The 55,968-nt window shown below is 71.6% G+C and carries 52 protein-coding genes and 5 tRNA genes (1 of these 57 only partly in view); 19 read left to right on the top strand and 38 right to left on the bottom strand.

The features are described 5' to 3' along the window. The 3 genes from smc to ACGF3I_RS20395 form a co-directional block, all read right to left on the bottom strand. Positions 1-3,519, bottom strand: the 5' portion of a protein-coding gene (gene smc / locus ACGF3I_RS20405; RefSeq protein ID WP_393133936.1) for a chromosome segregation protein SMC. 39 nt of this gene lie to the left of the window's left edge; 3,519 of the gene's 3,558 nt are visible here — the first part of the coding sequence; it begins with the start codon at positions 3,517-3,519; the stop codon falls past the left edge of the window. 261 nt (positions 3,520-3,780) lie between these two features. After that, positions 3,781-3,999 carry a hypothetical protein gene (locus ACGF3I_RS20400; RefSeq protein ID WP_393133934.1) on the bottom strand — a complete coding sequence of 73 codons (219 nt, stop codon included), beginning with the start codon at positions 3,997-3,999 and terminating at the stop codon, positions 3,781-3,783. Between the two features lie 377 nt (positions 4,000-4,376). Next, a complete protein-coding gene (locus ACGF3I_RS20395; RefSeq protein WP_393133932.1) occupies positions 4,377-4,670 on the bottom strand; it encodes an acylphosphatase in 294 nt (97 codons plus the stop codon). Between the two features lie 180 nt (positions 4,671-4,850). On the opposite strand from ACGF3I_RS20395, the gene ACGF3I_RS20390 reads away from it, so the two are divergent. Continuing rightward, the gene (locus ACGF3I_RS20390; protein ID WP_393133930.1) at positions 4,851-5,765 is read left to right on the top strand and encodes a CAP domain-containing protein; all 915 of its coding nucleotides are present in this window, start codon (positions 4,851-4,853) and stop codon (positions 5,763-5,765) included. Positions 5,766-5,961: 196 nt separating this feature from the next. Here the strand turns inward: ACGF3I_RS20390 and ACGF3I_RS20385 are convergent, their stop codons facing one another. Further along, a complete protein-coding gene (locus tag ACGF3I_RS20385; RefSeq protein WP_393133928.1) occupies positions 5,962-6,552 on the bottom strand; it encodes a flavodoxin family protein in 591 nt (196 codons plus the stop codon). A gap of 153 nt (positions 6,553-6,705) precedes the next feature. Between ACGF3I_RS20385 and ACGF3I_RS20380 the strand changes: the two genes are divergently transcribed. Then, positions 6,706-7,173, top strand: coding sequence for a winged helix-turn-helix transcriptional regulator (locus ACGF3I_RS20380; protein WP_393133926.1), 468 nt, complete (start codon positions 6,706-6,708; stop codon positions 7,171-7,173). On the opposite strand, the gene mutM is transcribed toward ACGF3I_RS20380, so the two are convergent. The 9 genes from mutM to ACGF3I_RS20335 form a co-directional block, all read right to left on the bottom strand. Further along, positions 7,146-8,015, bottom strand: coding sequence for a bifunctional DNA-formamidopyrimidine glycosylase/DNA-(apurinic or apyrimidinic site) lyase (mutM, locus tag ACGF3I_RS20375; RefSeq protein WP_393133924.1), 870 nt, complete (start codon positions 8,013-8,015; stop codon positions 7,146-7,148). The two genes, ACGF3I_RS20380 and mutM, sit on opposite strands and share 28 nt — an antisense overlap. 112 nt (positions 8,016-8,127) lie before the next feature. Then, on the bottom strand, positions 8,128-8,937 hold the full coding sequence (rnc, locus tag ACGF3I_RS20370; protein ID WP_393133923.1) for a ribonuclease III: 810 nt from the start codon (positions 8,935-8,937) through the stop codon (positions 8,128-8,130). Between the two features lie 19 nt (positions 8,938-8,956). Further along, a complete protein-coding gene (gene rpmF, locus ACGF3I_RS20365; RefSeq protein WP_007493396.1) occupies positions 8,957-9,130 on the bottom strand; it encodes a 50S ribosomal protein L32 in 174 nt (57 codons plus the stop codon). 2 nt (positions 9,131-9,132) lie between these two features. Continuing rightward, positions 9,133-9,780, bottom strand: a complete 648-nt coding sequence (locus ACGF3I_RS20360) for a YceD family protein (RefSeq protein ID WP_393134128.1) — start codon at positions 9,778-9,780, stop codon at positions 9,133-9,135. A 170-nt stretch (positions 9,781-9,950) separates the two neighbouring features. Then, entirely contained in the window at positions 9,951-11,036 is a 1,086-nt protein-coding gene (locus ACGF3I_RS20355) for an ATP synthase F0 subunit B (protein ID WP_393133921.1), read from the bottom strand. Between the two features lie 119 nt (positions 11,037-11,155). Next, positions 11,156-11,635, bottom strand: a complete 480-nt coding sequence (gene coaD / locus ACGF3I_RS20350; RefSeq protein ID WP_393134126.1) for a pantetheine-phosphate adenylyltransferase — start codon at positions 11,633-11,635, stop codon at positions 11,156-11,158. A 26-nt stretch (positions 11,636-11,661) separates the two neighbouring features. Further along, positions 11,662-12,258 carry a 16S rRNA (guanine(966)-N(2))-methyltransferase RsmD gene (rsmD, locus tag ACGF3I_RS20345; protein WP_393133919.1) on the bottom strand — a complete coding sequence of 199 codons (597 nt, stop codon included), beginning with the start codon at positions 12,256-12,258 and terminating at the stop codon, positions 11,662-11,664. 83 nt (positions 12,259-12,341) lie between these two features. Beyond that, entirely contained in the window at positions 12,342-14,561 is a 2,220-nt protein-coding gene (recG, locus tag ACGF3I_RS20340) for an ATP-dependent DNA helicase RecG (protein ID WP_393133917.1), read from the bottom strand. A 104-nt stretch (positions 14,562-14,665) separates the two neighbouring features. Continuing rightward, positions 14,666-16,273, bottom strand: coding sequence for a DAK2 domain-containing protein (locus tag ACGF3I_RS20335; RefSeq protein WP_393133915.1), 1,608 nt, complete (start codon positions 16,271-16,273; stop codon positions 14,666-14,668). 249 nt (positions 16,274-16,522) lie between these two features. Between ACGF3I_RS20335 and rpmB the strand changes: the two genes are divergently transcribed. Then, on the top strand, positions 16,523-16,708 hold the full coding sequence (gene rpmB / locus ACGF3I_RS20330; RefSeq protein ID WP_003957616.1) for a 50S ribosomal protein L28: 186 nt from the start codon (positions 16,523-16,525) through the stop codon (positions 16,706-16,708). A 112-nt stretch (positions 16,709-16,820) separates the two neighbouring features. Here rpmB and thiD read toward each other — a convergent pair whose 3' ends face one another. Together thiD and ACGF3I_RS20320 are read right to left on the bottom strand one after the other, a co-directional pair. Beyond that, positions 16,821-17,603: a bifunctional hydroxymethylpyrimidine kinase/phosphomethylpyrimidine kinase gene (gene thiD, locus ACGF3I_RS20325; RefSeq protein WP_393133913.1), complete on the bottom strand. Its 783-nt coding sequence runs from the start codon at positions 17,601-17,603 to the stop codon at positions 16,821-16,823. Beyond that, on the bottom strand, positions 17,600-18,565 hold the full coding sequence (locus tag ACGF3I_RS20320) for a thiamine-phosphate kinase (protein ID WP_393133911.1): 966 nt from the start codon (positions 18,563-18,565) through the stop codon (positions 17,600-17,602). The genes thiD and ACGF3I_RS20320 overlap by 4 nt, the downstream gene beginning before the upstream one ends. A gap of 224 nt (positions 18,566-18,789) precedes the next feature. Here ACGF3I_RS20320 and ACGF3I_RS20315 point away from each other — a divergent pair, with 224 nt between their 5' ends. Then, positions 18,790-19,023: an Lrp/AsnC family transcriptional regulator gene (locus ACGF3I_RS20315; RefSeq protein WP_100577926.1), complete on the top strand. Its 234-nt coding sequence runs from the start codon at positions 18,790-18,792 to the stop codon at positions 19,021-19,023. Positions 19,024-19,043: 20 nt separating this feature from the next. After that, on the top strand, positions 19,044-19,526 hold the full coding sequence (locus ACGF3I_RS20310) for a DUF3515 domain-containing protein (RefSeq protein WP_393133910.1): 483 nt from the start codon (positions 19,044-19,046) through the stop codon (positions 19,524-19,526). A 16-nt stretch (positions 19,527-19,542) separates the two neighbouring features. On the opposite strand, the gene ACGF3I_RS20305 is transcribed toward ACGF3I_RS20310, so the two are convergent. Genes ACGF3I_RS20305 through ACGF3I_RS20295 form a run of 3 tightly spaced genes read right to left on the bottom strand, consistent with a single transcriptional unit; the run spans position 19,543 to position 22,522 of the window. Further along, positions 19,543-20,700, bottom strand: a complete 1,158-nt coding sequence (locus ACGF3I_RS20305) for a D-alanine--D-alanine ligase family protein (RefSeq protein ID WP_393133909.1) — start codon at positions 20,698-20,700, stop codon at positions 19,543-19,545. 59 nt (positions 20,701-20,759) lie between these two features. Further along, a complete protein-coding gene (locus tag ACGF3I_RS20300; protein WP_393133907.1) occupies positions 20,760-21,773 on the bottom strand; it encodes an NAD(P)H-dependent glycerol-3-phosphate dehydrogenase in 1,014 nt (337 codons plus the stop codon). Then, complete coding sequence (locus tag ACGF3I_RS20295) at positions 21,770-22,522, bottom strand: lysophospholipid acyltransferase family protein (protein WP_393133905.1); 753 nt, start codon at positions 22,520-22,522, stop codon at positions 21,770-21,772. Before ACGF3I_RS20295 ends, ACGF3I_RS20300 begins: the two co-directional genes overlap by 4 nt. 247 nt (positions 22,523-22,769) lie before the next feature. Here ACGF3I_RS20295 and cofC point away from each other — a divergent pair, with 247 nt between their 5' ends. Both cofC and ACGF3I_RS20285 read left to right on the top strand, forming a co-directional pair. Continuing rightward, complete coding sequence (gene cofC, locus ACGF3I_RS20290; protein WP_393134124.1) at positions 22,770-23,393, top strand: 2-phospho-L-lactate guanylyltransferase; 624 nt, start codon at positions 22,770-22,772, stop codon at positions 23,391-23,393. A gap of 9 nt (positions 23,394-23,402) precedes the next feature. Next, positions 23,403-23,606: a hypothetical protein gene (locus ACGF3I_RS20285; protein WP_393133903.1), complete on the top strand. Its 204-nt coding sequence runs from the start codon at positions 23,403-23,405 to the stop codon at positions 23,604-23,606. A 115-nt stretch (positions 23,607-23,721) separates the two neighbouring features. Here the strand turns inward: ACGF3I_RS20285 and ACGF3I_RS20280 are convergent, their stop codons facing one another. From ACGF3I_RS20280 to leuC, 4 genes are all read right to left on the bottom strand, one after another. After that, positions 23,722-24,384 (bottom strand): HU family DNA-binding protein, encoded by a 663-nt coding sequence (locus ACGF3I_RS20280; protein WP_393133901.1) that lies wholly within the window; start codon positions 24,382-24,384, stop codon positions 23,722-23,724. Between the two features lie 144 nt (positions 24,385-24,528). Continuing rightward, positions 24,529-24,756, bottom strand: coding sequence for a hypothetical protein (locus tag ACGF3I_RS20275; RefSeq protein ID WP_267056617.1), 228 nt, complete (start codon positions 24,754-24,756; stop codon positions 24,529-24,531). 239 nt (positions 24,757-24,995) lie between these two features. Next, positions 24,996-25,589: a 3-isopropylmalate dehydratase small subunit gene (leuD, locus tag ACGF3I_RS20270; protein WP_393133898.1), complete on the bottom strand. Its 594-nt coding sequence runs from the start codon at positions 25,587-25,589 to the stop codon at positions 24,996-24,998. Between the two features lie 3 nt (positions 25,590-25,592). Further along, positions 25,593-27,017: a 3-isopropylmalate dehydratase large subunit gene (leuC, locus tag ACGF3I_RS20265; protein WP_393133896.1), complete on the bottom strand. Its 1,425-nt coding sequence runs from the start codon at positions 27,015-27,017 to the stop codon at positions 25,593-25,595. A gap of 172 nt (positions 27,018-27,189) precedes the next feature. Between leuC and ndgR the strand changes: the two genes are divergently transcribed. Next, complete coding sequence (ndgR, locus tag ACGF3I_RS20260; protein ID WP_146482504.1) at positions 27,190-27,906, top strand: IclR family transcriptional regulator NdgR; 717 nt, start codon at positions 27,190-27,192, stop codon at positions 27,904-27,906. 184 nt (positions 27,907-28,090) lie between these two features. Here ndgR and ACGF3I_RS20255 read toward each other — a convergent pair. The 10 genes from ACGF3I_RS20255 to ACGF3I_RS20210 all read right to left on the bottom strand — a co-directional run bounded on the left by ACGF3I_RS20255 (position 28,091) and on the right by ACGF3I_RS20210 (position 32,966). Further along, positions 28,091-28,163: transfer RNA gene (locus tag ACGF3I_RS20255), tRNA-Glu, on the bottom strand. Positions 28,164-28,215: 52 nt separating this feature from the next. Then, a tRNA-Gln gene (locus ACGF3I_RS20250) sits at positions 28,216-28,287 on the bottom strand. Positions 28,288-28,303: 16 nt separating this feature from the next. After that, a tRNA-Glu gene (locus ACGF3I_RS20245) sits at positions 28,304-28,376 on the bottom strand. 61 nt (positions 28,377-28,437) lie between these two features. Then, positions 28,438-28,510: transfer RNA gene (locus tag ACGF3I_RS20240), tRNA-Glu, on the bottom strand. Between the two features lie 23 nt (positions 28,511-28,533). Next, positions 28,534-28,605, bottom strand: a tRNA-Gln gene (locus tag ACGF3I_RS20235). 89 nt (positions 28,606-28,694) lie between these two features. Then, positions 28,695-29,414, bottom strand: coding sequence for an HAD family hydrolase (locus ACGF3I_RS20230; RefSeq protein WP_393133894.1), 720 nt, complete (start codon positions 29,412-29,414; stop codon positions 28,695-28,697). Between the two features lie 71 nt (positions 29,415-29,485). Continuing rightward, complete coding sequence (locus ACGF3I_RS20225; RefSeq protein ID WP_393133892.1) at positions 29,486-30,157, bottom strand: DUF4241 domain-containing protein; 672 nt, start codon at positions 30,155-30,157, stop codon at positions 29,486-29,488. Between the two features lie 209 nt (positions 30,158-30,366). Then, positions 30,367-31,851 carry a glutamate--tRNA ligase gene (gltX, locus tag ACGF3I_RS20220; protein WP_393133890.1) on the bottom strand — a complete coding sequence of 495 codons (1,485 nt, stop codon included), beginning with the start codon at positions 31,849-31,851 and terminating at the stop codon, positions 30,367-30,369. Beyond that, positions 31,844-32,638, bottom strand: a complete 795-nt coding sequence (locus tag ACGF3I_RS20215; protein ID WP_393133888.1) for a fumarylacetoacetate hydrolase family protein — start codon at positions 32,636-32,638, stop codon at positions 31,844-31,846. Before ACGF3I_RS20215 ends, gltX begins: the two co-directional genes overlap by 8 nt. A 124-nt stretch (positions 32,639-32,762) precedes the next feature. Further along, positions 32,763-32,966 (bottom strand): hypothetical protein, encoded by a 204-nt coding sequence (locus ACGF3I_RS20210; RefSeq protein WP_393133886.1) that lies wholly within the window; start codon positions 32,964-32,966, stop codon positions 32,763-32,765. 583 nt (positions 32,967-33,549) lie between these two features. On the opposite strand from ACGF3I_RS20210, the gene ACGF3I_RS20205 reads away from it, so the two are divergent. The 8 genes from ACGF3I_RS20205 (at position 33,550) to ACGF3I_RS20170 (ending at position 44,103) form a co-directional block, all read left to right on the top strand. Then, positions 33,550-37,293, top strand: a complete 3,744-nt coding sequence (locus ACGF3I_RS20205; protein WP_393133884.1) for a nitrate- and nitrite sensing domain-containing protein — start codon at positions 33,550-33,552, stop codon at positions 37,291-37,293. 9 nt (positions 37,294-37,302) lie between these two features. Further along, a complete protein-coding gene (locus ACGF3I_RS20200) occupies positions 37,303-37,716 on the top strand; it encodes a roadblock/LC7 domain-containing protein (RefSeq protein WP_100577622.1) in 414 nt (137 codons plus the stop codon). A 178-nt stretch (positions 37,717-37,894) separates the two neighbouring features. Beyond that, positions 37,895-38,302: a DUF742 domain-containing protein gene (locus tag ACGF3I_RS20195; protein ID WP_053727885.1), complete on the top strand. Its 408-nt coding sequence runs from the start codon at positions 37,895-37,897 to the stop codon at positions 38,300-38,302. After that, a complete protein-coding gene (locus ACGF3I_RS20190; RefSeq protein ID WP_100577621.1) occupies positions 38,283-38,864 on the top strand; it encodes an ATP/GTP-binding protein in 582 nt (193 codons plus the stop codon). Before ACGF3I_RS20195 ends, ACGF3I_RS20190 begins: the two co-directional genes overlap by 20 nt. Positions 38,865-39,220: 356 nt before the next feature. Next, positions 39,221-42,427 carry a nitrate- and nitrite sensing domain-containing protein gene (locus tag ACGF3I_RS20185; protein WP_393133881.1) on the top strand — a complete coding sequence of 1,069 codons (3,207 nt, stop codon included), beginning with the start codon at positions 39,221-39,223 and terminating at the stop codon, positions 42,425-42,427. 10 nt (positions 42,428-42,437) lie between these two features. After that, positions 42,438-42,851, top strand: coding sequence for a roadblock/LC7 domain-containing protein (locus tag ACGF3I_RS20180; protein ID WP_053725133.1), 414 nt, complete (start codon positions 42,438-42,440; stop codon positions 42,849-42,851). A 111-nt stretch (positions 42,852-42,962) separates the two neighbouring features. Beyond that, entirely contained in the window at positions 42,963-43,541 is a 579-nt protein-coding gene (locus tag ACGF3I_RS20175; protein WP_393133878.1) for a DUF742 domain-containing protein, read from the top strand. After that, the gene (locus ACGF3I_RS20170; RefSeq protein ID WP_100577617.1) at positions 43,522-44,103 is read left to right on the top strand and encodes an ATP/GTP-binding protein; all 582 of its coding nucleotides are present in this window, start codon (positions 43,522-43,524) and stop codon (positions 44,101-44,103) included. The genes ACGF3I_RS20175 and ACGF3I_RS20170 overlap by 20 nt, the downstream gene beginning before the upstream one ends. A gap of 81 nt (positions 44,104-44,184) precedes the next feature. On the opposite strand, the gene ACGF3I_RS20165 is transcribed toward ACGF3I_RS20170, so the two are convergent. The 5 genes from ACGF3I_RS20165 to ACGF3I_RS20145 all read right to left on the bottom strand — a co-directional run bounded on the left by ACGF3I_RS20165 (position 44,185) and on the right by ACGF3I_RS20145 (position 50,164). Further along, entirely contained in the window at positions 44,185-45,015 is an 831-nt protein-coding gene (locus ACGF3I_RS20165; protein ID WP_393133876.1) for an alpha/beta fold hydrolase, read from the bottom strand. Continuing rightward, a complete protein-coding gene (locus tag ACGF3I_RS20160) occupies positions 45,008-45,601 on the bottom strand; it encodes a TetR/AcrR family transcriptional regulator (protein ID WP_393133874.1) in 594 nt (197 codons plus the stop codon). The genes ACGF3I_RS20165 and ACGF3I_RS20160 overlap by 8 nt, the downstream gene beginning before the upstream one ends. A 135-nt stretch (positions 45,602-45,736) precedes the next feature. Continuing rightward, on the bottom strand, positions 45,737-45,952 hold the full coding sequence (locus ACGF3I_RS20155) for an acyl-CoA carboxylase subunit epsilon (RefSeq protein WP_393133872.1): 216 nt from the start codon (positions 45,950-45,952) through the stop codon (positions 45,737-45,739). A 12-nt stretch (positions 45,953-45,964) separates the two neighbouring features. Further along, positions 45,965-47,548, bottom strand: coding sequence for an acyl-CoA carboxylase subunit beta (locus tag ACGF3I_RS20150; RefSeq protein WP_393133870.1), 1,584 nt, complete (start codon positions 47,546-47,548; stop codon positions 45,965-45,967). Positions 47,549-47,758: 210 nt separating this feature from the next. After that, entirely contained in the window at positions 47,759-50,164 is a 2,406-nt protein-coding gene (locus ACGF3I_RS20145) for a polysaccharide lyase 8 family protein (protein WP_393133868.1), read from the bottom strand. 338 nt (positions 50,165-50,502) lie between these two features. On the opposite strand from ACGF3I_RS20145, the gene ACGF3I_RS20140 reads away from it, so the two are divergent. Next, positions 50,503-51,558, top strand: coding sequence for a substrate-binding domain-containing protein (locus ACGF3I_RS20140; RefSeq protein ID WP_393133866.1), 1,056 nt, complete (start codon positions 50,503-50,505; stop codon positions 51,556-51,558). A 465-nt stretch (positions 51,559-52,023) separates the two neighbouring features. Here the strand turns inward: ACGF3I_RS20140 and ACGF3I_RS20135 are convergent, their stop codons facing one another. Continuing rightward, positions 52,024-53,376: a M64 family metallopeptidase gene (locus ACGF3I_RS20135; RefSeq protein WP_393133864.1), complete on the bottom strand. Its 1,353-nt coding sequence runs from the start codon at positions 53,374-53,376 to the stop codon at positions 52,024-52,026. 112 nt (positions 53,377-53,488) lie between these two features. Here ACGF3I_RS20135 and ACGF3I_RS20130 point away from each other — a divergent pair, with 112 nt between their 5' ends. Together ACGF3I_RS20130 and ACGF3I_RS20125 are read left to right on the top strand one after the other, a co-directional pair. Further along, entirely contained in the window at positions 53,489-54,820 is a 1,332-nt protein-coding gene (locus ACGF3I_RS20130; RefSeq protein WP_393133862.1) for a helix-turn-helix domain-containing protein, read from the top strand. 178 nt (positions 54,821-54,998) lie between these two features. After that, positions 54,999-55,628 carry a YceI family protein gene (locus ACGF3I_RS20125; protein WP_393133860.1) on the top strand — a complete coding sequence of 210 codons (630 nt, stop codon included), beginning with the start codon at positions 54,999-55,001 and terminating at the stop codon, positions 55,626-55,628. Positions 55,629-55,968: the final 340 nt, after the last annotated feature.

Here is a 55,968-nt window from a genome sequence, read left to right as displayed (position 1 = left end):
GCCCTGCATCGAGACGCCGTACAGCGCGTCGGCGACCTCCATGGTCCGCTTCTGGTGCGTGATCACGATCAGCTGTGAGGACTCCTGGAGCTCCTGCATGATCCGGATCAGCCGCTGGAGGTTGGTGTCGTCCAGGGCCGCCTCGACCTCGTCCATCACGTAGAACGGACTGGGCCTGGCCTTGAAGATGGAGACGAGCAGGGCCACCGCGGTCAGCGAGCGCTCGCCGCCCGAGAGCAGCGACAGACGCTTGACCTTCTTGCCCGGCGGGCGCGCCTCCACATCGATCCCGGTGGTGAGCATGTTGCCCGGATCGGTGAGGACCAGACGGCCCTCGCCGCCCGGGAAGAGCCGCGAGAAGACGCCTTCGAACTGCCTCGCCGTGTCGTGGTAGGCCTCGGTGAAGACCTGCTCCACCCGCTCGTCGACCTCCTTCACGACTTGAAGGAGGTCGGCCCTCGTCTTCTTGAGGTCCTCCAGCTGCTCCGAAAGGAACTGGTGGCGCTCCTCCAGGGCCGCGAACTCCTCGAGGGCCAGCGGATTGACCTTTCCGAGCTGGTGGTACGCCCGTTCGGCTGCCTTGAGCCGCTTCTCCTGCTCGGCCCGCACGTACGGGACCGGCTGGTTGCGCGGGTGCGCCGGGTCATCGGGCAGCTCCTCTCCCTCGGCGGGCGGAGAGGGGGGCACCGGCTGGTCGGGCCCGTACTCGGCCACGAGCCCCGCCGGCTCGACCCCCAGCTCCTCCAGCGCCCTGGTCTCCAGCTGCTCGATCCGCAGCCGCTTCTCCGCTCCTAGTACCTCGCCGCGGTGAACTGAATCCGTCAGCCGGTCGAGTTCTGCTTTGAGATCGCGCCCGGCGCCGCGGGCCGCCGTCAGCTCTTGCTCCCGTTCGGCCTTGGCGGCCTCGGCCGCCGTCCGCTCCCGGGCGGCCCGCTCCAGCGACACCTCGACATGGGCGAGCAGGGTGCGGGCCCCCGCCGCCACGGCCGCCGCGACCGTCGCCTCGTGGCGCAGCCGGGCCCGGCGCTGCTCGGCCCTGGCGCGCGCCTCGCGCTCCGCCCGCGCCCCCCGGTCGAGCGCCTCGGCCCGCCCGGCGAGCGCCTTGACGCGCTCCTCATGGGTACGGGCCTGGAGGCGGGCCTCCATCTCGGTCTGGCGGGCGTTGGCGCCGTCGGCCGCCAGCCGGTCGCGCACCGAGGTGTCGGGCTCCTCCTCGACCGGCATCTCCTCGGCGACCAGGAGCCGCTCGGCGAGTTCCTCGGCCTCCTCGGTCGCGCGCTCCAGGGCGTCCTGGGCGCGGGTGGCCGCCGCCGTGGCGCGTTCGGCCTCGCCCTCCGCCGCGCGGGCCTGTCCCGCGAGCCGCCCGAGCTGCTGCGCGACCGAGGACCGCGCCTTCTCGGCGGCCCGCCCCCGCTCCCGCAACTCCTCGACGCCCGCGGCCAGTTGACGGCGCCGCTCGTCCGCCGCGTGCTGGGCCCCGGTCAGCTCCTCGCACCGTACGCCCAGGTCGGCGAGCTCGGCCGCGGCCTCGTCGACGGCGGCCTGCACCTCCAGGAGGCTGGGCGCCCCGGCGGAGCCGCCGTGCGCGAAGTGGGCGCCCAGCACATCGCCCTCGGCGGTGACGGCGGTCAGCGCGGGCCTGGCGTAGACGAGGTCCTCGGCGTCCTCCAGGGTGGCGACCACGACGACATCGCGCAGCAGGCGCCGCACCGCGGGCAGGAGCTCGGCCGGTCCTCGCACCAGGTCGGCGGCGCGCGGCGGGCCGTCGCCGCGCGGCGGGCGCTCGTCGTCGTCCTCGGGGGCCCCGCCGAGGATCAGGGCGGCGCGGCCGGCGTCCTGCTTGCGCAGCATGCGGATGGCTTCGGCCGCCGCGGAGGGGCCGCTGACCGCGACGGCGTCGGCGGCGGCTCCCAGGGCCGCGGCCAGGGCCACCTCGTGGCCGGGGGCCACGGTGAGCAGTTCGGCGGCGGGGCCGAGCAGGCCGGCCAGCGTCTCGCGGGCGCCGAGCAGCGCGCCGGTGCCGTCCTTGCGGCGCAGGCCGAGCGCGAGGGCTTCGTGCCGGGCCGCGACGGCGGCCCGCCGGCGTTCGGCGGCGGTGGTCTGCTCGCGGGCGGCGCCGAGCGCGGCCTCGGCCCCGGCGAGTTCCCGCTTGGCCGCCTCCAGTGCCCCGGTGAGCTCGGTGTCGTCGGCTTCGAGGCCGTCCACCTCGGCCTTGAGCTGCTCGTACTCCTGCTGGGCGAGGGCGGCGCGCTCCGCCGCCTCGTCGCGGGCCGAGGCGAGGCGGTCGATCTCGGCCTGCGCGGAACCCGCCCGGCCACGGGCCGCGTTGACCTGGCCGTGCAGCCTGGCCAGGCCTTCGCGCCGGTCCGCGATGGCCCGGGCCACGTCCTTCAAACGCCGTTCCTCGACGGCGAGTTGGCGCTCCAGCTCGGCGCGGTGGGCGGCGGTGTCCTCCAGGGCGTGCTCGGCCGCTTCGAGGGCGGCCTCCAGCTCGGCCTCCTGCTCGCGGATCCGGGCGGCCTCGCGTTCCATGTCCTCGGGGTCGCGGCCGCGCCGCTCCTCGGGGGGCTGGGCGCTCGCGCTGGTGACCCGGGCGTCGGCGAGCGAGACCGTGCCGCGGACCCGTTCGGCCAGCTGGGACAGCTCGTACCAGGTCTGCTGGGCGCGCTGGAGCCGGGGCGCCAACTGCCGTACCTGTTCCTCCAGTTGCGCCTCACGGGCGAGGGCGGCCCCGAGGTCGGCGGCGGCGCTCTCCCTGCGCCGCAGCAGCTCGGCCTCGTCGGCGATCTCGGCGCTGAGCGCGGCCCGCAGCGTGACCAGGTCGTCGGCGAGCAGGCGCAGGCGGGCGTCGCGCAGGTCGGCCTGGATGACGGCGGCGCGGCGGGCGACGGCGGCCTGGCGGCCCAGCGGCTTGAGCTGGCGGCGCAGCTCGTCGGTGAGGTCCTGGACGCGCGCGAGGTTCGCCTTCATCGCGTCCAGCTTGCGCAGCGCCTTCTCCTTGCGCTTGCGGTGCTTGAGGACGCCGGCGGCCTCCTCGATGAAGGCGCGCCGCCCCATCGGGTCGGCGTGCAGGACGGAGTCGAGCTGGCCCTGCCCCACGATGACGTGCATCTCGCGGCCGATGCCGGAGTCGGAGAGCAGTTCCTGGATGTCGAGCAGACGGCAGGTGTCGCCGTTGATCTGGTATTCGCTGCCGCCGTTGCGGAACATGATCCGCGTAAGGGTGACTTCGGCGTATTCGATGGGCAGCGCGCCGTCGGAATTGTCGATGGTGAGGGAGACCTCGGCGCGACCGAGCGGAGGGCGGCCGGTCGTGCCGGCGAAGATCACGTCCTCCATCTTTCCGCCGCGCAGCGTTTTGGCGCCCTGTTCGCCCATCACCCAGCTGAGCGCGTCCACGACATTGGACTTGCCTGATCCGTTGGGGCCCACCACACAGGTGATGCCCGGCTCGAACTTCAGCGTGGTCGCGGAGGCGAAGGATTTGAATCCGCGCAGGGTGAGGGCCTTGAGGTGCACGCAGCCGGACTCTACCTTTCGCTCCCGGTTTCGCCCAGGAAGGTGCAGGGCAGATCAAGGCGTGAAGGGAGAGGCGTCGCGTGCGACCGGTGCGGGGGCGCCGGCGGAAGCCCGGCAGCGGGGTATGCGCCGCGGGTATGCCCGGGGAAAATGCACCGGAGGGAAAGGAAGAAGGGACGCCGAAGCGTCCCTTGCAATACCTTGCAGGTGGTGCGGATCTCTCGATCTCGACGAGAGGAACGGAAGCCTTGCTCACCCGGATCAGGTGAGGGCGGGCTCCGCCTGCGGGACGTCGATGTCGATGCCTTCGAGCAGCGAATCTCCGCGGTGCGAAGCGGCGGCAGCGGACAGCACGTCGTTCTCGGAGTGAATCCGGTTGAGCTCGGACTCAAGATCCTGGACGCGCTGCTGGAGCCGTCGCATCTCGGCGAGGAGTCGCGGGTCGGAACCGCCGACGTAACCGAGAAGCGCCTTTGCCATGATGGATGGTCCTCCACAATGAGTGACCGACCGAAGCGGTTGGGTCGTGAGGGAATCGCACCCGCGATGCTTGGACTTGACTGCGGTTCTTCATGCCAAGCAGCTAAGGTGCGCGGGGCTTCCAGAGTCTCACCAAAAAGTTTGACGGTCAACACGATCACGCCCCGTATCCATGGGCAATCCGGGGGCGCGCGGCCGTGAACCCGGCGGCGCTGCCTCTCCTCGGAGCCCTGGGGGCGTGGAGATCATCCTTACTGCGGCAGCTTTCCACGCCGGAGGCGAGAAGGCAACAGTCAGATCGTTCGAGGTCAGCGCGGGGTTGCGAGCCGAACGCGGGGGGTGACCGCGGGCGCCCGGCACGGCGTGCGCCGGTTCGCTCAGCGGATCGCGAAGGTGTCGTAGCCGCCCCGCGGTGTGTCCCAGATCTCGGTCACTCCATCGACCCGGCCCGGTGTGTCGTCCGAGCGCAGCCACTCCAGGAGACGGTGGCAATTCTCACGCGGCCCCTCCGCCACGACTTGCACCCGCCCGTCGTCGAGATTGAGCGCGAAGCCGCGCAGTCCGCCGATCTCGAGTGCATTCGCCCTGGTGAACCAGCGGAAACCGACTTGCTGTACGCGCCCGCGCACCCAGGCCGTGAGTCGGACGTCTCCGTGCGCGTCTTCATTCATGGCTGCACGCTAACCGGCCAATTGCTCATGCTGCACTTCGCCCCCTTGCGTCATGGCGTACAGTCGCGACGCAATGAGCCTCACCCGTATGGGTTAGTGCCCATTTGATCATTTCGGGCCGGTCACGGCCCCCGGCAATTGCGACCGGGCATTGCCCCGGCATCGAGGAAGGCACCGCAGATGGGACGCCATCGTCGCTCCGCCGCCGACCCCGCGCCCGCCGAGGCCGGGGCGGGCCAGGGCGGCCGGCCCCGGGGCGGGACGCGCCGCGGGAAGCGGGCCGCCGCGCCCGTGCGCACCGGACTGCTCGGCGTCTCGGCCGCGGTGGCCGTGGGCGCCGTGGCCGTGGCCTCGGGCCTGCTGCCCGGCGGCGGGACCTACAAGGTGAGCGGCGACACCACGGCGGAGGGCCGGCTCCACGCGTCCCAGACGCCGGACGTCCGCCCGCAGGGCGGCGAGTCCGGCACGCCGACCGCCGCGGCGCCCGCGCCGACCCCCTCGGCCAAGGCCCCGCACACCCCGTCCGCCTCCCCCTCCCCCAGCGTCGTGGTGACCCCGTCGGCGCCGGCCTCCGCGCCCGTACCGCAGAAGAAGTCCGAGGCGCCGGCCCCGCCGCCGCCCGCCCCGAAGACCGCGGCCCCCAGGCCGGCCGGTACGCCGGCCGCCACTGCGTCCACCGCCCCCGTGCCCTCGCAGCGCGTGCAGGTGCCGTCCGCCGAGGTGTCGGCCGCCGCGACCGTGCTGTCGCTGGTCAACCAGCAGCGTTCGATGGCCGGTTGCAGCCCGGTGTCGGCGGACCCGGCGCTCGGCTCGCTCGCCACCGCCTTCAGCGACGACATGGCGGCCCGCGGCTTCTTCGACCACACCGACCCGGACGGCAGGACGCCGTGGGACCGGGCGGCGAAGGCGGGGGTGCAGGGCCTCGGCGGGGAGAACATCGCCCGCGGCCAGGCGGATGCCAAGGCCGTGATGGACGCCTGGATGAGCAGCCCGGGCCACCGGGCGAACATTTTGAACTGCGAGTACCGGACGCTGGGCGTGGGCGTCCACTTCGGGCCCGGCGGTCCTTGGTGGACCCAGGACTTCGGCTTTTGATCAGATGCCCCGTGCCATGGGGCGTACGGGAAATCGATCATTGATTTCGCTCATCCGTCATCGCGGCGCGCAATTCCTCCGTACGCACGCCACGCACGCGAAAGGGCCCCTTCCGTTCGATCGGAAGGGGCCCTTTCGGCTGTGCACCACAGGGGCACCGGATACGGGCGCGACCAGTACGAGCCGCGCTCGGGGCTCAGGCGCCGACGGCGGCCCTGCCCGCGAGGAAGACGCGGGCGGTCTCGGCGATGCGGCGGCCCAGGTGCTCGGCGGTCGCGATGTCGGCCTTGTGCACGGCCTCCGGTCCCTCGTCGGAGTTGGTCTGCGCGCCGGCGCCGGAGAAGAAGCCGAGCCGGTTGAGGTCGTTCTCGGAGCCGGTCGAGGAGTTCCAGCCCGGCTTGAGGCCCAGGTTCACCCAGTGCATGCCGTGCTGGGCGGCGAGGGTCTGGAAGAACTGCAGCGTGTGGCCCTTGTCGCCGCTCTTGGAGCCGGAGTTGGTGAAGCCGGCCGCGAGCTTGTCCTGCCAGGCGTCGGTGAACCAGCGCTTGGAGCTGGCCTCGGCGAACTGGTGGAAGGCCCCGGAGGCCGTGCCCATGTAGGTGGGCGAGCCGAAGACGATCGCGTCGGAGGCGTCGAGCAGCTCCCACTCGGCCTCCGTGATGGTGTCGACCCGGATGAAGTGCACGGTGGCTCCGGCCTCGGCCGCGGCATCGCGCAGGGCCTCGGCGAGGACGGCGGTGTGGCCGTAGCCGGAGTGATGGGCGATGGAAACGACGGGAGTGATCACGGCGGTAATCCCCTCATGGGCGTGGAACGGGCGGCGCGAGGCCGGAAGGCGGCTTCCGCGGCGGTTCTCCGCTGCGGCGCTGCCCACAGGTAAGCACTAACTTTTGGTAAGCGCAACCCAGACGTGTGCGCTGTAGAGGAGTAGGCTGAGCATATGGATGAGACCTCAGTGGAGACGGAACGCCCGGCGGTCCCCCGCGCCGGGGGCACTCCTGTCAATGACGGCACCCCTGTCGGAGACGGCGCCGACGCCGACCTGGCGTTCAACGTGTTCGCCAAGTCGTGCCCCTCGCGCCGCACCCTCGAAGACGTCACGGGACGCTGGGGCAGCTTGACGCTGGGCGCGCTGCACGAGGGGAGCCTGCGCTTCAACGAGCTGCGGCGCCGGGTCGACGGCGTGAGCGAGAAGATGCTGTCCCAGACGCTGCACGCGCTGGAGCGCGACGGACTCGTCCGCCGCGAGGCACAGCCCACCAATCCGCCGCGCGTCGACTACGAACTGACCGAGCTCGGGCATCAGGTGACCGAGCGGCTGCTCTCGCTCATCCACTTCGTGGAGGAGCGGATGCCGTCGGTGCTGGACGCGCAGCGGAGCTACGACACGGCGCGCGGCGCCCGCTGACACTTGGGGCAGAAGTAGCTCGACCGGTTCATCCAGGCCCGTCGGCGCATCGGCGTGCCGCAGCGCCGGCAGGGCTCGCCCTCGCGTCCGTAGGCGTCGAGCGAGCGATCGAAGTAGCCGGACTCGCCGTTCACGTTGACGTAGAGGCTGTCGAAGCTGGTCCCGCCGACGGCGAGCGCCGCGTTCATCACGTCCCGTGCGTGGCCCAGGAGTTCGGCCGCCTTGGGGCGGTTCAGGGTCGCGGTCGCCCGGTCGTAGTGCAGCCGGGCCCGCCAGAGCGCCTCGTCGGCGTAGATGTTGCCGACGCCGCTGATGAGCGACTGATCGAGCAGGGCGCGTTTGATCGTGGTGCGCCGCAGCCGCAGGGCCGCGAAGAAGGCCTCGTCGTCGAAGGCGGGGTCCAGGGGGTCCCGGGCGATGTGCGCGATCACGTCGGGCAGGCCGTCGGTGCTGCCGGGGACGGTGTCGTGCAGGGAGAGCCCGCCGAAGGTGCGCTGGTCGACGAAGCGCAGCTCGGTGCCCAGGTCGTCCTGGAAGCGCACCCGGATCCGCAGGTGCTTCTCGTCGGCGGCGTCCCGCGGCTGCACCAGGAGCTGGCCACTCATGCCGAGGTGCCCGAGTACGGAGGCGTCCGCGTCCGCGAGCGGCAGCCACAGGTACTTGCCGCGCCGGTGGGCGACACCGATCCGGTGCCCCGTGAGCCGGGCCGCGAAGTCGTCGCCCCCGGCCGGATGGCGGCGCACCGCGCGGGGGTGCAGCACCTCGACGTCCGCCACCGTGCGCCCCGCCACCCAGCGTTCGAGACCGCGCCGGACCACTTCGACTTCAGGCAGCTCAGGCATGGCCGCAGAGTACCGTCCGGACGCCGCCGGCCCGGCGGGGACCCCGGCCGGACAACGCGAAGCCCCCGCCCTGCGCGGCCGCGCGGGACGGGGGCTTCGGAGGAAGGGCCGGTCAGGCCGCCGATTCGCCGGCGGCGGGGGTCGGCGACCCGCCGTCGGCAGCGGCGACGGGGGCCTCGGCCGCCGTCTTGGCGCGCTCGTCGGCGGCGGCGTGAATGGCCCGCCATGCCGACTCCGCGGCCTGCTGCTCCGCTTCCTTCTTGCTGCGGCCGGTGCCGGTGCCGTACGAGACACCACCGACGCGGGCGGCAGCAGTGAAGGTCTTCTCGTGGTCGGGTCCGGTCTCGGAGACCAGGTACTCGGGAACACCGAGCCCTTCGGCCGCCGTCAGCTCCTGGAGACTGGTCTTCCAGTCCAGGCCGGCCCCGAGGTTCGAGGACTTCTCGATCAGGGGGTCGAACAGCTTGTGGACGAGCGCGGACGCCGCCTCAAGACCCTGGTCCAGATAAACGGCGCCGATCACCGCTTCGAGGGTGTCGGCGAGGATGGATGCCTTGTCCCGGCCACCCGTGCCCTCTTCGCCCCGGCCGAGCCGGATGAAGGAGCCGAGTTCGAGGCCGCGGCCCACTTCCGCGAGCGCACGAGAATTGACCACCGCGGCCCGGAGCTTGGCCAGTTGGCCTTCCGGAAGATCGGGGTGGGTGCGGTACAGCGTGTCGGTGACGACCAGACCGAGCACCGAGTCCCCGAGGAACTCGAGCCGCTCATTGGTCGGCAGACCGCCGTTCTCGTACGCGTACGAACGGTGGGTGAGCGCACGCACCAGAAGGGCGGACTCGAGCTGATACCCGAGCCGCCCTTCCAGAAGCGTGTGGGACGAGGCCGTGTTGTTGTCCGCCTTTTTGGCGTTGGACTCAGACATCGGGCCTCTCACCAGCCGCTCAGACCTCGAGGACCTGGCGCTTGTTGTACGTGCCGCAGCTCGGGCACGCGATGTGCTGGAGCTTCGGCTCGTGGCAGCGCTCGCACGCAACCAGGGTGGGGACCGCAGCCTTCCACTGCGACCGGCGGTGGCGCGTGTTGCTGCGCGACATCTTCCGCTTCGGAACAGCCACGGCTACTTCTCCTGCTTCTCGGCGGCATCCTGCACGTCAGACGCAGTGCCGCTCATGTTGTCCTTCTCGCCGTCCTGGATGGTCCCGGCGAGTCCCTGCAGTGCCGCCCAACGGATGTCGACGGCATCGTGGTGGTGGTCCGGGTCGTCCGCCAGGCTCGCTCCGCATTCGGAACAGAGCCCGGGGCAGTCCTCCCGGCACACCGGCTGCATCGGCAGTGCGAGCACCACCGCATCACGCAGCAAAGGCTCGAGGTCGAACATGCCGTCCTCGAGCGGAATCATGTCCTCGTCGTCCTCGGCATCGTCGTCCGCGGCTGCCTTGCGGCGGCCCCGGTCGTCGGTGTCGGGGTACGAGAACATTTCCTGGAAGTCCACTTCAACGTCCTGCTGAAGCGGCTCCAGACACCTTACGCACTCCCCGTCGGCCGATGCACGGGCGGTGCCTGTGACAAGCACCCCTTCCATGACCGACTCCAGGCGGAGCTCGATGTCCACGGGCCGGCCCTCCGGCACGTGGATGACCTCGGGGATCCCGAGTTCCTTCGGGGCCTCCACGGTGCGGGAGAGCCGCTGGAGCGCACCGGGACGCCGTCCCAGCTCGTGCGTGTCGAACACGAGGGGGTTGCGGTGGTCGAGGCGCGTGCTCAGGGCTCTTCCTGCTTTCGAGGTCGTGGAGTGTGCCGCCACCGGCTTCGCTGGGCGAATCGGGCAGCTGGGATCGCGGACGTACGCGCGACCGAAGAACCAGGATACTGGACCGGCCGCGATAGGCCCAATCCGGCCCGGTCCCTCCTCCGCGACCGGCGACCCAGGGGTCCTCAGGGCCGGTTCTGGCCGTGTCCCTGCTCGTACGCGCGCAGCTGGTCCAGGTCGATCATGCCGGTGTCGAAGAAGCTGGTCTCGTCGAGCGCGGCCTGCTGCGGCTGGTGCTGGTCCTGTCCGCCGTAGGCGCCGGTGTCGGCCTGGGCGTACTGCTGGGCGCCCTGGTCGTAGCCGTACGGGTCCTGCTGGGCGTAGCCGTACTGCGCGTACTGGTCCTGCTGCTGGGGCTGCTGCGGGTAGCCGTACGGATCCTGCTGCGGCTGCTGGTAGCCGTACGGGTCGTACGCCACGGGCTGCTGCTGGGCCGGGATGTGCGGCTCGGCCGCGGGCCGGGCCGCGACGGGTTCGGGGTCCGCGAGTTCGGCGAGGCCCGCCAGGTAGTCGGCGTCGCTGGAGTGCTGGTGCAGGCCGCCCGCCGCGTCCTGGGCCGCCATGTGGTCGGCGAGGTCGTCGGAGGCGGTCCTGCCGTGGAGCTTCAGGCGGCCCCGGCCGACCGCTTCGAGGGTCTTGGCGAGCACCGCCTCGAAGGCGCCGAGCTTGGCGTCGACGTATTCGTCCGCGCGGTGGATCAGGGTGGCCGGGTCGGCGCTGTACTCGGGGGCGTCGTCGTCCGCGCGGCCCTGGTCGTCCAGGCCGGGGCCGCGGCCGAGCAGCTTCTCGCGGCCGCGGTCGACGGAGCCGATGGTCTTGGTGAGGACCACCTCGAAGTTGGCGAGCTTGGAGTCGACGTAGTCGTCGGCCTCGGCGCGGATCTCCTCCGCGTCCTTGCGGGCCTCGTTCAGGATGCGGTCCGCCTCGTCCTGGGACTGGCGGGCGACGGCGGTGTCGGAGATCAGGGTGCCGCGCTGGGCGTGCGCGGACTCGATGATCCGCTCGGCCTCCTGACGGGCCTGCTCGACCATCTGCTCGCGGCCGCCGATCAGCTCCTGGGCCTGGGCGAGTGAGCCGGGCAGGGCCTGACGCACCTCCTCCAGCAGGGCCAGGAGGTCGGCGCGGTTGACCACGCACGAGGCGGACATGGGCATGGACCGGGCGCTGCCGACCATCTCCACGATCTCGTCGAGCTTCTTCTGCACGTCCACCGGTGATCGCCACTCTTCTAACGGATTGGAGACGGACGGGACGACTGTAAGGCCAGTCGGCGCCCGCCCGACACCGGGTGACGGACTGTCAGTGGTCAGTCCCGCGACCGCTCACCGGCTCACTTCTCGGCGAGGCGGGCGACCAGGGCCTCGTGGACGGTGGCCGGCAGCAGGTGGGAGACGTCTCCGCCCCAGGTGGCGACCTCCTTGACCAGCGAGGACGACAGGAAGCTGTACGTCGGATTGGTGGGGACGAACAGCGTCTCGACACCCGAGAGCCCGTTGTTCATCTGGGCCATCTGCAACTCGTAGTCGAAGTCGCTGACGGCGCGGAGGCCCTTGACGATGGCGGGGATGTCCCGCTGCTTGCAGAAGTCGACGAGCAGGCCGTGGAAGGACTCGACCTCCACGTTGCCGAGGTCGGCGGTCACCTCGCGGATCATCCCGATCCGCTCGTCGACGGTGAACAGGCCCTTCTTCGACTGGTTGATCATCACCGCGACATGTACGACGTCGTACAGGCGGGAGGCGCGGGCGATGATGTCGAGGTGTCCGTTGGTGATGGGGTCAAAGGACCCGGGACAGACGGCGCGGCGCATCTGGTGTCCCTCGCTCTCCGGTCCGGTCATGGGGTGGCTCGCGGTGCGTTGTCGCACGTGGAGGCGGCGCGACCGTACCAAAGCGTTCCCTCGCCGTAACGACGGGCCCGCAGTGCTTCGAATCCTTCGGGCCAGCCGAATTCCCCGCCTCTGGTGCTGCGCTCCACGGTGACGAGACAGTCCTCCGCGAGCCAGCCCCCACGGCGGAGTGTGAGCAGGATCTCGCGAAGATCGTCATCGGTGACGGCGTAGGGCGGGTCGAGGAAGACCACGTCGTAGGGATCGGCCGGCGCCGGTCCTGTGACGATCTGTTCGGCTTTGCCCGCGCGCACCTCGGCACCGGGCAGCTTGAGCGTGGCCGCGTTGTCGCGGACGGTGCGCACGGCGCGGGCGTCGGCCTCGACGAGCAGGGCGTGCGCTGCGCCGCGGGAGAGGGCCTCAAGGCCGACGGCACCCGATCCCGCGTACAGGTCGGCGATCCGGATGCCGTCGAGGGTGCCGAGCAGCGCCTCCCAGGTGGAGAAGAGGCCCTCCCGCGCCCGGTCGGAGGTGGGGCGGGTGCCGTTGCCCGGCGGTACGGCCAGGCGGCGTCCGCCGGCCAGGCCGGCGATCACGCGGGTCATCTCAGTCCTTGTCCGTCTTCATGCAGCTCGTGAGGTTCATGCGGCTCGTGCGGTTCACGCGTCGGATGTGCTCCCCCAGTCTCTCAGCCCTTGTCGAGGTACTGCTCGCGGTCCTTGTCGAGCAGGGCGTCGAGCGCGGTGCGCAGCTCCGGCAGGTGGTCGAGGCCAGGGTCGGCGGTGACCACTGCGACGGCCTCCTCGCGGGCCGCGGCGATGACCTCCTCGTCGTCGATGACGGTGAGCATCCGCAGCGAGGAGCGCACTCCGGACTGGGCCTGGCCGAGCACATCGCCCTCGCGGCGCTGTTCGAGGTCGATGCGGGAGAGCTCGAAGCCGTCGAGGGTGGAGGCCACGGCGGTGAGCCGGGCCCGGGCCGGGCTCGCCTCGGGCATGTCGGTGACGAGCAGGCACAGGCCGGGCGCGGAGCCACGGCCGACGCGGCCGCGCAGCTGGTGGAGCTGCGAGACGCCGAACCGGTCGGCGTCCATGATCACCATCGCGGTGGCGTTCGGCACGTTCACACCGACCTCGATGACGGTGGTGGCGACCAGCACGTCCACCTCGCCGGCGCCGAACCGGCGCATCACGTCGTCCTTGTCGTCGGGCTGCATCCTGCCGTGCAGGATCTCGGTGCGCAGCCCGGCCAGCGGCCCCCTGGCCAGCTGGTCGGCCACCTCGATGACGGCGAGCGGGGGCCGCTTGTCGGCGGTCTCGGCCTCCTCGGCCTTCTTTTTGGCCTTGGCGGTCTTCTTCTCGTCCCCCTCCTCGGCATCCCCGATCCGCGGGCACACCACGTACGCCTGGTGTCCCTTGTCGACCTCCTCGCGCACCCGCTCCCAGGCGCGCGCAAGGAAGTGCGGTTTGTCCTGGGCGGGCACGACATGGCTGGCGATGGGCGAGCGGCCGGCGGGCAGCTGGTCGAGGACGGAGGTCTCCAGGTCGCCGAAGACCGTCATGGCCACCGTGCGCGGGATGGGGGTGGCCGTCATGACGAGCAGGTGCGGGGGTTGTTTGCCCTTGCCGCGCAGGGCGTCGCGCTGCTCGACGCCGAAGCGGTGCTGTTCGTCGACGACGACCAGGCCCAGGTCGTGGAACTGCACCTTGTCCTCGATCAGGGCGTGGGTGCCGATGACCAGGCCCGCCTCGCCGGTGACCAGGTCGAGCAGGGCCTGGCGCCGGGCGGGCACGCCCATGGAGCCGGTGAGCAGGACCACCTTGGTGCCGAGGTCGGCGCCGCCGAGCATGCCGCCTTCGGCGAGCTCGCCCATCATCTCGGTGATGGAGCGGTGGTGCTGCTGGGCGAGGACCTCGGTGGGCGCGAGCATCGCGGCCTGGCCGCCCGCGTCGACCACGGCGAGCATGGCGCGCAGCGCGACCATCGTCTTTCCGGAGCCGACCTCGCCCTGGAGCAGGCGGTGCATCGGGTGCTCGGTCGCCAGGTCGTCGAAGATCTCCCGGGAGACCTTCTGCTGGCCCTCGGTGAGGGTGAAGGGCAGCTTGGCGTCGAAGGCGTCGAGCAGGCCGCCGGGGGCCGGCCGCCGTGCCACGGCGGGGAGTTGGGCGTCGGCGTGCCGGCGTCTGGCGAGGGCGACCTGGAGGACGAAGGCCTCGTCCCACTTCAGGCGCTGCCGGGCGTCCTCGATGTCGGCCCTGGTGTGCGGCCGGTGGACTTTGAGCAGCGCCTCGGGAAGCGGGACGAAGCCGCGTCCTTCGCGCAGCGCCCCGGGCAGCGGGTCGACGGCCTCGCGGGCGCTGGGCAGCACCGCGTCGACCGCCTTGGCGATCTTCCAGGACTCCAGGCCCTTGCAGGCGGGGTAGATGGGGATCAGGGCGCCCGCCCAGGAGTCGATGTCCGCCGCGTCCTCGCCCTCGGCGGCGTCGGCGCCGAGCTTGGCGTAGGTGGGGTGGGCGAGCTGCATGCGCCGGTTGAACATCGACACCTTGCCGGCGAACATCGCCCGGCTGCCCGGCAGGAGTTCCTTGTGCGGCTTGTGGATGCCGCGGCCGAAGAAGACCAGCTGGAGCCGGCCGCTGCCGTCGGTGATGGTGATCTCCAGGCGCTGGCCGCGCCCGCCGTTGAAGGTGTGCACCCGGGCGTCGGCGACCTGGGCGACGACGGTCACGTCCTCGTCCAGGGGCAGCTCGGCGAGCTTGGTGAGCTGGCCCCGCTCCTCGTAGCGGCGCGGGTAGTGGTGCAGGAGGTCGCCGACCGTGTGCAGGCCGAGGTGCTCGGCCATCACCTTCGCGGTGGGTCCGCCGAGCAGCTTCTTCAGTGGTTCTTCGAGCGCAGGCACGCGGTCCATTGCACACCACGGGACTGACAGCCCGCCAAAGGCTGTGGACAACCACCGGTCGCGCCGTGCCGCCCGGCCCCCGGCGGGGCGCTCCCCCGCATGCGCGGAGCCGGCTATTCCACGCCGATCAGCAGGGGCACGCCCTGCCGTCCGCCCTCGTAGACCACGGTGTCGACCGCGAGATGGGCCTTGCTGACGTGGGCCTCCAGCTGGGCGGCCAGGCCCGGCGGCGCGTCGGCGGACAGGACCAGCGTGACCAGTTCGCCGCCCGCCGCCAGCATCCGGTCGAGGACCGTGCGGGCGGTGCCCGCGAGTTCCTGGCCGATGACGACCACGTCGCCGTCGATGAGGCCGAGCACGTCCCCGGCCTGGCAGACGCCGGCCATCGTCCACGACTGCCGTTCGGCGACGGCCAGTTCGGCGTGCCGGGTCGCGCCGGCCGCCGAGGTCATCGCCACGACGTCCTCGTCGAAGCGCCGCTCGGGGGCGTGCACGGCGAGCGCCGCGATGCCCTGGACCGCGGCCCTGGTCGGGATGAGGGCGACCCGGATGCCCTCGGCCCTGGCCTGTTCGACGGCGGCCGCGGCCGTGTGGCGCAGCTCGGCGTCGTTCGGCAGCAGCACCACCTCGCGGGCGTGCGCGCGCCGGATCGCCTCGACGAGTTCCCCGCTCGCGGGGGCCTCCCCCGGCCGGGCGAGCACGGTCGTCGCGCCGGCCTCGGCGCACAGGCCGGCCAGGCCCTCGCCGGGCACGACGGCGACCACGGCCCGCTGGACCTGCTCCTTGGGCGGCGGGGGCGCCGACCGCTGCTCGAAGTGCGTGATCCGGATCCGGTGCGGGCGGCCCGCCTCGACCCCGGCCTCCACGGCGGCGCCCGCGTCGTCCACGTGCACGTGGACGTTCCAGAGCCCGTCGCCGCCGACCACCACCAGGCAGTCGCCGAGCCGGTCGAGCCGCTCGCGCAGCCGCTCCACGGCCGCGTCGTCGGCGTCCAGGAGGTAGATCACCTCGAAGGCGGGCCCGAAGGCCGCCGCCTCGGCCGGGCAGTCGTCCACCGGCACGGGCACCGGGGCGTCCCCGCGCACCACCGGGGCCTCGCCGGACAGGGCCTGGACGAGCGCGCCGAGGACCGTCACCAGGCCCCGGCCGCCCGCGTCCACGACGCCCGCGCGCCCGAGCGCGGCGAGCTGGGACGGGGTGGCGTCCAGGGCGTCGCGGGCGCCCGCGTAGGCGGCCTGGGCGACCGCACCCGGGGTGCCGTCCGTCGCCGCGGCCGCCTCGGCCGCGGCGGTGGCCACGGTCAGGACGGTGCCTTCGACGGGGTGGGCGACCGCCAGATAGGCGGAGGAGGCGGCCCGGCCGAGGGCCCCGGCCAGGTCCCCGCCGTCCGTGGCGACGACGTCCGCCATGCCCCGCAGGAGCTGGGCCAGGATCGTGCCGGAGTTGCCGCGGGCGCCGATGAGCGCGCCGTGCGCCATGGCCCGTACGACGTCGGCGGTGGGCGGGACGCCGTCGTAGACGGGCGGCTCGGGGTAGGCGGCGAAGACGGCCTCGACGGCCTGGGCCGCGGACTCCATCGTCAGATACAGATTGGTGCCGGTGTCCCCGTCCGCGACGGGATACACGTTGATCGCGTCGATCGCCTCGCGGTCCCGGCCCAGTGCGTCGAGCGCCAGCGCGCACCAGGTGCGTACCGCGACGGCATCGAGGGTCTGCGGCACCTGGTGGTCCTCCTTGCGGGCGGGATGCGGCTGAACCCGCAGCGTAGACCCGGTGCGGGCCGGGGGCCGGAGCGGGGGCGGCCGGGACCGTGGTAGTTTCGTATCTCGGGAGCAGGCGTTGTATGCTGCTTCGGTTGCCCGGCGAGAGTCGGGCCAATTCCCCCGGCGAACCACTTCAGATCTCTGATTCCGGTGCGCCGGATTTCACTGTAAGTGCATTTAATGCATCTGAAGTCTTTGGAGTGACCCGTGGCTGCCAACTGCGACGTCTGCGGCAAGGGGCCGGGCTTCGGCAACAACATTTCGCACTCGCACCGCCGTACGTCTCGTCGCTGGAACCCGAACATCCAGCGTGTGCGTGCCGTGGTCGGTCGGACGCCGAAGCGGCTCAACGTCTGCACCTCGTGCATCAAGGCCGGCAAGGTCTCGCGCTAATTGCGACGTCTGTCGTAGCGCAGCCCCTGCGGTTGCCTTGAAAAGCCGGTCCACCTCGGTGGACCGGCTTTTTGCCGTACCCGGGCACGGCCGGCCGGCCCGAGGCTCCGGCTCAGCGCAGCCGCCAGCCGTGGTCGACCGGGCCGATGCCCGCGCCCAGCGAGAACCCGGCCGCGATGGCGCCCGTGACGTACTCCTTGGCCGCCCGGACCGCCTCGGGGACCCCGAGCCCGCGGGCCAGGCCCGAGGCGATGGCGGAGGCCAGGGTGCAGCCGGTGCCGTGGGTGTGCCGGTTGTCCAGGCGCGGCGCCCGCAGCCAGTGCTCCTCGGTGCCGTCGCTCAGCAGGTCCACGGCGTCGCCGGGGAAGTGCCCGCCCTTGATGAGTGCCCAGCGCGGCCCGAACTCCAGGACCGCCGCGGCGGCCCGCCGCATCCCGTCCTCGTCCTCGACCAGGACGCCGGTGAGCTGGGCCACCTCGTCCAGGTTGGGCGTCGCGACGGTCGCGGCCGGGAGCAGGCGGGTGCGTACGGAGTCGAGCGCCTCGGCCGCGAGCAGCGCGTCGCCGTGCTTGGAGACGCCCACCGGGTCCACCACGACGGGAGCCCGCGTTCCGGCCAGGAGGTCCGCCACCTCTTCGACGAGCGGCGCCGACGCCAGCATGCCGGTCTTCACGGCCTGGACGCCGATGTCGTCCACCACGGCCCGGTACTGCGCCCGGACCGCCTCCACCGGAAGCTCCCAGGCCCCGCGCACACCGAGCGAGTTCTGCGCGGTGACGGCGGTGATCACGCTCATGCCGTGGACGCCGAGGGCCAGCATCGTCTTGAGGTCGGCCTGGATGCCGGCGCCGCCGCCGGAGTCGGATCCGGCGACGGTCAGCACGCGGGGGATCATGCGGGCTCGTCCCCGAAGTGGTCCCAGCCGCCCTTGCTGGTCCAGGGCGCGCCGTCCACGGTCACGGTGGGCAGCGCGGACGGGTTGAGCACCTCTCCGATGACCTTCCAGCGGGCGGGCAGCTTCACGTCCGGCGGGAAGGTCGCCACGATCGCGTGGTCCTCGCCGCCGGTGAGCACCCACTGGAGGGGGTCGACGCCGACGGCCTGTCCGATGTCGCTCATCTGCGTCGGGATGTCGATGAGGCCGGAACGCAGGTCGATGCGGACCTTGCTGGCCTCGGCGATGTGGCCGAGGTCGGCGACCAGGCCGTCGCTGACGTCGGTCATGGCGGTGGCGCCGAGCCCGGCCGCCGCCGGGCCCGCGTGGTACGGGGGCTCGGGGCGGCGGTGGGCCTCGACGAAGGCGCGGGGCGAGCGGAAGCCGCGCGAGAGCACCGCGAACCCCGCCGCCGACCAGCCGAGCCAGCCGGTCACCGCGACGACGTCGCCCGGCTGGGCGCCCGCCCGCGTCACCGGCTCGTGGTTGCGCAGGTCGCCGAGCGCGGTGATGGCCACGGTGATGGTGTCGCCGCGCACCAGGTCGCCGCCGACCACGGCCGCGCCCGCCACCTGGCACTCGTCGCGGATGCCGTCCATCAGCTCGGTGGGCCAGGTGGCCGGCAGCTCGGCGGGCACCACGAGGCCGAGCAGCACGGCGGTCGGCACGGCGCCCATGGCGGCGATGTCGGCCAGGTTCTGCGCGGCGGCCTTGCGGCCGACGTCGTACGCCGTCGACCAGTCGCGCCGGAAGTGCCGGCCCTCCAGGAGGATGTCCGTGCTGGCGACCACCCTGCGGTCGGGTGCGGTCACGACCGCGGCGTCGTCGCCCGGCCCCAGCCGGACCGCGGGGGTGGAGGTGAGCCGGGAGGTCAGCTCCCTGATGAGCCCGAACTCCCCCAACTCGCCCACAGTGCCTTTCACCGTGTCCCACCTCTCATCGTCGTACCTCGTACGGCCCCGAGCGCTTGCGGTCGCGAGCGGTCGCGGGCCTGGGTACCGTCAACACATACGTCAACTTCATGGCCGGCCCCGCCCCTCGGCGTGCCCGGCCGCTCGCGCGGGTCTCCCCGTCGCGCGGGGCGACGCGGTACCGTGGCGTCTCTTTCTCTCCCCCACATGATCCTCGTGGCCGCCCTGGAGGTTCCGTGGTACAGGCGTACATCCTCATTCAGACCGAAGTGGGCAAGGCGTCGACCGTCGCCGAGGCCATCGCAAAGCTCCCGGGGGTGATCCAGGCCGAAGACGTCACCGGGCCGTACGACGTGATCGTGCGGGCCCAGGCCGAGACCGTGGACGAACTGGGCCGCATGGTGGTCGCCAAAGTCCAGCAGGTGGACGGCATCACCAGAACCCTGACCTGCCCCGTCGTCCATCTGTAGCCCCCGCATACCCTGGGCCGGTGACCTTCTCTCGCCGGCCGCTCATCATCCTGCCCGTGGCCGCCCTCCTGGCGGCCGCGGGCTGTTCTTCGTCCGACGCCACCGCGCAGGTGGCGGTTCCCTCGCCGTCGGCGAAGGAGGCGGCCGCCTGCACGGCTCTGGACGGGCTCCTGCCCGACACCGTGGCCGGGCAGAAGCGGCACGACCCCACCCCGGACTCGCCGTTGACGGCCCGGTGGGGGGACGGAGACGCGGAGATCGTACTGCGCTGCGGGATTCCGCGCCCCGACGAGGTGGCGGATCCGAAGTACCCCGGCGTCGAAGTGGAGCGGGTCTCCTGGACCGTGCAGGCCCGCGCGCAGGGGCCGCGCTTCATCACGCAGTACCGGGAGCCCTACGTCGAGCTGCTGACAGGGACGCGGTACGAGCACGACGCCTCCGTGCTCCAGCCGTTCGGCGCCCCTGTCGGCAAGGCGATTCCCAAGACGCTCGACGTGCCCTAGGACGGGCGCCGCGGCGTCAGCGCAGGCCCGTGGGCCGGCGCAGCGCCGCCTGGATGAGGCGGTCGACCAGGTCCGCGTAGGCGACCCCGCTCTCCTGCCACATCCGCGGGTACATCGAGATCGGCGTGAAGCCCGGCATCGTGTTGATCTCGTTGATGACGAACTCGCCGTTGTCCTGCAGGAAGAAGTCCGCGCGGACCAGGCCCTCGCAGGAGGCCGCCTCGAACGCCTCGACGGCCAGGCGCTGCACCTCGGCGGTGGCCTCGTCGCCGATCGGCGCGGGCACGATCCCGGCGGCCGAGTCGATGTACTTGGCCTCGAAGTCGTAGAAGTCGTGGGCGGTCACCGGCGGGATCTCGGCCGGCACGCTCGCCCGCGGCCCGTCCTCGAACTCCAGGACGCCGCACTCGATCTCCCGGCCGCGCAGCAGCGACTCCACGAGGAACTTGGGGTCGTGGCGGCGGGCCTCCTCGATGGCCTCGTCCAGGCCGTCGAAGGAGTCCACCTTGGTGATGCCGAACGAGGAGCCGGCCCGCGACGGCTTGATGAACAGCGGCCAGCCGTGCTCGGCGGCGAAGTCGGCGATGCGCCGGCGGGCGCCCTTCTCGTCCTGCTCCCACTCCCGCGGACGGACCACCAGGTAGGGCCCGACGGGCAGTCCGAAGGAGGTGAAGACGCGCTTCATGTACTCCTTGTCCTGCCCGACGGCCGAGGCGAGCACGCCCGCGCCGACGTAGGGGATGCCGGAGAGTTCCAGGAGTCCCTGGAGGGTGCCGTCCTCGCCGTAGGGGCCGTGCAGCACGGGGAAGACGACGTCGACCTCGCCCAGCGCCTTGGGCACCGATCCGGGCTCGGTGTACATGACTTCACGGCTGGTGGGGTCCACCGGCAGGGCCACACCGCCCTCGGGCGACTCGGCGAGCTCGTCGACGCTGGGGGTGCGCCGGTCGGTGATCGCCATCCGCTCCGGTTCGTCGGCGGTGAGTGCCCAGCGGCCGTCCGTGGTGATGCCGATGGGCAGCACGTCGTACTTCGTCCGGTCGATGGAGCGCAGCACGGCGCCGGCGGTCACGACCGAGATGCCGTGTTCCGAACTGCGGCCGCCGAACACTACGGCCACCCGCGGCTTGCGGAGCTGCTTCTCAGGGCTCTGGGGGAGGTTCTCGCTGCTCATATCGCGATGAGAGTACCCGTTCGAGGCGCCCGGTCCACGGCCCCGGGCGCCCGGCGCGCTCAGCGCCGCTCGGCCTTGGCGCTGCGCGACATCAGCTCCTTGAGCGCGACGACCGGCGGCTTGCCCTCGTGGACGATGCCGACGACGGTCTCCGTGATGGGCATGTCCACCCCGTGCCGGCGGGCCAGATCCAGCACGGATTCACAGGACTTGACGCCCTCGGCGGTCTGCTTGGTGACCGCGATGGTCTCCTGCAGCGTCATGCCCCGGCCGAGGTTGGTGCCGAAGGTGTGGTTGCGCGAGAGCGGCGACGAGCAGGTGGCGACGAGGTCGCCGAGTCCGGCCAGACCGGAGAACGTCAGCGGATCGGCGCCCATGGCGAGGCCGAGGCGGGTGGTCTCCGCGAGGCCGCGGGTGATGAGCGAGCCCTTGGCGTTGTCGCCGAGACCCATGCCGTCGGCGATGCCGACGGCGAGCCCGATCACGTTCTTGACGGCGCCGCCCAGTTCGCAGCCCACCACGTCGGTGTTGGTGTACGGGCGGAAGTACGGGGTGTGGCAGGCGGCCTGGAGGCGCTGGGCGACGGCCTCGTCGCGGCAGGCGACGACCGCGGCGGCCGGCATCCGCTGGGCGATCTCCTTGGCGAGGTTGGGCCCGGTGACCACGGCGACGCGTTCCTCGCCGACCTTGGCGACCTCGGCGACGACCTCGCTCATCCGCTTGGCGGTGCCGAGTTCGACGCCCTTCATCAGGGAGACGAGCACCGTGTCGGGGGCCAGCAGGGGCGTCCAGGCGGCGAGGTTGTCGCGCAGCGTCTGGGAGGGCACGGCGAGGACGGTGAAGTCGGCGCCGGCCGCCGCCTCGGCGGGGTCGGTGGTGGCCCGTACGGAGGCGGGCAGTTCGATGCCGGGCAGGTAGTCCGGGTTGCTGCGGGTGGAGTTGACCGCTTCGGCGAGCCCGGGGCGCCGGGCCCACAGGGTCACCTCGCAGCCCGCGTCGGCGAGGACCATGGCGAACGCCGTGCCCCACGAACCGGTTCCGAACACCGCTGCCCTGGTGGTGCCGTGTGTCACTTGGAGCCCTCCCCGGCGGCCTCGCGGCGCTGACGCGCGCGGACTTCGCGCAGATCGTACGGTTTCTCGGGGGCCTTCTCGCCCCGCAACTCCTCCAGCAGCGAGGTGATCGCGGCCATGATGACCTCGGTGACCTCCCTCAGCACCTCGGGCGTCGGCTCCTTGTCGTAGAACCGGTCGAGGTCGACCGGCGGACCGGCCTTCACCTGGAGCGTCTTGCGCGGGAAGAAGCGGACCTTCTTCTCCTTGGCGTACGGCGGCATCGCCAGGTTCGCGCCCCACTGGGCCACCGGGATGACGGGCGCCCGGGTCAGCAGGGCGGCCCGCGCGACACCGGTCTTGGCGGTCATCGGCCACTGGCCGGGGTCACGGGTGAGGGTGCCCTCGGGGTAGAAGGCGACGCATTCACCGCGTTCCACGGCGTCCACGGCGGCCCGGAAGGCACCGACCGCGTTGGTGGACTCGCGATAGACGGGAATCTGGCCCGTGCCGCGCAGCAGGATGCCGACGCCCGGAGCCTTGAAAAGCGCCGCCTTGGCCAGGAATCGGGGCACTCGTCCGGTGTTGTATTGGAAATGCCCGTACGAGAACATGTCCAGATACGAGTTGTGATTGATGGCGGTGATGAATCCGCCGTCGGCCGGAATGTTGTCCATTCCACGCCAGTCCCGCTTGAACAGAACGACCAGCGGCGGTTTTGCGATGACCGCCGCAAGGCGGTACCAGAAGCCGATTCTGCGGCGGGACACTCGGACACCTTCCTCTGTGGACCCCGGCCAGGCCTCTGCACACCCCGGGGGACCGACTCTTCGTGGCTGCTGGGGGAAAGTCTCGCCCCGGGCCCCTGGTCTGTCGAGAACACCGTACGCCCCGGTCCGCGCACCGGCCGTCCCGGCAGGTGACAATGAAGCCCGCCGCCGTCCGGGGACGTCGGTTCCGGGCCCGGAGGGAGGGGACGCCACGAATACCGCCGCGGGCGCCCGCTGGTGCCTCGTCATTCCGCTGAAGCCCTTGGCGCGGGGCAAGAGCAGGCTCGCCGCCGCCGTCGGCGAAGCGCTGCGGCCGCGCCTCGCGCTGGCGTTCGCCCTGGACACCGTGGCCGCCGCGCTCGCCTGCCCCGCGGTGCGGGATGTGGCGGTCGTCACCAGCGATCCGCTGGCCGGGGCCGAACTGGCCGCGCTGGGGGCGCGGGTCGTGCCCGACTCCCCCGGCGCGGGCCTCAACGCGGCCCTGGCGCACGGGGCCCGGCGGGTGCGCGAGTCCGGGCCCCCGCCGCCGGTGGCGGCCCTGAACGCGGACCTGCCCGCGCTGCGCCCCGCCGACCTGGCCCGGGTGCTGGCGGCCGCCGGGGCATTTCCGCGGGCTTTTCTCGCCGATGCGGCGGGAATCGGCACGACGTTCCTCTCGGCCCTTCCCGGGCGGGATCTGAACCCGCGTTTCGGCGGCCCCTCACGGGCGGCCCATGGTGCGTCCGGGGCCGCAGAAATCCTGCTCGACGGGGTGGACTCGGTGCGCCGGGACGTGGACACGGGCCCGGACCTGCGGGCCGCGCTCCGCCTCGGCGTGGGGCCCGCCACCGCCGCGCTGCGCGGCGTCCTGGAGCCCGTACAGGGGCATTAGGCTGCCGGTATGCAGGCGACCGCGTACACATACGACTTCGAGACCCGCAGCGGCAGTGTGCTGCTCGACGACGGCACCCCGGTGGACTTCGGGGCCGAGGCCTTCGACGCGGGCGGTCTGCGGCTGCTGCGGCCCGGCCAGCGGGTCCGCATCGAGACCGAGGGGCCGCGGGACGCGCCGCGCATCACGCTGGTGACGCTCCAGACGTTCTGAGCCCGGGGCGCGGGCGTTCTGATCCCGTGGCGCGGGGCGACTTGGCCGGAAAACGGCCGCGGGCCGGGTCTCCCCGAGGGGAGCCCGGCCCGGCGCTTGAGCCTTGCCGCCGCGACTACTTCTTGCGAGCGGTCGTCTTCTTGGCGGTGGTCTTGCGCGCCGTGGTCTTCTTCGCGGGCGCCTTCTTCGCGACGGCCTTCTTGGCCGGCGCGGTCTTCTTCGCGGTGGCCTTCTTGGCGGTCGTCGTCTTCTTCGCCGGCGCGGCCTTCTTGGCGGTGGCGGCCGTCTTGTTGGCGGTCGCCTTCTTCGCGGTGGTCTTCTTCGCCGCCGTGGTCTTCGCGGCGGCGGTCTTCTTCACCGCGGCGGTCTTCTTGGCGACGGCCTTCTTGGCGGTGGTGGCCTTCTTGGCCGCGGCCTTCTTGACGGTCGTGCGGGTGGAAGTACCGCCCGAGAGGCTGCCCTTGGGGGCCTTCTTGACGGCGACGTCGTTCTTCGGGAGCTTCTTCGAGCCCGCGACGAGGTCCTTGAAGCCCTGGCCCGCACGGAAGCGCGGAACGGAGGTCTTCTTGACCCGGACGCGCTCACCCGTCTGCGGGTTGCGGGCGTAACGGGCCGGGCGGTCGACCTTCTCGAACGAGCCGAAACCGGTGACCGAGACGCGGTCGCCGGCGACGACGGCGCGGACGACCGCGTCCAGCACCGCGTCCACCGCGTCCGCGGCCTGCTGACGGCCGCCGACCTTGTCGGCAATCGCTTCTACGAGCTGCGCCTTGTTCACGTCTTCCCCTTCGGAGACATTGCCTGAGCGAAAGCGTCCAGGCCTTTTCGCACGTTAGGCAGATATATACCGCAAATCAAACACGAAACGGGCTAATCACCCTAGTGCCGCAACGAAGTCGGCTCGCGCCGAGTTCCTTACGGCTCAGTCGCCTTCGGGGAATCGGCCCTCGTCGAGGTCCTTCATCAGCCGGTCCAGACGCCTTGCCGCATCAGCGAGATCGTGTTTGGCAGCCGCTGTTATGACCAGCAGCTTCCGGGACAGCGCCATCCGTACGCCCTCCGGGACTTGCAGTTCGCGCACCCTTGTGTGCGCTTCTTTGAGTTGGTCCGCCACCATCCCGTAGAGCTCGAGTTGGCTGTCGCGTTCCATGCGTCGATTGTGCCATCTGAGGCGAGTTGTCACCTCCGGCGGGGGCAACTGAGCGAATCCGGCGTCTGCCGACCGCTCGTACGACCTCCCGGTCGCGCAAGCGACTATCCAGCCATCTGCCCTGCGCACAAGGCTAGTTGACGTCACCCCCGGAGCCCAAAACGCGACGCGCCCCCTGCCCGGAAATCAATCCGGAAAACAGGGGGCGAGATGCAGCCGAAGGGGGGTCAATACGCGGTTCAGGCCTGGATCGTGCTCGGCTTGAAGGCGGGTCGACGGGACTCGTAGGCGGCGATGGCAGGCTCGTTCTGGAGCGTGATCGAGATGTCGTCCAAGCCGTTGAGCAGTCGCCAGCGGGCGTTCTCGTCGAGTGCGAAGTCGGCGGTGACGCCCTCCGCGCGGACTTGGCGATCCTGCAGGTCAACCGTGATCTCGGCCTGGGGATCGCGCTCGATCAGGGCCCACAGTTCGTCCACGGTCGGCTGGTCGAGCACGACCGTGAGCAGCCCGTTCTTCAGCGAGTTGCCGCGGAAGATGTCGGCGAAGCGGGACGAGATGACGGCCTTGAAGCCGTAGTTCTGCAGGGCCCACACCGCGTGTTCGCGGGAGGATCCGGTGCCGAAGTCGGGGCCCGCGACCAGGACCGTGGCGCCCTTGCGCTCGGGCCTGTTCAGGACGAACTCGGGGTCCTTGCGCCAGGCCTCGAAGAGCCCGTCCTCGAAGCCGTCGCGGGTGACCTTCTTCAGCCAGTGGGCCGGGATGATCTGGTCGGTGTCGACGTTGGAGCGGCGCAGCGGCACGGCCCGGCCGGTGTGTGCGGTGAACGCTTCCATGGTTCAGGCCTCCACGGGGGTACGGGCGTCGGACAGGTCGGCGGGCGAGGCCAGATGGCCCAGCACCGCGGTGGCGGCGGCGACCTGCGGCGACACCAGGTGGGTACGGCCGCCCTTGCCCTGCCTGCCCTCGAAGTTGCGGTTGGAGGTGGAGGCGGAGCGCTCGCCCGGGGCCAACTGGTCCGGGTTCATGCCCAGGCACATCGAGCAGCCCGCGTGCCGCCATTCGGCTCCAGCGGCGGTGAACACCTTGTCCAGACCCTCGTCCATGGCCTGCAGGGCGACCCGGACCGAGCCCGGAACCACCAGCATCCGTACGCCGTCGGCGACTTTGCGGCCCTCGATGACGGCCGCCGCGTTGCGCAGGTCCTCGATGCGGCCGTTGGTGCAGGAACCTACGAAGACGGTGTCCACGTCGATGTCGCGCAGGGCCTGTCCGGCGGTCAACCCCATGTATTCCAGGGCCTTTTCGGCGGCCAGGCGCTCCGAAGCGTCCTCGTACGAAGCCGGGTCGGGGACGTTCGCCGACAGGGGCGCGCCCTGGCCGGGGTTGGTGCCCCAGGTGACGAACGGCGAGAGCTCGTCGGCCTTGATGACGACCTCGGCGTCGAAGACCGCGTCCTCGTCCGTCTTCAGGGTCTTCCAGTACGCGACCGCCGCGTCCCAGTCCTCGCCCTGCGGGGCGTGGACGCGCCCCTCCAGGTAGTCGAAGGTGGTCCGGTCGGGCGCGATCATGCCCGCGCGGGCGCCGGCCTCGATCGACATGTTGCAGATGGTCATGCGGGCCTCCATCGAGAGCTTCTCGATGGCGGAGCCGCGGTACTCCAGGACGTAGCCCTGGCCGCCGCCGGTGCCGATCCTGGCGATGATGGCGAGGATCAGGTCCTTGGCGGTGACGCCGTCGGGCAGTTCGCCCTCGACGGTGATGGCCATGGTCTTGAAGGGGGCCAGCGGCAGCGTCTGGGTGGCGAGCACGTGCTCGACCTGGCTGGTGCCGATGCCGAACGCCAGCGCGCCGAAGGCGCCGTGGGTGGAGGTGTGCGAGTCGCCGCAGACCACGGTGGTGCCGGGCTGGGTCAGTCCCAGCTGCGGTCCCACCACGTGGACAACGCCCTGCTCGACGTCGCCCAGCGGGTGCAGGCGCACCCCGAACTCGGCACAGTTCTTGCGCAGCGTCTCCAGCTGGACCCGGGAGACCGGGTCCGCGATCGGCTTGTCGATGTCGATCGTGGGGGTGTTGTGGTCCTCGGTGGCGATGGTGAGGTCGAGGCGCCGCACCTGGCGACCGTTCTTGCGCAGTCCGTCGAAGGCCTGCGGGCTGGTCACCTCGTGCAGCAGGTGAAGATCGATGAAGAGCAGGTCCGGCTCGCCCTCGGCTCGCCTGACGACATGGTCGTCCCAGACCTTCTCCGCGAGTGTCCTACCCATCGCCTTCCCTCCGGCCGGCGTCGTCGCCGGCACTACTAGAGCTCCGTTGCCCGTGCCCGTACCGCACGCCCCGGGCGGGCCGCGCTCCGTTGTACGGATCGCCAGTACAGCTTGACGACTTCCGGAGAAAATTGAACTTGCGTTTCACAGAGTGAGACGCGAATATCGTTGCATGGACAACTCTAGCGGCGTAGGCGTTCTGGACAAGGCAGCCCTTGTCCTGAGCGCTCTGGAGTCCGGTCCGGCCACCCTCGCAGGTCTGGTCGCGGCCACTGGGCTCGCACGACCCACGGCACACCGACTGGCCGTGGCACTGGAACACCACCGGATGGTGGCGCGTGACATGCAGGGCCGGTTCATCCTCGGCCCGCGCCTGTCCGAGCTCTCCGCGGCGGCCGGCGAGGACCGCCTGCTGGCCACGGCCGGCCCGGTCCTGACGCATCTGCGGGACGTCACCGGCGAGAGCGCCCAGCTCTACCGCCGGCAGGGCGACATGCGGATCTGCGTGGCCGCCGCCGAGCGCCTCTCGGGTCTGCGCGACACCGTGCCGGTCGGCTCCACGCTGACCATGAAGGCCGGGTCCTCCGCGCAGATCCTGATGGCCTGGGAGGAGCCGGAGCGCCTGCACCGGGGCCTTCAGGGCGCCCGCTTCACCGCGACGGCCCTCTCCGGGGTGCGGCGCAGGGGCTGGGCCCAGTCGATCGGCGAGCGCGAGCCGGGCGTGGCCTCGGTCTCGGCGCCGGTGCGCGGGCCCTCGAACCGGGTCGTGGCGGCCGTATCGGTCTCCGGCCCCATCGAGCGCCTGACCCGGCACCCCGGGCGGATGCACGCCCAGGCGGTCATCGACGCCGCCGGCCGCCTCTCCGAAGCCCTGCGCCGCAACGGCTGACGTTCCCCTCCTGCCACTTTCCGGCCCACCGCTTCAACGCCGCAGCGGTGGGCCGGAGGTGTGTCCGGGGCCGGGGTCGATGCCCAACTGGGCGCGGCGGGAAGCTACTTGACGGAGGTGCGGAGCGGAAGCCGGGCAAACGAAAAGGCCCTCCGCATGATGCGAAGGGCCCATTCTCTGTGCGTACCCCCGACCGGATTCGAACCGGCGCTACCGCCTTGAGAGGGCGGCGTGCTAGGCCGCTACACAACGGGGGCCTGCCTGCATGTTCGGACCTTCGAAGAAGATCCTGGATCGTGTGATGATCCGCTGGGCTACCAGGACTCGAACCTAGAATGACGGTACCAGAAACCGTAGTGTTGCCAATTACACCATAGCCCATGGTGGTTTAGACCAGTACCCCCGACCGGATTCGAACCGGCGCTACCGCCTTGAGAGGGCGGCGTGCTAGGCCGCTACACAACGGGGGCCCTAGCGATCCTGCATCGAGTCCACCGGGTGCGACCCTGGTGATCCCGCGGGAAGGATCTGTACCCCCGACCGGATTCGAACCGGCGCTACCGCCTTGAGAGGGCGGCGTGCTAGGCCGCTACACAACGGGGGCCTTTGCAGATGAAGCTCTGCGAGCTGGGCTACCAGGACTCGAACCTAGACTAACGGAACCAGAAACCGTCGTGCTGCCAATTACACCATAGCCCACCAAAACGCAACTCCCGTAAGGAGTTTTGCTTGGCTTGCGCTGTCGGTTCGGGGTTTTTCTTCCCGTTCCCCTCGGCGCAGGAAGAACATTACCCGAAGGTGACCGGCGCTCCAAAACGGGTATCGAGGCGCAGCAGGCCGGGGAGCTGGTCGAGTCCCGTGATGCGTACGAGTTCGGGGCGCCCGCCGGTCCCCGAGCGGTCCAGCCACACGCCCTTGAGCCCCGCTTCGACCGCCCCGCGTGCGTCGATGTCCGGCTGGTCGCCCACGTAGACGATCTCCTCGGGCGGCAGTCCGAGGGCCTCGCAGGCGGCGTGGAAGGCGGCGGCCTCCGGTTTGGCGACGCCGAGTTCGGCCGCGCACAGCAGCGCCTCGAAGCGGTCCCGCACACCGAGGGTCCGCAGCTTGCGGTCCTGGTTGAGCAGGGAGGAGTTGGAGAGGACCGCGTGCCGGTAGTCGGCGGCCAGCAGGTCGAGGACGGGCAGGGTGTCGGGGAACAGGCTCCAGGCGGCCTCGTAGTGCGCCACGTGCCGCTCGAACCACGCGTCGGCCGCCTCGTCGCTCATGCCCTCGTCCACGAAGGAGCGCACCCGGTCCCGGCGCTGGCCCGCCCAGTCGGTCTCGCCGGCCGCGAACCGCGCCCAGTGGTGGGCGGTCACCTCGCTCCAGCGGTCCAGGGCGCCCTCCACCGTCGCGTACGCCACGGGCAGACCTTCGAGGCCCAGGTGCGTGCGCATCCCGGAGCGCGAGGCCGTGGTGTAGTCGAAGATCGTGTCGTCGATGTCCCACAGGACGGCGCGGATGGCCATGGTCCGAGCTTAGGCCCGGCGTCCGCGGTGCGGACGGGTTTCGGCCGGTGCGCGCCGGGGGCCCGGGGGCGTCAGGGGACGAGTGCCTCGGCGGGGACGACGAAGAAGTCGGTGACGAAGCAGGTGATGGCGCCCGAGGCGTCGCGGCCTATCCAGGTCGGGTACGCGCCGTCGCCCCACCCCGAGGTGAAGGCGATCAGGTTGTGGCCGGTCGCGGGGTCGGTCACGGTGTGCGGGCCCGGGGTGGGCGGGACGGTGTCGAAGGCGTCCCACAGCGGGCCCTCGTCGCCCTCGCAGTCGGGGAAGGAGGCGTCGGACCCGGCGTCGTAGAAGCAGCCGGTGCCGGCGTCGACGCCGTACCCGAAGAACTCCTCGTCATCCAGCTCGGCCAGCTCCTGGCCCGGCTGGAGGGCGAGCTCCCACGCGACGGTGGGGGCGTCCTTGATGACGAGCCGTGCGGCGGCCACCCGCAGGTGCGGGAAGTCCGCCTCCGGCTCGCCCTCGCGCACCAGCGTCGCCACGGCCGCGTCCACCCGGTAGCGCCCCGGCTCCACCTGCGCCGTGAACGGCTCGGCCTCCCCCGCTCCGAGCGAGACGAACGGGTCGCAGGCGATGACGCGCCCGGTGTGCAGCCACAGCTCCCCACCGGTCACCACGTCCATCGTGCCGACGGTGCCCGACTCCTCGGTGAACGTGTTCCCCGGGGTGAAGTGCCAGGAGAAGTCGGGGGCGGGCATGGGCATGGGGACTCCTGGGGTGGCGTGGCGGCGGTGCACGGCGGGACCGGCACTCCTGAAAACATAACTCCCCCCACCGACAACGCCGTCGCCCGCCACCGCCCGCCAACTGCCCCGCCCGCGCGCGGTGTTGCCGGGCGCGGGCGAGCCGGGAGCGGCATGCCGAAGGGGCGGCGCCCGGGCCGGGCGCCGCCCCTCAACCGTCCGCGTGCCGGCTAGGCCGTCAGCCTGGCCAGGGCCGCGTCGATCCTCGCCAGGGTCTTCTCCTTGCCCAGGATCTCCAGGGACTCGAAGAGCGGGAGGCCGACCGTGCGGCCGGTGACGGCGACGCGGACGGGAGCCTGGGCCTTGCCGAGCTTCAAGCCGTGCTCCTCGCCCGCCGCGAGGACCGCGTTCTTGAGGGACTCGGGCGACGTCCAGTCGGCCGCTTCCAGCTTCTCGCGGGCCGTGCGGAGCAGGGCGTCCGAGCCCTCCTTCATCGCCTTCGCCCAGGACGCCTCGTCCTCGACCGGCCGGTCGAGGAAGAGGAAGTCCACGTTGGCGGTGATGTCGGAGAGGACCGTCACCCGGGTCTGGGCGTGCGGGGCGATCGCCTGCCAGGCCTTCTCGTCGAAGTCCTCCGGGGCCCAGTTGGCGTGCGGGGCGCGCAGCCACGGCTCGCAGGCCGCCGCGAAGGCCTGCTCGTCCAGCATGCGGATGTGGTCCGCGTTGATGGACTCGGCCTTCTTCAGGTCGAAGCGGGCCGGGTTGGCGTTGACGTCCGCGATGTCGAACTTCGCGACCATGTCCTGGATCGAGAAGACGTCCTGGTCGGCCGAGAACGACCAGCCGAGCAGGGAGAGGTAGTTGAGGAGGCCCTCGGGCAGGAAGCCGCGCTCGCGGTAGACGTTGAGGGACGCCTGCGGGTCGCGCTTGGAGAGCTTCTTGTTGCCCTCGCCCATGACGTACGGCAGGTGGCCGAAGACGGGGATCCGCTTGGCCACGCCCAGCTCGATCAGCGCCTGGTAGAGCGCGATCTGGCGCGGGGTGGAGGACAGCAGGTCCTCGCCGCGCAGCACGTGGGTGATCTCCATCAGCGCGTCGTCGACCGGGTTGACCAGCGTGTAGAGCGGCGCCCCGTTCGCGCGGACGATGCCGTAGTCGGTGACGTTCTCCGCCTGGACGGTGATCTCGCCGCGGACCAGGTCGGTGAAGGTGGTCGCCTCGTCGGGCATCCGGAAGCGCACGACGTGGCTGCGGCCCTCGGCCTCGTACGCCTGCTTCTGCTCGGCGCTCAGCTCGCGGCAGTGGCCGTCGTACCCGGACGGCTTGCCGGCGGCGCGGGCGGCCTCGCGGCGGGCGTCCAGCTCCTCGGTCGTGCAGTAGCAGGGGTAGGCCTTGCCGGCGGCGAGCAGCTTCTCGGCGACGTCCCGGTAGATGTCCATCCGCTGCGACTGGCGGTACGGCTCGTGCGGGCCGCCGACCTCCGGGCCCTCGTCCCAGTCGAAGCCCAGCCAGCGCAGGGAGTCCAGGAGCTGGTTGTAGGAGTCCTCGCTGTCGCGCGCCGCGTCGGTGTCCTCGATGCGGAAGACGAACGTGCCGCCGTGGTGCCGGGCGAACGCCCAGTTGAACAGGGCGGTGCGGACCAGGCCCACGTGCGGGTTGCCGGTCGGGGAGGGACAGAAACGAACGCGGACGTCCGCGTCCAGGGGGTTAGCCACGCTTGATCACCCTGTTGGTGAGAGTGCCGATGCCTTCGATGGTGACGGCGACTTCGTCGCCGACGTTGAGGGGGCCGACCCCGGCCGGGGTGCCGGTGAGGATGACGTCGCCGGGGAGCAGCGTCATGGCCTCGGTGAGGTGGACGACCAGGTCCTCGATGGAGCGGATCATGTCGGCCGTGCGGCCGAGCTGGCGCTGCTCTCCGTTGACGGTGGCCTGGATGGCGAGGTCGCTCGGGTCCAGGTCCGTCTCGACCCAGGGGCCGAGCGGGCACGAGGTGTCGAAGCCCTTGGCGCGGGCCCACTGCTTCTCGCGCTTCTGGACGTCGCGCGCGGTGACGTCGTTGGCGCAGGTGTAGCCGAAGATGACGTCCTTGACGCGCTCGCGCGGGACCTCGCGGCACATGCGGCCGATGACGACGGCGAGCTCGGCCTCGTGGTGCAGCTCGTTGGAGAAGGAGGGGTACTCGATGCTGTCGCCGGAGCCGATCACCGAGGTGGTCGGCTTGAAGAAGGCGACCGGCGGCTCGGGGCGGCCCTGGTCGTCGACGATGGCGTTGCCGAGTTCCTTCGCGTGCTCCGCGTAGTTGCGGCCGATGGCCACGACCTTGTTGGGGAGCACGGGCGGCAGGAGGCGGACCTTGTTCAGCGGCACCTTGGTGCCGGAGAGCTCGAAGTCCGCGTACGGGATGCCCTTGATGATGTCGAGGACGAGGCCGTCGGGGCCTTCGCCCTCGACGGCTCCGAAGGCGACATTGCCGTCGATGGAGAACCTGGCGATGCGCACGAGTGCTGTCGCCCCTCACTTCGCTTTGCTGGGGATGACCGGAGCTGGAACCGGCCGGAGTCGGACGCTCCAGGCTAGCGCGGGCGGCGGCACCGGCCGTGCGATCGGCCGCGGGCGCCCCGGATCAGACGGCGGCGGCGGTCTCGGCGGCGCCGGCCTGGGCCGGGGCCTTCATGAGGATGGTGCGGCGCGGGTTGGCCGTCTGGGCCGGCAGGTCGACGGTGTGCTCCGGCTGAGCCGTCCGCTGCAGTTCCTCGGCGTCCGCGAGGTGCGCCAGGGTGGTGCGGCGCGGGTTGGCTATGTTGCGGATGATCATCGTCGTCTTCATCTCTGCTACGAACCCTGTCGGTACGGGCGCTCGGCGGCGCCGGTTGTCGGATCGGCCATCCCTGTAAAGCGTCAGGCTAAACATTCGAATTCCCGGCAAAGGGACGTAGAGACGACGATCAACATGTGAGTTTGCTCACGAATGAAGCCACAAAAGGGATATAAGGGTCCGCCAACGGGGCGTCAAGGAACGGACATTCCGGTACTGAACCCGCTATTCCGCTCCTGATCATCGCGACTGGGACACCCCCCACCCGTAAGCGACTCGTAAGCATAAGTCCGTTTCCTCCGTGATCACTTTCTACGTCTCGTGACGCAATCCTCACAATGTGTCACTCAGGTCACGGCCCGGTACGCGGGCCTTGTTGGAGATCCGGCACTGTGCTGGAATTCCACGCACCGCCGCGGGTCACTGGACCGGCGCGCAGGGGCGCAACGCAGCGCCGGGTGAGCGGCGGGAGGGGGAGCAGAACAAGCGCCGGTCACTCAGACCACCCAGGGGGCGCGCAGTGCCCCCATGACGCCGACACCGTCCCATCCGCTTCCGAGCGGGGAGGACGCCTGGTCCAGAGGTTGCGACGCTAGTGCAGGGACGTTTCAAGAGGGATGGCAGCGCTGCGGCGGAGCAGGAGCCGCAGGGCGGGACTGGCCCCAAGACGGCCAGTTCCTCGCCCCAGCACGCCCAGAACCCCCGGGGCCCCGAGAACCCATCCTCCTCGCCGGCCGGTGAGGCGAGCGGCCAGACGGCGCGCACCGGTGGGCCCACGGGCCCGTCCGGCGGTGGTGAGGCGACCGGTGCCGACCGCAAACCCACGGGTCTCGTCGACACGGGCTCGCGAATAGCCCTGCGCAACTGGCGCATCTCCACCCGCCTCGTGGCCCTGCTGGCCCTGCCCGTGGTCGCCGCGACCACCCTGGGCGGGCTGCGCATCCAGCAGTCGATGAACGACATGCAGCAGCTGGAGCACATGCAGCTGCTCACCGACATGACCAAGCAGGCGACCGAGCTCGCCGCCGCGCTCCAGACCGAGCGCGACGACTCGGCGGGCCCGCTCTCCACGCAGACCTCCGACGCCCGCGTCCAGACCGACCGTTCGGCCACGGACCTGGTCAAGAAGTCGTTCATCAACGCGACCCAGGACGTCAGCGGCACGGAGGACGACGACGCGCTCGAGTCGATCCGGCGCAACGTCACCAACATCGCGATCCAGCTCCAGGACCTGGAGAGCATCCGCAGGACCGCGTACAAGGAGGGTTCGACCAACTCCCAGACGGTCGAGTCCTACAGCCGCCTCATCCGCGGTCTGCTCAGCCTCTCCCAGGACATGGCCCAGGCCACCTCCAACCCGGAGATGATCAAGCGGACCCGTGCGCTCGCGGCCTTCTCCTCGGCCAAGGAGTACGCCTCGGTCCAGCGCGCGATCATCGCCGCCGCGCTGCCCGCCACCAAGGACAAGGCGGGCGACCTCACCGAGCCCGACCGCCTCTACGCCAAGGCCGCCCAGGACGGCGAGCGCCAGTCGCTCGCCTCGTTCCAGAACGTCTACGAGGCCAACGGCGGCAACTCCACCGAGCTGATGGCCCCGCTGGACAAGGGCAACTCGGAGATCACCGCCGCCAACGCGTACTCGCAGCGCGTGCTCAAGAACACCGGCGGCATCAACCAGGAGCAGCGCCGCTCGTACCTCGACTGGTACGACCAGGACTCCAACAAGATCAACCAGATGAAGACCATCGAGCAGACCCTGCTCGGTGAGATGGAGCAGAAGGCCCGCGAGCTGCGCGACTCCTCGCAGCGCGACGCGATCCTCAACGGTGCGCTGATCCTCATCGTGCTCGGCGTCTCGCTCGTCGGCGCGTTCGTGGTGGCCCGCTCCATGATCCGCTCGCTGCGCCGGCTCCAGGACACCGCCACCCGGGTCGCCCAGGACCGTCTGCCCGAGCTCGTCAAGCAGCTCTCGGAGTCGGACCCGCAGGACGTCGACACCTCCGTGGAATCGGTCGGCGTGCACTCGCGCGACGAGATCGGCAAGGTGGCCGCGGCCTTCGACGACGTGCACCGCGAGGCCGTCCGCCTCGCCGCCGAGCAGGCCCTGCTGCGGGGCAACGTCAACGCGATGTTCACCAACCTCTCGCGCCGCTCCCAGGGTCTGATCCAGCGCCAGCTCTCGCTCATCTCCGAGCTGGAGTCCCGCGAGGCCGACCCGGACCAGTTGTCGTCGCTGTTCAAGCTCGACCACCTCGCGACCCGTATGCGCCGTAACGGCGAAAACCTCCTCGTCCTCGCCGGTGAGGAGCCGGGCCGGCGCTGGACGCGCCCGGTCCCGCTGGTCGACGTGCTGCGCGCCGCCGCCTCCGAGGTGGAGCAGTACGAGCGCATCGAGCTGGCCGCCGTGCCCGCGACCGAGGTCGCGGGACGCGTGGTCAACGACCTCGTGCACCTGCTCGCCGAGCTCCTGGAGAACGCGACCTCGTTCTCCTCCCCGCAGACCAAGGTCCGCGTCACCGGTCACGCGCTGCCCGACGGCCGCGTCCTGGTCGAGATCCACGACACCGGCATCGGCCTCTCCCCCGAGGACCTCGCCGCGATCAACGAGCGGCTCGCGTCGCCGCCCACCGTGGACGTCTCGGTCTCGCGCCGCATGGGTCTGTTCGTGGTCGGCCGCCTGTCCCTGCGACACGGCATCCGCATCCAGCTGCGCCCGTCCGACTCCGGCGGCACGACCGCGCTCGTCATGCTGCCCGTCGATGTGGCCCAGGGCGGCAAGAAGGTGCCCGGCAAGCCGGGTGCCGGTCAGCCGCAGGCCCCGGCCGGCCAGGGCGGCCGCCCCGGTCTCGCCGGCGGTCCGCCCTCGCGCGCCGGTCTCGCCGCGGGTCCGCTCGCCGGCGGTCCCGGCGCTCCCGGCAACCGGCTCGGCGCGGGCGCCCCGCGCGGCCAGGTCGCCGGTGGCCAGGGTCCGCGCGCCGCGCTCCCGCCCCGGGGCAACGCGAACGCGCCCCAGCAGCAGGGGCAGGCCCGGCAGCAGGGCGGGCAGTCCGCGTTCGGCAGCGCTCCGGCCGGGCCGTCCGCGCCCCGCCGCGGCGACCGCCCGATGACCCCGCCGCCCGGCGCCCCGCGCGCCGAACTGCCCGGCGGCAACCCGCTCGCCCCGCAGCAGAACCAGAACCAGAACCGGCAGCAGGCCACGAGCTGGGGCACCGACCCCTCCTCGGCCCTCGACGCGCCGCGCGGCCACGAGGAGCCGGAGCAGCACACCGGCCAGTACCCGCGTCCCCCGCTCGACGAGCGCCAGGGCCCGGCCGCCACGGCCGAGTTCGCCCGCCCGGACTTCGACGGCCCCCCGCCGGGTTCCCAGCAGGACAACGGCTCGGGCACGGGCCAGTTCGTACGCCCCGACGTGTTCGGCGCGCCGGCCGCTCAGGACCCCTCGGCGACCGGGCAGTTCGAGCGCCAGGACGTCTACGGCGGCGGGTACGGCGAGCAGTCCTCCGCCACCGGCCAGTACGCGCGGCCCGACCAGGACCCGTCCGCCACCGGCTCGTACGCACGGCCCGGTCAGGACGCGGGCGGCGCCGGTCAGTACGGGCGTCCCGCGGCCGACGACCGGCAGAACCCGGCCCTGACCGGCCAGTTCGAGCGTCCGGACTTCAACGCGCCGCGCCCCGCCGCCCCGCAGCCGGTGCCGCCGCAGCAGTACCAGCAGCAGGGCCAGGACTTCGGTCCCGGTGCCCGGCGTCCGGAGGGCGACGACTTCGGCGCCCCCCGCAGGCCGGCCGCGAGCCTGCCCGCGCAGTCACAGCCCGAGGCCCTGCCGCCGGCCGGCAACGGGGACGGCCGCACCCCGCTGTACGACACGCTGGAGACCAACTGGTTCCACCAGCAGGGCCAGCAGGGAGGCCGGCAGCAGGCGCCCCAGGCTCCGCAGCAGCAGGCTCCGCAGGGCCAGAACGGCGCCCCGCGCCCGCCGGCCCCCGAGCGCCTGCCCGTCCGTGACGGTGGTGCGAACGGCTCGGCCGGCTCCAACACCACGGGCACCTGGCGCAGTTCGCCCAACGACGACCTGGTCCGCCAGGCCGAGCGGGCCCGCAAGCCCGCCGCCGGCGGCGTGACCACGTCCGGACTTCCCAAGCGGGTCCCGCGCGCCAACCTGGTGCCGGGCACCGCACAGCAGCAGAACCACCAGGCAGGACCCCAGGTTTCCCGGGCGCCGGACGACGTGCGCGGCCGGCTGACCAATCTCCGCCGGGGCATCCAGCAGGGCCGGCAGGCCAACAACGGCTCCACCGGCAGCTTCCACGTGGACCCCACTCACCAGCAGGAGCGTTAGTTGAGTCCGATGAGCCAGGCGGCACAGAACCTGAACTGGTTGATCACCAACTTTGTGGACAACACCCCCGGGGTGTCCCACACGGTGGTGGTCTCCGCCGACGGCCTGCTCCTCGCCATGTCCGAAGGCTTCCCGCGCGACCGCGCCGACCAGCTGGCCGCCGTGGCGTCCGGGCTGACCTCGCTGACCGCCGGGGCCTCCCGGATCTTCGAGGGTGGCAGCGTCGCCCAGACCGTGGTGGAGATGGAGCGCGGCTTCCTCTTCCTCATGTCCGTCTCCGACGGATCCTCCCTCGCCGTGCTGGCGCACCCGGAGTGCGACATCGGCCTGGTGGGCTACGAGATGGCCCTCCTGGTCGACCGCGCGGGCAGCGTCCTCACTCCGGACCTGCGCGCCGAGCTCCAGGGCAGCCTGCTCCACTGACCGCAAACCCCCCGGCCGAGCCGCTCGCGAGGCCGGGGGTCGGGAGCCGCCTGCGCCGTCCCCTCCGGCGCGGACCGGCCCCCGCACGATGCAGACACCCGTCCCGGCCGCACCACTCCCCCCACCGGCCCTGCCCGACGGCTTGCAGATGCCTTGCTGTCCCCGCCCGGAGGAACCAATGACCCCGCCACCCGCCTCACACGATTCGTACGGCGCGCTGCACGACGCGGCGTACGACGGTGAAGGCGACCAGCCGCTGGTCCGTCCGTACGCCATGACCGGCGGCCGGACCAGGCCGCGCTACCAGCTCGCCATCGAGGCGCTGGTCAGCACCACCGCAGACCCGGCGCACCTCGCCACGCTTCTTCCCGAGCACCAGCGGATATGCCACCTGTGCCGTGAGGTGAAGTCGGTGGCGGAGGTCTCCGCGCTGCTGCAGATGCCGCTCGGTGTCGCCCGGATCCTCGTGGCGGACCTGGCGGAGGCCGGCATGGTGGCGATCCACCAGCCGGGCAATGGAGAGACCGGCGGCACGCCGGACGTGACACTGCTCGAAAGGGTGCTCAGTGGACTTCGCAAGCTCTAGCGGCGGTGCCGCCCGTTCCACCACGTCGGCGAAGATCGTGGTGGCGGGCGGCTTCGGCGTGGGCAAGACCACGTTCGTCGGCGCGGTCTCGGAGATCAACCCCCTGCGCACCGAAGCCGTCATGACCTCCGCCTCCGCAGGCATCGACGACCTCACCCACACCGGCGACAAAACCACCACCACCGTCGCCATGGACTTCGGCCGCATCACCCTCGACCAGGACCTCATCCTCTACCTCTTCGGCACCCCCGGACAGGACCGCTTCTGGTTCATGTGGGACGACCTCGTCCGCGGCGCCATCGGCGCCGTCGTCCTCGTCGACACCCGCCGCCTCGCCGACTGCTTCCCCGCCGTCGACTACTTCGAAAACTCAGGACTCCCCTTCGTCATCGCCCTCAACGGCTTCGACGGACACCAGCCCTACACCCCCGACGAAGTACGCGAAGCACTCCAGATCGGCCCCGACACCCCCATCATCGTCACCGACGCACGCCACCGCGCCGACGCCAAGAGCGCCCTCATCACCCTCGTCGAACACGCCCTCATGGCCCGCCTCAAGTAGGCAGGGGCATACGGCAGTTGTCGTAGGCGAAACAGGGGCGGACTGTGTCCTTTGACACGATCCGCCCCTGTGTTCATAACGTTTCGACAGAGAATTATCGTGTCACCGCAACCCGCCGCGTTCATCCGGTGTCACTGCGCGCACAGCGGCCCCGCCATTTGGCGGGGCTCGCTCTTTATGCCCGTTTTATCTGAGGTCTTGGCCACTCGGAACCGCGGATTCCAGACGTTTGGATGGCGGCCGTCCCACGTGCTGGAATTCGGCGAACTCCCGAGTAGTACGGCCCCGAGAAGTACGGCTCTGAAACACACTGCGGCACGCCCCACGGGTGCCGGCTCCGAGAGGTTGTTGGTCGAGTGAAGCGAAGCAGGACAAGCTCCGCGACGCAGCAGGCGCGGGGCAACTTCACCCCGCCGCAGCGCGCTGCGGCGGCACAGCCCGCGCCCCAGACCTCTGCCCCGGACTCCGGCAAGAAGGCCGCCCCGGGCAGTACCAGCCGCTTCTCGCCGCGCAACTGGCGCGTGGCCACCAGGCTGAACGCGATCCTCCTCATCCCCGTCCTGGTCGGCCTCGTCATGGGCGGCTTCGAGGTGAACGGGTCCATATCCACCTGGCGCGACGCCCGCAACGCCGAGAAGGTCGCGAACATCGTGCGCGCGGCCTCGGACTACGGCCAGGCGCTGCTCAACGAGCGTGACCTGACGGCCGAGCCGCTCCTGCAGAACAAGCGGGACAGCGACGTCGTCAGCAAGGCGTACGCCACCTCCGACGCCGCCCGCGCCGCGTTCGACCAGGCCGTCCAGGGCATGCCGGACACCCCGAGCCTCAAGCGCCGGCTGGCCAAGGTCCGCGAGGCCGAGAAGACCCTCGACGACCTGCGCAAGACCGCGTACGCCAAGGGCGTCGAGGCCAAGAACCCGGTGCTGACCGAAGAGGGCTACACCGCGATCCCGCACTACCTGAGCACGTTCTCCAACGAGCTCGGCCTGGGCACCGGCAACATCACCAGCTACGGCCGCATGGTGTACGCGGTCGACCTCGCGAAGTCCGCCGAATCGCTCCAGCGCTCCATCGGCCTGCACCTCCTGCTGCGGCCCAGCGACGACGCGAAGACCTTCCAGATGCAGGTCAAGGCGTTCAACTCGTACAACTACCTGGAGTTCATCGCCCTCGGCGAGTTCGACGCCGGTGGCACGGACGAGGACAGCCGGCACCTCAAGGAGGTCATGGCCGCCAAGGCGGCGAAGATCGCCCAGGAGTTCCCCGGCGCCAAGCAGCAGGCCGACAACGGCCCGCGCATCGGTGCCGCCCCGGCCGCCGACGGCTCGATCTACAACGGGATGGCCGCCGCGATCGGCGAGGGCCTGACCTCCAAGCAGCTCAAGGCGCAGGGCATCACGGCCGAGTCGTGGATGGCCGCCGCCACCTCCAAGTTCGACGGCTACAGCCAGGTCGAGGACGAGCTCGTGACGCGGGCCGTGACCGAGGCCGGCCAGATCGCCGACGACGCCAAGACCACCGCCTACATCAACGGCGCGATCGTCGTGGTCGCCCTGCTCGCCGCGTTCATCCTGGCCGGCATGGTCGCCCGCCAGATGAGCCGCTCGATGCGCCGGCTGCGCACCGCCGCCTTCGACGTGGCCGAGCAGCGCCTGCCGATGCTCGTCGACCAGCTCTCGCGCACCGAACCCGGCCGCGTCGACACCCGCGTGGAGCCGATCCCGATCGACTCCACGGACGAGATCGGCGAGGTCGCCCGCGCCTTCGACCAGGTGCACCGCGAGGCCGTCCGGCTCGCCGCCGAGCAGGCCCTGCTCCGCGGCAACGTCAACGCGATCTTCACCAACCTCTCGCGCCGCAACCAGTCCCTGATCGAGGGCCAGCTGACCCTGATCACCGACCTGGAGAACAACGAGGCCGACCCGGACCAGCTGGAGAGCCTGTTCCGGCTCGACCACCTGGCGACCCGTATGCGCCGCAACGGCGAGAACCTCCTGGTCCTCGCCGGCGAGGAACCGGGCCGCCGCTGGGACCAGCCGGTCCCGCTGGTCGACGTGCTGCGCGCCGCCTCATCCGAGGTGGAGTCCTACGAGCGCATCGAGCTGTCGGGCGTGCCGGAGGCCGAGATCCACGGCCGGGCGGTGACCGACCTCGTGCACCTGCTCGCCGAGCTCCTGGAGAACGCCACCACGTTCTCCTCGCCGCAGACCAAGGTCCGCGTCACCGCGACCCGGCTTCCCGACGGCCGTGTGATGGTCGAGATCCACGACAAGGGCATCGGCCTGACCGCCGAGGACTTCGCGGACATCAACCACCGCCTGGCCAACCCGCCGACCGTGGACGCCGCCGTCTCGCAGCGCATGGGCCTGTTCGTGGTCGGCCGCCTCGCCGACCGCCACGGCATCCGCGTCCAGCTGCGCCCCTCGGGCGAGCAGGCCGGCACCACCTCGCTCGTCATGCTCCCCGACCCGATCACCCATGGTGGCGGTGGCGAGAGCCACCCGGCGGGCGACGACTTCACGGTCTCCTCGATCATTCCCGAGCAGCAGCCGCAGCAGCAGCCGTACGAGGCGGCCCCCGCCCCCATGCGCACCGCCGCCGAGCTCGGCTTCGACGACTCGCGCTACGACACCGGCGAGAATGCCGACCCCCGCGAACTCGACCCGGTGAACCGGTCGTTGATGCGCGAGGAGCGCCGCGCGGCGCTGGAGGCCCAGGCGCAGGGCGGCGACCGCCCCCTCTACCGGGACGAGCTCGAACCGCAGCAGAACCAGGCGTACGACGGCTCGTACCAGGGCCAGCAGCAGTACACGGCGCAGGACCAGTCGTACGAGGGCTCCTACGAACCCCAGCAGGCGACCGGGTACGACGGCTCGTACCCGGACCAGCAGTACGCCCCCGAGCACACCGGCGCCTACGCCCAGGACTCCTACGCGCCGCATGAGGACTACCGGGAGTCCGCGTATCCGGAAGGCTCCTACGGCGAGCCGACGGCCGGCCAGGGCTCCTACGAGGACCCGTACGCCGCTCAGGCCCCGCACGGGAGTTGGCCGCAGGACAACACCTACCAGGAGCCCTACGCGGCCCCCTTCCAGCCGGAAGCGGAATCCGCCGAGGAGTCCCGCGCCGTTTCCGCGGACCCCGCCGAGCGCGTAGGCTTCGACCGTCCGGACCCCAGCTCGACGACTGCCCACGGGATGACCGAGGCAGGTCTTCCCCGGCGCGGCGGCCAGCCGAACCGGCCGGCCGAGTCCGGGCAGCAGCAGGCCGATTCCTCGGACGGACCGGCGGACGACTGGCGCTCGACCAACGACGAGCGCTGGACGCGGGCCGAGAAGCTCCGTGAGCCCAAGGCCGGCGGGGTCACTCCCTCCGGTCTCCCCCGGCGGGTGCCCAAGGCCAATCTGGTCGAGGGCGCGGCCGAGCAGACCCCGCAGGGCGGCCCTCAGGTCTCCCGCGCTCCGGAGGACGTGCGCGGCAGGTTGAGCAACCTGCGCCGCGGTGTCCAGCAGGGCCGTAACGCGGGGTCGGACACAAGTAACACCTACAACCAGGAGCGTTAGTGTGAGCCCGATGAGCCAGGCGGCGCAGAATCTGAACTGGTTGATCACCAACTTCGTGGACAACACCCCCGGGGTGTCCCACACGGTGGTGGTCTCCGCCGACGGACTCCTGCTGGCGATGTCCGAAGGCTTCCCCCGGGACCGGGCCGATCAGCTGGCGGCCGTGGCCTCCGGTCTGACGTCCCTCACCGCGGGCGCCTCCCGGATCTTCGAAGGCGGCGCCGTCAACCAGACGGTGGTGGAGATGGAGCGCGGCTTCCTCTTCATCATGTCCGTCTCCGACGGTTCCTCCCTCGCCGTTCTCGCCCACCCCGAGGCCGACATCGGTCTGGTGGGTTACGAGATGGCGCTGCTCGTGGACCGGGCCGGCAGCGTGCTGACTCCCGACCTCCGTGCGGAGCTTCAGGGAAGCCTTCTTAACTAGTTACCGATCAGTTCTCAATCAGCAGACAGGCCGTGCGTTTCTCGCCACCGCCCCATAAGGTGCGGTGGCGCGGCCCCCATGGGACGGGCACCGGTAGTCGGAGGAGGAAACGTGACAACACCCCCAGGCGGTCACCCATACAGCGGTGGACAGCAGTCTCCGGGTGAGCACGGCCAGAACCGCTTCACCTTCCCCTCCGCCGGCAGACACGGTCAGGGCCAGGGCCCGTACCAGCAGCCCTACCAGCAGCCCCACCGCCGGCCCAGCCCGTACGACCAGCCGCCGCAGCCCCGGATCGAACCGGTGCAGCCGCGGCAGACCCCCCAGCCTTCACCCGCGGGCGGCGCGCACAATCCCCTTGTGCGCCCGTACGCCATGACCGGCGGCCGCACCCGGCCGCGCTACCAGCTCGCCATCGAGGCGCTGGTGCACACCACGGCGGAACCCGCACGGCTGCAAGGGCAGTTGCCCGAGCACCAGCGGATCTGCCACCTGTGCCGCGAGATCAAGTCGGTCGCCGAGATCTCGGCACTCCTCACCATCCCCCTCGGCGTTGCCCGGATCCTCGTCGCCGACCTGGCGGAGGCCGGACTCGTCGCCATCCATCAGCCCGGCGGCGACGAGTCCGCCGGCGGACAGCCAGACGTGACACTGCTCGAAAGGGTGCTCAGTGGACTTCGCAAGCTCTAGCGGCGGTGCCGCCCGTTCCACCACGTCGGCGAAGATCGTGGTGGCGGGCGGCTTCGGCGTGGGCAAGACCACGTTCGTCGGCGCGGTCTCGGAGATCAACCCCCTGCGCACCGAAGCCGTCATGACCTCCGCCTCCGCAGGCATCGACGACCTCACCCACACCGGCGACAAAACCACCACCACCGTCGCCATGGACTTCGGCCGCATCACCCTCGACCAGGACCTCATCCTCTACCTCTTCGGCACCCCCGGACAGGACCGCTTCTGGTTCATGTGGGACGACCTCGTCCGCGGCGCCATCGGCGCCGTCGTCCTCGTCGACACCCGCCGCCTCGCCGACTGCTTCCCCGCCGTCGACTACTTCGAAAACTCAGGACTCCCCTTCGTCATCGCCCTCAACGGCTTCGACGGACACCAGCCCTACACCCCCGACGAAGTACGCGAAGCACTCCAGATCGGCCCCGACACCCCCATCATCGTCACCGACGCACGCCACCGCGCCGACGCCAAAAGCGCCCTCATCACCCTCGTCGAACACGCCCTCATGGCCCGCCTGCGCTAACCGCCCGGGCCAGGGACCCCGAGCCCCCTCCGGAACCTTTCGGGACGGGAGGGGCCGGGGGCACGGGCTCCGGGGCGCCGCCTACCCCAGCAACTCGCCCAGCCGCAGGGCGAGTTGGGCGGGGTGCGTCAGCACCCCGAGGTGGCCTCCCGGCAGCTCCGCGAGGCCGACCCCGTACCGCACCGCGAGGACTTCCGCCGGCCGCGCCAGCCGGAGCCCGGCCGATGCCCGGCCCACGGCCGGCACCAACGCGTCGGCGCACAGGCCGAGTCGGGTCGGATCCGGCACGTGCCGGGTGAACGGGCCGAGGATGTGCCCCAGGAAGAACCCGGAGTTCTCCCCCACCCGCGCCAGCGTCTCCCGCATCCGCGGCGACAGGCCGGACAGGCCCGGGCGCTCGCCCCGCTCCTCGCCGCACCCCGCACTCATCTCGGCCATGGCCGCCTCCACCCCGGCCGCGTGGAACGTCTCCACGATGTGGCCGAAAAAGGCCTGCTGTGCCACGGCGTCCGGCAGCAGTGAAACCAGCGGCGGCTCGTGCGCGACCACCCGGGCGAGCCGGTCGGGGTGCCGCGTGAGCAGCTCGACCGCCACGATCGCCCCCGAACTCGTCCCGAAGACATACGCGGGCGGCCCGTCGGGCGCGAGGTGCTGGAGCAGCCGGTGGGCGTCATCGGCCTGTGTGCCGACCCGCTGGTCCACCTCCGCCCCGTCGAGCGGTGAGCGCGAGTTTCCGCGGGGATCGTAGGTGATGACCGTGAAGCGGTCCGCGAGCGCGTCGGCGACCGGCTCCACGATCCCGGCGTCCCCGCCTCCGCCGACGATGAGCAGCAGCACCGGCCCGGCTCCGCGCACCTCGTACCGCAGGGTCGCGCCGGGCACCTTCAGGGTGCCGACCACGGGTTCATTCATGTTCCTCGTCCCCCTCCTCGTTGCGGGGCCAGTGCTCCAGGAGGACGTGCAGCGCCTCGACCCCGCGCTCCCACGACCTCTGCACCTCGCGGGGGTGGCCGAAGCCCCCTTCCGCTTCGAGGGTGATGTAGCCGTGGAAGGTGCTGCGCAGCAGGCGTACGGCGTCGGTGAGGTCGGGCTCGCCGAGGCCGTAGGCGCGCAGCATCCCGTACGTCGTGTCCACGGTGCGCGCCAGAACGGTCGAGCCCGCGAGCAGTTCCGGGTCGACCTGGTGCTGGGTGGCGGCGTACCGGCCGGGGTGGGCGAGGGCGTACGCCCGGTAGGCGTCGGCGAAGGCGACGAGCGCGTCCTTGCCGGCCCGGCCCGCGACGGCCGCCGCGATGGAGTCGACGAACTCGCCGGCCGCGTACAGCGTGACCCGCTGCCGCAGCTCGCGGAGGTTCCTGACGTGCGAGTACAGGCTCGCGTCCTTGACGCCGAAGCGCCGGGCGAGCGCGGACACCGTGATGCCCTCGTACCCCGCCTCGTCCGCGAGTTCCGCTCCCGCCACCGCGAGCCGCTCGACCGTCAGCCCCGCTCGGACCACCCCCGCACCTCCATCCATCTGGAACCTAGAGCCCCTAGGTTTTGCCCTAAGGTACCTAGCCGATCGCATCGGCGCCAACGAAAAAGCCCCCGCCCGGAAGGCGGAGGCTTTTCTCGTCAGTGGGTCCCGGGCGGGTCAGCCCTGCCAGGAGTGCGGGGCGCGGAACCCCGGGGTGCGCTCCAGACGGCGCCAGCCGGCGGTGGAGCGGCCGCGCTGGGAGGCCGCGGCGGCGGGCTGGGCGGCGGCGCGCGCCAGGAGGACGGCGGTGATGGCGGCCAGCTCCTCGGGAGCGGCCTCGCCCTTCTCCACGCGGAGCAGGGACAGGGACGGAGCGGTATGCGGTGTGGTCACGTTCGTCTCCTCTTACTGAGGCGGGTTGCCGTGCTTGCGGGACGGCAGGTCGGCGTGCTTGGTCTTGAGCATCGCCAGGGAGGCGATGAGGACGGCGCGGGTCTCGGCCGGGTCGATCACGTCGTCGACCAGACCGCGCTCGGCCGCGTAGTACGGGTGCATCAGCTCGGCCTTGTATTCCTTGACCATCCGCGCCCGCATCGCCTCCGGGTCCTCGGCGTCCGCGATCTGCCGACGGAAGATCACATTGGCCGCGCCCTCGGCGCCCATGACCGCGATCTCGTTGGTGGGCCAGGCGTAGGTGAGGTCGGCGCCGATGGACTGGGAGTCCATGACGATGTAGGCGCCGCCGTAGGCCTTGCGCAGGATCAGCGAGATGCGCGGCACCGTCGCGTTGCAGTACGCGTACAGCAGCTTCGCGCCGTGCCGGATGATCCCACCGTGCTCCTGCGAGACGCCCGGCAGGAAGCCGGGCACGTCCAACAGGGTGACGATCGGGATGTTGAAAGCGTCACACATCTGGACGAAGCGGGCGGCCTTCTCGGACGCCTCGATGTCGAGCACCCCGGCCAGCGACTGCGGCTGGTTCGCCACGATGCCGACGACCTGACCGTCGAGACGGGCCAGCGCACAGATGATGTTGCGCGCCCACCGCTCGTGGACCTCCAGGAAGTCCCCGTCGTCGACGAGCTCCTCGATCACCTTGTGCATGTCGTACGGACGGTTGCCGTCGGCCGGGACGAGGTCGAGGAGGACCTCGGAGCGGCGGTCGGCCGGGTCGTCGCTGCTGTGGACCGGCGGGTTCTCCCGGTTGTTCGACGGCAGCATCGAGATGAGGTAGCGGACCTCGGCGAGGCACGTCTCCTCGTCGTCGTACGCGAAGTGCGCCACACCCGACGTCTCGGCGTGCACGTCCGCGCCGCCGAGCCCGTTCTGCGAGATCTCCTCGCCCGTCACCGCGCGGACCACGTCCGGACCGGTGATGAACATCTGCGAGGTCTCGCGGACCATGAAGACGAAGTCGGTGAGGGCGGGGCTGTAGGCGGCGCCGCCGGCGCAGGGGCCCAGCATCACGCTGATCTGTGGGATCACGCCCGAGGCCCGGGTGTTGCGCTGGAAGATGCCGCCGTAGCCGGCGAGCGCGGACACGCCCTCCTGGATACGGGCGCCCGCGCCGTCGTTCAGGGAGACCAGCGGGGCACCGGCCGCGATGGCCATGTCCATGATCTTGTGGATCTTCGTGGCGTGGGCCTCGCCGAGCGCGCCGCCGAAGATCCGGAAGTCATGGGCGTACACGAAGACCGTGCGGCCCTCCACCGTGCCCCAGCCGGTGATCACACCGTCGGTGTACGGCTTCTTCGCCTCCAGACCGAAGCCGACGGCCCGGTGCCGGCGCAGCTGCTCGACCTCGTGGAACGAGTCGGGGTCGAGCAGCAGGTCGATGCGCTCGCGGGCGGTCAGCTTGCCCTTGGCGTGCTGGGCCTCGGTGGCACGCTCGCTCGGCCCGCGACGGGCCTCCTCGCGCAGGGCAAGAAGTTCTGCCACACGTCCACGCGTATCGGTCGGCTCACCCGGCGTCTGGTCCACAACGGTCATGTATCGACCCTACGAAAGGGGTCAAGCATTTCCTCCGTCGACTCCGAACAGTCTCGGGCCCGCTTTCCTAGTGGGGGCTGACAGTAGACCTGCACCAGGCAGCCGACTCGACAGCGCAGGGGGCCCGAGCTCTGTAGGGTTCCGACAACGGCCCTGGACCTGGCCGTCAGCGTCGCGTCAGCGCGCCGTCAGATCCGGATCAGCTCCGTGTCAGCCGAGGACGACCTCGGTACGCACGGTGGTGCAGGCGGTGCCGGGCGCGATGCGCAGCCGGAGCGAGCGGCCGGTGGCGAGCACCTCCACCCGCGGGTCCCGCGTGGCCACCGAGCGTACCGGCCGGTCCCAGGTCAGTTCGACGGGCGTCCCGGTGCGCTCGGGCGCGGCGAGGCAGAGCGTCGCCGTGCGCCGCACGGTGTGGACGAGCACGCTCGCCGGGCCGTCGACGCCGAGGCCGCCGACCGCGCCCGCCGTCCAGAAGTTGGCCGCGGTCAGACCGAGCCGGGTGGCCGAAATGGCCTGCGTGGAGGGCGAGTTGGCGAGGACGCGGATCCGGTCGCGGTCGGCGGCGCGGACCGCGGTCTCCCCTTGCCGGGCGCCGGGCAGCAGGACGTAGGCGTACGTGGCTCCGGCCGGATCGGTGCCGTGGTCGAACCAGAGGGTGAGGTAGCGGCGGGTGACGGGGTCCTGGCTGCCGCCGGTGTTGATGGCCTTCCAGGTGCCGGTGCGCTCCTCGCGCAGGGTCTGGAGGGGCGCGCCGCCGGGGAACACATAGCCGCCGTGGCCCGCGAGATGGGCCCAGCGGGCGCCGGGGAAGGTGTCGTGGCGGCCCAGGGTCACGGGCAGGCGGCGGCCGTCGACGGTGAGGGCGTTGGTGCCGGTGGCGCCGAGGTTGCGGTGGTCGGCGATCGATTCGACGGGGACGCCGTCGGCGGCGGTGATCCCGGCGCCGAGACAGACGATCTCGTCGCCCGCGAAGAACCAGGACTTGCGGGCGGTGAGGGTGGAGGACAGGCCCTTGAGGTGCTGGCCGACGGCCGCGTAGGTGCCGTCGCTCGCGCCGCCGACCCAGGCGGCGTCGGGCCGGGCCGCGCCCCAGGCGCCGCCCTCGCCGTCCGCGAGCGGCTTGCGCGCGACGGTGGTGCCGGGCAGCCGATACGGGTCGGCGGTGGGCCAGAAGCCGTCGCTGTACTGGTCGCCGGCGAAGCCGTCGCCCCACCAGGCGAGCATGCCGGAACCGGTGTGCCAGCCGCGGAGGTTCTCGCCGTTGCCGTTCTCGTAGTACGCGATGCGCCGCGAGGACATGCTGAGGGAGGCGGCGAAGCGGGTGCCGCGGTGCACGGCGCGGTCCATCGCGGGGAACAGGCGCGGGCCGACCGGGGCCGGGGCCGCCGAGGGCGCGGCGTCGACGGCGGCGCGCAGCAGGGCGAGGTTGGCGACGGAGAGCCGTTGGTCGGCGAGCACCGGGGTGGTCTGCGCCCGGTCCGTCCAGCCCTTGATCAGCGCACGCCAGCGGTCGCGCTCGGCGGGCGAGGCCCCGAGGGCGAGCATCGCGATGTGGGCCATGATCGTGCGGCCCATGAGCTGGTCGTCGGTGGTCTGGCGGGAGATCGCGCGGCCGTTGACGCAGTCCATCATCAGGCCGTCGTGCAGGAAGGGCGCGTAGCTGCGCTCGACGGAGTCGAGGATGATCTGGCGGTTGGGGTCGGTGACCGCCCAGGTGGAGCCGGCGAGCAGCGCGAACAGCCGGGAGAGGCCGTCGATCTGCACCTCTCCGTACGAGCCGGTGTAGGCGATCCAGGTGTGCTGGACGAACGATCCGTCGGCGTACAGGCCGTCGCCGCCGGTCACGTACGGGAAGACCGGCGAGAGCGCGTCGCGGGCCAGGGCGAGCTTCGCGGCGCTGCGGCCGAGCACACCACGGGTGGCGAGCACGCGGCACAGGTCGGTGCGGTTGGCGCCGGTGGAGGTGCCGGTGTAACTGCCGACGGCGCTGTCCGGCACGAAGTGGTCGATGGCGGCCGTGTAGTGGGCGAGCTGCTCGGCGCCGAGGGTGTCGTACGCGATGACGGCGGTGTCGAGCAGCAGCCGGGAGCTGCCGATCTGCCAGTCCCACCAGTTGCCGAACGTCTTGGTGTTCTCGTTGTAGATCAGCGTGTAGAGGTGGTCGAGGCCGTGGCCCACCGCCGCGATGAGCGCGGCGTCACCGTTGGATCCGGTGCCGGGCTGGGCCCAGGCCTGCGCCATGGTGTTGAGCCGGGCGTAGCTCGTGGTCATGGCGGCGGAACCGGTGGCGGGGACGGTCAGCGGAAGGTCGGGCCAGAGGGATCCGGTCGCGGGAGCCATCGTGTCGCGCGCGGTGCGGGCCGCGGCGCCGAGGTCGGCGAGCTTGGTGGCGTAGGGCTCGGCGCGGGCGTCGAAGCCGCTGCCCAGGGTGAGGTCGCGCCATCGCAGGCGCAGGGCATCGAACTCGTCGGCGGATTGCGCGAGTTGGGACGCGGCGGCGGCCGGAGCGGCTTGCGACGCGACGGCGGGGGCGAGACCGAGTGCTACGGCCGCGGCGCCGGTGCCGGACGCGGCGAGGAAGGAGCGGCGTGAACTGCCCTGCGGGGATGGCATGGTGCGGAACCTCCGGAGCGTGAGCGAAGAAGGAGCGACACGGGCACGGGGTGCGGGCGGACGCGGGCGGCGGCCCCGGGGGACTGCGAGCGACGCGTGGGCGAGGGGGGCTGGGGGCTTGCGGCTGTAGGCCGGGCTGCGAAGCGCGATGGAGCGGTTTGTCTCATGACATCGAAAGAACGCGCAATACTTCGCACATTCATCGTGAGAATTGATCGTTCGCGCAGAATCGTGCACGAACGATCCAACGGGCGTTACGCTCCAGGTCAGCCGGACGGCGGTCGGCGGCGCGGAGCCGAACAGGGCCGGGAGTGCCGAACATGAGGGGCGGGGGCCATATGCATGCCGAGGACAGGCACCAGGCGATACTGCGGCGGCTGCGGGAGCGCGGCTCGCTGCGAGTGACGGACTTCGCCGAGGAGTTGAGGGTCTCCGCGGTGACCGTGCGGCGGGACGTGGAGGCGCTGGCGGAACGCGGTCTGGTGGCGCGGGTGCACGGCGGCGCCCAGCTGCCAGACACCACCCGGGCCCCGGTCGCCGCGCCCGCCCGTAGGCCGGGCGGCGCACCGCTGGTCTTCGGCCTCGTCGTACCGACGGCGGACTACTACTACCCCGAGGTCATCAAGGGGGCGAGGGAGGCGGCCGCGGCCCGGGGCATCCGGCTCGTGCTCGGCATCTCGCAATACCGGCCCGACGAGGAGCGCGCACAGGTGCGCCAGCTGCTCGCGCACGGGATCGACGGGCTGCTCATCGCGCCGTGCGGCCCGGCCGTCGACCAGGACTGGGCGGCGGCGCTCGGCGTGCCGTTCGCCCTGGTGGAGCGGCGGTCGACGGACGACGTGCCCGGTGCGGAACGGGTGGTGACCGACCACGCCTACGGTGCCAGGCTCGCCGTCCGCCACCTCGCCGGGACGGGGCGCGAGCGGATCGGACTGCTGCTGCGCGCGGACAGCCCGCACGGCGCGCTGGTCAGGGAGGGCTACCTCGGCGGGCTGGCGTCACTGGGGCTGCCCGCGCCGGAGGGGCTGCGCTTCGCGATCACGGCGCCGGAGACCGATCCGCTGCGCCGGGACGCCCAACTCGACGAGTTCACCGGGGCGGTGGGGGCGGGGCTGCTCGACGCGGTCCTGGTCCACAACGACCATGACGCGATCGCGCTGCTTCCGCGGTTGCGGGCACGGGGGTTGCGGGTGCCGGACGACCTCGCGATCGTGGCGTACGACGACGAGGTCGCGGCGCTGGCGGACACGCCGCTGACGGCTGTGGCGCCGCCGAAGCGGGCGGTGGGTTTCGCGGCGGTGGACCTCCTGTCCGCCCGCCTGGCCGACCCCGGCCGCCCCCGGCACCACCTCAGCATCCTCCCCGAACTGAACCACCGCGCCTCCACGCAGTGACGCCCCCTCCGGGGAGAATGCGCGGCCGGCCCCGCAGGTACGGACTGCGCCCGCACGCCTTCCGGCTACGGACCGCGGCCGCTCCTCGCGCAGTTCCCCGCGCCCCCAACCCCTCGGTCACGTGCGGACCGTGGTCGCTCCTCGCGCAGTTCCCCGCGCCCCTTGGCAGGACCGGTCCTGGCCCGCACGCACATCCCAGCCCGCCCTGCGCAGTTCCCCGCGCCCCTTGGCGGGACCGGTGCTGGTCCGCACGCACATCCCAGCCCGCCCTGCGCAGTTCCCCGCGCCCCTTGGCGGGACCGGTGCTGGTCCGCACGCACATCCCAGCCCGCCCTGCGCAGTTCCCCGCGCCCCTTGGCGGGGCCGGTGCTGGTCCGCATCGGGACACCTCAGCCCGTCCGGCGTTTGAGGACGAGCGCCGTTCAGGCGTGAAAGGGGGGTCTGGGGCGCAGCCCCAGGGAGCGGTCAGCCGTGGACTTGCCAGGTGGTGGTGGCGCGGAGGGTCTGCGCGATGCGGGGGTCACGGACGGACGGCGTCGCATCGCTCACCCGCACCGAGAGCCGGTGCACCCCCCACCCCAGGCCCAACCCCCGCACCCCGACAGCCGTACGCCCCGAATACCCCCGCAACTCTCGCCCGTCCAAGTACCACCGCACCGTCAATTGACGCCCACCCACCAGCCGCGGCACCGCGACCCGCGCCGTGTCGTACGGCCGCAGCGTCCGCCCCGTGGGCGTCAGGGGCGTGGCGATCGTCGCGTGCCGGTAGAACCCCGCGATCATCGCCTCCACCCCGGGCAGGTTGAACGGCTTGCCCAGGATCCGCATGATCGACCCGTCGGTGGGCCGGCTGAGGCCGGTGACGTAGTAGCCGCCGCCCTCGTACGCCCCCACCGTCCCCCCGTCCGGCGAGGTCTCACCCAGCCAGCGGTACCACTTGGTGCGGTCGGCCGCCATCTGGTCGGCCGTCAGGACGGAGATGTTGGACTGTTCCGCCTCGGGTCCGTCGTAGTGCTCGTAGCCGGGGGTGTCCGGGTAGAAGTACTCGTCGGCCAGCTTGCCGAGCGAGTGCCCGGTCTCGTGGATCGCGACCTGCCCGGACTTGGCGTTGCCGGCGGACGCGGTGGATATGCCCTCGTACCCCAGCGTCTTGGACGGCTCGTTGTACCCGGCCCCGCCGTACTTCGCGCTGTTGGCGAGGACGACCACCAGATCGGCCTGGGGCGCCTTCGCCACGTACGCGTCGACCTTGTCCTGGTCGACGCAGAGCAGCCGCTCGACACCGTCGCACCAGAAGTAGGAGCCGAGCGCTGTGTTCTTCACGTCGCCCTGCGCGGGATCGCCGGAGACCCCGCTCTGCGGGGAGACCGCGTCCACGGTCCAGACGTTGAAGAGGTTCTGGTACGTGGTGTAGGGCTCGACGCCGGTGATCTCGCCCCACTTCTCCTTGGCGTCGGCGTGGAACTGGTTCAGCTGGTCGGCCGTGTAGCCGTCGCCCACGACGACGATGTCCAGGCGGTCCGCGGTGGAGCCGTTGTCGACCACCTTGGTGACCTGGCCGTCCGCCGCCTTCGCCGCGGGAGCCGACAGACTCGGGGCGGGCCCGCCCCGGCCGGCCGCCGGGACCAGGGTGTGCCCGGAGCCCGCGGGCGTGGCCCCCGAGGCGGCCTCCGGTCCGGGTATCTCGACCTGCACCCGCGGCCGCGGCGGCGGTGGATCGGCGGCGGCCGCGGTGCCGGGGCCCGCGGCGAGTGCGGCCAGGACGGTGGCGCCGGCGAGCGTGGCCGTCGCGATGCCTCTGCGCATGGGTGGGCGCATGAAGTCCTCTCCCTGTAACGGAAGTTAAGTCGTCGGGTAAATACGTTGAACGGCCTGCTTAAATTAGGGGGCGCACGGGGTGTGCGCAATGCCCTGGGGCCAAGGGGACGTGATGGACGAACCTTCCGTGATCGGCCGCCGAGTTCAGCGACTGCGCTCCCAACTCGGCCTGACGCAGCGCCAGTTGGCGGAGCCCGCCTATACGCCCGCCTATGTCTCCACCCTGGAGTCCGGCAAGGTGCGCCCTTCGGAGGCGGCCCTGCGCCATCTCGCGGAGCGGCTCGGCACGACGTACGACGAGCTGACCACCGGGCGCCCCGCCCGGCTGCTCACCGAGCTGCGGCTCGGCCTCACCGACGCCCAGCGGGCCCTGGCGACCGGCGAGGCCGACGAGGCGGCCGTCCTCTACCGCCGGCTGCTCACCGAGGCCGAACTGCACCAGCTCGACGAGGAGCGCGCCGAGGCCCTGCTCGGGCTCGGCGACTGCGCCCTGGAGAGCGGCGAACTCGACGACGCGGTACGCCACTTCGAGGCGAGCGAGCGGATCCTCGCCACCGAGCCGCTCCCCCGCCGGGCGCGTGCGGTGCGCGGCCGGGCGGTCGCCCACATCCTCGCGGGCGAACTGCGCTACGCCTGCTACGTCCTGGAGTCGGCCATCGACGAGCTCGGCACCAGCGGGCTGGCCGACCCCGAGGCGCTGGTGCTCCTGTACGCGGCGGTCATCGGGCCGTACCTGGACATGGGCGCCCAGGCCCGCGCGGCGCGCGCCGCCGAGCTGGCACTCGCCCTGGCCCCCCGGGTCTCGGACCCGGCGCTCGTGGCCGGGATGCACCGGCAGGTCGCCCGGACCTTCCTCGCCGAGGGCCGGCTCGCCGACGCGGACGCCTCGCTCGCCAAGGCCCAGTCCATCTACCGCCAGTTGCAGCTGCGCACCGACCTGGCGCACTGCCACTGGATGCGCGGTTACGTCTACGCCCAGGAAGGTCGACTCGACCTTGCCGAGCGGGAGTTGCGCACCGCGCGCGACATGCTCGCGGCCAAGCGGGCCGCCCTGTTCACCGCGCAGGTCGAGGTCGAACTCGCGGACGTGCTGCGGCGCCTCGGGCAGCACACCGAGGCGATGGCCCTGCTCGCCCCGCTCACCGAGCTGGGCGACCAGCACGGCGCGGTGCACGCGGGGGGCGCGCACCGACTGCTCGGCCTGATCCACGAGGAGCGGGGCGACACCGGGACGGCCGAGGAGCACTACGTCACCGCGCTCGGCCTCCTGGAGCGCAGCGGCGCCACCGGGGACATGGCGGACCTGTGCCGGCTGCTCGGCGATCTGCTGCGCCGTGCCGGACGCGTCGAAGCGGCCATGGACGCCTACCGCACCGGCCTCGGCCACCGGGCCGCCCCCGGCACCACCACCCTCGGGCCCGCCCCGACACCGCCCGGCCTCTGACTCGGGCCGGCCCGATTTCCTTGGCCTCTGACCCGGGCCGGCCCGGCTCCGACCCGGCCCGGAGTACGGTCGGCTTCCGAAGTAGTTGAATCTCGAACGGAATGGTTCTACAGTCAATCTCGTTGAAAGTTAAACCGCTCCGGCGCAAGGCCGCAGCACGTCCCCAAGGGAGCACGTCATGGGTCTCTTCGGCCGCAAGACCAGCAGCACCGCCTCCACCGCCACCCTCGACCCCGCCGCGCCCGCGCCCGTCGCGGTCGACCCGGCGCTGGCCGCGCTGAGCGGTACGTACACGATCGACCCGGCGCACAGCAGCATCGGCTTCACCGTGCGGCACGCCATGGTCACCAACGTGCGCGGCTCCTTCGCCGAGCACGAGGGCACCCTGACCCTGGACGGCGCGGACCCGGCGGCCTCCAGCGCCTCCATCGACGTCAAGATCGCCAGCGTGGACACGGGTATCGCGGACCGCGACGCCCACCTGCGCAGCGCCGACTTCTTCGACGCCGAGCAGTTCCCGCTCATGACCTTCCGCTCGACCGGGGCGCGGGCGCTCGGCGGCGACACGTACCGGATCACCGGTGACCTGACGATCAAGGGTGTCACCCGGCCGCTCTCCATCGACCTGGAGTTCAACGGCACGGCCACCGACCCGTACGGGAACCAGCGCGTGGGGTTCGAGGGTGGGGCGGAGATTCTGCGGTCGGAGTGGGGGCTTACTTGGAATGCTGCGTTGGAGACGGGTGGGGTGATGGTCAGTGACAAGGTGAAGCTCACCTTCGACATCTCGGCCATCAAGTCCGCCTGACCTCCGCCCCGGACCCCGAGGGGGCTTGCCCACCCACCCGCCCGTGCAGGGGGTTGAAGGGTGCGGCCTCTGGGGCTGCGCCCCAGACCCCCTGAGGGGCTCCGCCCCTCAAACCCCGGCGGGTTTGCCCACCCACCCGCCCGTACAGGGGGTTGCATCGGCTGAGCCCTGGGGCTGCGCCCCAGACCCCCCGAGGGGCTCCGCCCCTCAAACCCCGGCGGGGGCTCCGCCCCCTGCACCCCCGCTTTCGCGCCTGAACGGCGCTCGTCCTCAAACGCCGGACGGGCTGAGGATGCGCATGCTGGCCGGCACCGGTGCGGTTAGGGGCGCGGGGAACTGC

This window comes from Streptomyces sp. NPDC048111, assembly GCF_043202815.1.
GTDB lineage: Bacteria > Actinomycetota > Actinomycetes > Streptomycetales > Streptomycetaceae > Streptomyces.
Note: the sequence above shows the minus strand (reverse complement) of the source record. Positions and strands in the feature narration are given on the sequence as shown.

Bases quoted from the DNA above. Each gene is read 5' to 3' on its own strand.
- ndgR (WP_146482504.1), top strand. From the start codon at position 27,190: ATGGACAACTCTAGCGGCGTAGGCGTTCTGGACAAGGCAGCCCTTGTC.
- ACGF3I_RS20400 (WP_393133934.1), bottom strand. From the start codon at position 3,999: ATGGCAAAGGCGCTTCTCGGTTACGTCGGCGGTTCCGACCCGCGACTC.
- ACGF3I_RS20380 (WP_393133926.1), top strand. From the start codon at position 6,706: ATGGATGAGACCTCAGTGGAGACGGAACGCCCGGCGGTCCCCCGCGCC.
- ACGF3I_RS20200 (WP_100577622.1), top strand. From the start codon at position 37,303: ATGAGCCAGGCGGCACAGAACCTGAACTGGTTGATCACCAACTTTGTG.
- leuD (WP_393133898.1), bottom strand. From the start codon at position 25,589: ATGGAAGCGTTCACCGCACACACCGGCCGGGCCGTGCCGCTGCGCCGC.
- ACGF3I_RS20125 (WP_393133860.1), top strand. From the start codon at position 54,999: ATGGGTCTCTTCGGCCGCAAGACCAGCAGCACCGCCTCCACCGCCACC.
- ACGF3I_RS20150 (WP_393133870.1), bottom strand. From the start codon at position 47,548: ATGACCGTTGTGGACCAGACGCCGGGTGAGCCGACCGATACGCGTGGA.
- recG (WP_393133917.1), bottom strand. From the start codon at position 14,561: ATGGACCGCGTGCCTGCGCTCGAAGAACCACTGAAGAAGCTGCTCGGC.
- ACGF3I_RS20275 (WP_267056617.1), bottom strand. From the start codon at position 24,756: ATGGAACGCGACAGCCAACTCGAGCTCTACGGGATGGTGGCGGACCAA.
- ACGF3I_RS20165 (WP_393133876.1), bottom strand. From the start codon at position 45,015: ATGAATGAACCCGTGGTCGGCACCCTGAAGGTGCCCGGCGCGACCCTG.
- ACGF3I_RS20210 (WP_393133886.1), bottom strand. From the start codon at position 32,966: ATGAAGACGACGATGATCATCCGCAACATAGCCAACCCGCGCCGCACC.
- ACGF3I_RS20180 (WP_053725133.1), top strand. From the start codon at position 42,438: ATGAGCCAGGCGGCGCAGAATCTGAACTGGTTGATCACCAACTTCGTG.
- mutM (WP_393133924.1), bottom strand. From the start codon at position 8,015: ATGCCTGAGCTGCCTGAAGTCGAAGTGGTCCGGCGCGGTCTCGAACGC.
- ACGF3I_RS20195 (WP_053727885.1), top strand. From the start codon at position 37,895: ATGACCCCGCCACCCGCCTCACACGATTCGTACGGCGCGCTGCACGAC.
- rnc (WP_393133923.1), bottom strand. From the start codon at position 8,937: ATGTCTGAGTCCAACGCCAAAAAGGCGGACAACAACACGGCCTCGTCC.
- rsmD (WP_393133919.1), bottom strand. From the start codon at position 12,258: ATGACCCGCGTGATCGCCGGCCTGGCCGGCGGACGCCGCCTGGCCGTA.
- ACGF3I_RS20230 (WP_393133894.1), bottom strand. From the start codon at position 29,414: ATGGCCATCCGCGCCGTCCTGTGGGACATCGACGACACGATCTTCGAC.
- ACGF3I_RS20390 (WP_393133930.1), top strand. From the start codon at position 4,851: ATGGGACGCCATCGTCGCTCCGCCGCCGACCCCGCGCCCGCCGAGGCC.
- ACGF3I_RS20130 (WP_393133862.1), top strand. From the start codon at position 53,489: ATGGACGAACCTTCCGTGATCGGCCGCCGAGTTCAGCGACTGCGCTCC.
- ACGF3I_RS20140 (WP_393133866.1), top strand. From the start codon at position 50,503: ATGCATGCCGAGGACAGGCACCAGGCGATACTGCGGCGGCTGCGGGAG.
- ACGF3I_RS20145 (WP_393133868.1), bottom strand. From the start codon at position 50,164: ATGCCATCCCCGCAGGGCAGTTCACGCCGCTCCTTCCTCGCCGCGTCC.
- leuC (WP_393133896.1), bottom strand. From the start codon at position 27,017: ATGGGTAGGACACTCGCGGAGAAGGTCTGGGACGACCATGTCGTCAGG.
- thiD (WP_393133913.1), bottom strand. From the start codon at position 17,603: ATGATCCCCCGCGTGCTGACCGTCGCCGGATCCGACTCCGGCGGCGGC.
- ACGF3I_RS20285 (WP_393133903.1), top strand. From the start codon at position 23,403: ATGCAGGCGACCGCGTACACATACGACTTCGAGACCCGCAGCGGCAGT.
- ACGF3I_RS20135 (WP_393133864.1), bottom strand. From the start codon at position 53,376: ATGCGCCCACCCATGCGCAGAGGCATCGCGACGGCCACGCTCGCCGGC.
- coaD (WP_393134126.1), bottom strand. From the start codon at position 11,635: ATGCGCCGCGCCGTCTGTCCCGGGTCCTTTGACCCCATCACCAACGGA.
- ACGF3I_RS20395 (WP_393133932.1), bottom strand. From the start codon at position 4,670: ATGAATGAAGACGCGCACGGAGACGTCCGACTCACGGCCTGGGTGCGC.
- ACGF3I_RS20225 (WP_393133892.1), bottom strand. From the start codon at position 30,157: ATGCCCATGCCCGCCCCCGACTTCTCCTGGCACTTCACCCCGGGGAAC.
- ACGF3I_RS20305 (WP_393133909.1), bottom strand. From the start codon at position 20,700: ATGAGCAGCGAGAACCTCCCCCAGAGCCCTGAGAAGCAGCTCCGCAAG.